Origin of the sequence: Bacillus chungangensis (genome assembly GCF_030812995.1) — a bacterium.
In the GTDB taxonomy this organism is placed as follows: domain Bacteria; phylum Bacillota; class Bacilli; order Bacillales; family Bacillaceae_C; genus Bacillus_CF; species Bacillus_CF chungangensis.
Window position 1 is genome coordinate 57,672 of sequence record NZ_JAUSTT010000017.1, and the last position, 55,040, is coordinate 112,711.

Annotated in this window: 49 protein-coding genes; 36 read left to right on the top strand and 13 right to left on the bottom strand. The window is 37.3% G+C overall.

The genetic code is table 11. The annotated features are described in order from the left end of the window. Positions 1 to 128: 128 nt before the first annotated feature. From J2S08_RS14220 to J2S08_RS14280, 13 genes are all read left to right on the top strand, one after another. Complete coding sequence (locus J2S08_RS14220; RefSeq protein ID WP_307230583.1) at positions 129 to 1,307, top strand: NAD(P)/FAD-dependent oxidoreductase; 1,179 nt, start codon at positions 129 to 131, stop codon at positions 1,305 to 1,307. 202 nt (positions 1,308 to 1,509) lie between these two features. After that, positions 1,510 to 2,367 (top strand): CvfB family protein, encoded by an 858-nt coding sequence (locus J2S08_RS14225; RefSeq protein ID WP_307230585.1) that lies wholly within the window; start codon positions 1,510 to 1,512, stop codon positions 2,365 to 2,367. A gap of 649 nt (positions 2,368 to 3,016) precedes the next feature. Further along, on the top strand, positions 3,017 to 3,910 hold the full coding sequence (locus J2S08_RS14230) for a D-alanyl-D-alanine carboxypeptidase family protein (protein ID WP_307230587.1): 894 nt from the start codon (positions 3,017 to 3,019) through the stop codon (positions 3,908 to 3,910). Positions 3,911 to 3,986: 76 nt separating this feature from the next. Beyond that, entirely contained in the window at positions 3,987 to 5,153 is a 1,167-nt protein-coding gene (locus tag J2S08_RS14235; protein ID WP_307230589.1) for a sigma factor-like helix-turn-helix DNA-binding protein, read from the top strand. Between the two features lie 17 nt (positions 5,154 to 5,170). Further along, on the top strand, positions 5,171 to 6,499 hold the full coding sequence (locus tag J2S08_RS14240) for a D-alanyl-D-alanine carboxypeptidase family protein (RefSeq protein ID WP_307230591.1): 1,329 nt from the start codon (positions 5,171 to 5,173) through the stop codon (positions 6,497 to 6,499). A 130-nt stretch (positions 6,500 to 6,629) separates the two neighbouring features. Next, the gene (locus tag J2S08_RS14245; protein ID WP_307230593.1) at positions 6,630 to 7,817 is read left to right on the top strand and encodes a sensor histidine kinase; all 1,188 of its coding nucleotides are present in this window, start codon (positions 6,630 to 6,632) and stop codon (positions 7,815 to 7,817) included. 218 nt (positions 7,818 to 8,035) lie between these two features. Then, positions 8,036 to 9,790 carry an ABC transporter ATP-binding protein gene (locus J2S08_RS14250; protein WP_307230595.1) on the top strand — a complete coding sequence of 585 codons (1,755 nt, stop codon included), beginning with the start codon at positions 8,036 to 8,038 and terminating at the stop codon, positions 9,788 to 9,790. 15 nt (positions 9,791 to 9,805) lie between these two features. Continuing rightward, on the top strand, positions 9,806 to 11,629 hold the full coding sequence (locus J2S08_RS14255) for an ABC transporter ATP-binding protein (protein ID WP_307230597.1): 1,824 nt from the start codon (positions 9,806 to 9,808) through the stop codon (positions 11,627 to 11,629). A 726-nt stretch (positions 11,630 to 12,355) separates the two neighbouring features. Beyond that, positions 12,356 to 12,649, top strand: a complete 294-nt coding sequence (locus J2S08_RS14260) for a lmo0954 family membrane protein (protein WP_307230599.1) — start codon at positions 12,356 to 12,358, stop codon at positions 12,647 to 12,649. A gap of 156 nt (positions 12,650 to 12,805) precedes the next feature. After that, complete coding sequence (gene liaF / locus J2S08_RS14265) at positions 12,806 to 13,525, top strand: cell wall-active antibiotics response protein LiaF (RefSeq protein WP_307230601.1); 720 nt, start codon at positions 12,806 to 12,808, stop codon at positions 13,523 to 13,525. Further along, on the top strand, positions 13,522 to 14,559 hold the full coding sequence (locus J2S08_RS14270; RefSeq protein WP_307230603.1) for a sensor histidine kinase: 1,038 nt from the start codon (positions 13,522 to 13,524) through the stop codon (positions 14,557 to 14,559). The genes liaF and J2S08_RS14270 overlap by 4 nt, the downstream gene beginning before the upstream one ends. Position 14,560: 1 nt before the next feature. Then, the gene (locus tag J2S08_RS14275) at positions 14,561 to 15,193 is read left to right on the top strand and encodes a response regulator transcription factor (RefSeq protein ID WP_307230605.1); all 633 of its coding nucleotides are present in this window, start codon (positions 14,561 to 14,563) and stop codon (positions 15,191 to 15,193) included. A gap of 341 nt (positions 15,194 to 15,534) precedes the next feature. Next, positions 15,535 to 16,200: a potassium channel family protein gene (locus J2S08_RS14280; protein WP_307230607.1), complete on the top strand. Its 666-nt coding sequence runs from the start codon at positions 15,535 to 15,537 to the stop codon at positions 16,198 to 16,200. Between the two features lie 255 nt (positions 16,201 to 16,455). Here J2S08_RS14280 and J2S08_RS14285 read toward each other — a convergent pair whose 3' ends face one another. From J2S08_RS14285 to J2S08_RS14300, 4 genes are all read right to left on the bottom strand, one after another. After that, entirely contained in the window at positions 16,456 to 17,007 is a 552-nt protein-coding gene (locus J2S08_RS14285) for a flavodoxin domain-containing protein (RefSeq protein ID WP_307230609.1), read from the bottom strand. Positions 17,008 to 17,027: 20 nt separating this feature from the next. Continuing rightward, complete coding sequence (locus J2S08_RS14290; RefSeq protein WP_307230611.1) at positions 17,028 to 17,495, bottom strand: helix-turn-helix domain-containing protein; 468 nt, start codon at positions 17,493 to 17,495, stop codon at positions 17,028 to 17,030. Positions 17,496 to 17,814: 319 nt separating this feature from the next. Beyond that, the gene (gene rnjA / locus J2S08_RS14295) at positions 17,815 to 19,482 is read right to left on the bottom strand and encodes a ribonuclease J1 (RefSeq protein ID WP_307230614.1); all 1,668 of its coding nucleotides are present in this window, start codon (positions 19,480 to 19,482) and stop codon (positions 17,815 to 17,817) included. Between the two features lie 10 nt (positions 19,483 to 19,492). After that, the gene (locus J2S08_RS14300; protein ID WP_307230617.1) at positions 19,493 to 19,699 is read right to left on the bottom strand and encodes a DNA-dependent RNA polymerase subunit epsilon; all 207 of its coding nucleotides are present in this window, start codon (positions 19,697 to 19,699) and stop codon (positions 19,493 to 19,495) included. Positions 19,700 to 20,396: 697 nt separating this feature from the next. Between J2S08_RS14300 and J2S08_RS14305 the strand changes: the two genes are divergently transcribed. Continuing rightward, complete coding sequence (locus J2S08_RS14305) at positions 20,397 to 21,173, top strand: Cof-type HAD-IIB family hydrolase (protein WP_307230619.1); 777 nt, start codon at positions 20,397 to 20,399, stop codon at positions 21,171 to 21,173. A 196-nt stretch (positions 21,174 to 21,369) separates the two neighbouring features. Here the strand turns inward: J2S08_RS14305 and def are convergent, their stop codons facing one another. Continuing rightward, complete coding sequence (gene def / locus J2S08_RS14310; RefSeq protein WP_307230621.1) at positions 21,370 to 21,924, bottom strand: peptide deformylase; 555 nt, start codon at positions 21,922 to 21,924, stop codon at positions 21,370 to 21,372. A 100-nt stretch (positions 21,925 to 22,024) separates the two neighbouring features. Here def and J2S08_RS14315 point away from each other — a divergent pair, with 100 nt between their 5' ends. The 5 genes from J2S08_RS14315 to lpdA all read left to right on the top strand — a co-directional run bounded on the left by J2S08_RS14315 (position 22,025) and on the right by lpdA (position 28,118). Next, on the top strand, positions 22,025 to 22,681 hold the full coding sequence (locus tag J2S08_RS14315; protein WP_307230623.1) for a YkyA family protein: 657 nt from the start codon (positions 22,025 to 22,027) through the stop codon (positions 22,679 to 22,681). A gap of 518 nt (positions 22,682 to 23,199) precedes the next feature. Next, on the top strand, positions 23,200 to 24,318 hold the full coding sequence (pdhA, locus tag J2S08_RS14320) for a pyruvate dehydrogenase (acetyl-transferring) E1 component subunit alpha (RefSeq protein WP_307230625.1): 1,119 nt from the start codon (positions 23,200 to 23,202) through the stop codon (positions 24,316 to 24,318). Between the two features lie 2 nt (positions 24,319 to 24,320). After that, positions 24,321 to 25,298 carry an alpha-ketoacid dehydrogenase subunit beta gene (locus J2S08_RS14325; protein ID WP_307230626.1) on the top strand — a complete coding sequence of 326 codons (978 nt, stop codon included), beginning with the start codon at positions 24,321 to 24,323 and terminating at the stop codon, positions 25,296 to 25,298. A 98-nt stretch (positions 25,299 to 25,396) separates the two neighbouring features. After that, positions 25,397 to 26,704, top strand: a complete 1,308-nt coding sequence (locus tag J2S08_RS14330; protein WP_307230628.1) for a dihydrolipoamide acetyltransferase family protein — start codon at positions 25,397 to 25,399, stop codon at positions 26,702 to 26,704. Positions 26,705 to 26,708: 4 nt separating this feature from the next. Continuing rightward, positions 26,709 to 28,118, top strand: a complete 1,410-nt coding sequence (gene lpdA / locus J2S08_RS14335) for a dihydrolipoyl dehydrogenase (protein ID WP_307230630.1) — start codon at positions 26,709 to 26,711, stop codon at positions 28,116 to 28,118. A gap of 125 nt (positions 28,119 to 28,243) precedes the next feature. Here lpdA and J2S08_RS14340 read toward each other — a convergent pair whose 3' ends face one another. Next, the gene (locus J2S08_RS14340; protein WP_307230632.1) at positions 28,244 to 28,618 is read right to left on the bottom strand and encodes a hypothetical protein; all 375 of its coding nucleotides are present in this window, start codon (positions 28,616 to 28,618) and stop codon (positions 28,244 to 28,246) included. A 679-nt stretch (positions 28,619 to 29,297) separates the two neighbouring features. Here J2S08_RS14340 and J2S08_RS14345 point away from each other — a divergent pair. After that, complete coding sequence (locus J2S08_RS14345; protein ID WP_307230634.1) at positions 29,298 to 29,411, top strand: GapA-binding peptide SR1P; 114 nt, start codon at positions 29,298 to 29,300, stop codon at positions 29,409 to 29,411. A gap of 285 nt (positions 29,412 to 29,696) precedes the next feature. Here the strand turns inward: J2S08_RS14345 and J2S08_RS14350 are convergent, their stop codons facing one another. Beyond that, entirely contained in the window at positions 29,697 to 31,166 is a 1,470-nt protein-coding gene (locus J2S08_RS14350; protein ID WP_307230636.1) for an aminotransferase class I/II-fold pyridoxal phosphate-dependent enzyme, read from the bottom strand. A 587-nt stretch (positions 31,167 to 31,753) separates the two neighbouring features. On the opposite strand from J2S08_RS14350, the gene J2S08_RS14355 reads away from it, so the two are divergent. Beyond that, positions 31,754 to 32,716 (top strand): NAD(P)H-dependent flavin oxidoreductase, encoded by a 963-nt coding sequence (locus J2S08_RS14355; protein WP_307230638.1) that lies wholly within the window; start codon positions 31,754 to 31,756, stop codon positions 32,714 to 32,716. A 58-nt stretch (positions 32,717 to 32,774) separates the two neighbouring features. Next, the gene (locus tag J2S08_RS14360) at positions 32,775 to 33,047 is read left to right on the top strand and encodes a UPF0223 family protein (RefSeq protein WP_307230639.1); all 273 of its coding nucleotides are present in this window, start codon (positions 32,775 to 32,777) and stop codon (positions 33,045 to 33,047) included. 203 nt (positions 33,048 to 33,250) lie between these two features. Here J2S08_RS14360 and J2S08_RS14365 read toward each other — a convergent pair whose 3' ends face one another. After that, positions 33,251 to 33,871: a YktB family protein gene (locus tag J2S08_RS14365; RefSeq protein WP_307230641.1), complete on the bottom strand. Its 621-nt coding sequence runs from the start codon at positions 33,869 to 33,871 to the stop codon at positions 33,251 to 33,253. A gap of 162 nt (positions 33,872 to 34,033) precedes the next feature. On the opposite strand from J2S08_RS14365, the gene J2S08_RS14370 reads away from it, so the two are divergent. Then, complete coding sequence (locus tag J2S08_RS14370; protein WP_307230643.1) at positions 34,034 to 34,228, top strand: hypothetical protein; 195 nt, start codon at positions 34,034 to 34,036, stop codon at positions 34,226 to 34,228. 404 nt (positions 34,229 to 34,632) lie between these two features. After that, the gene (locus tag J2S08_RS14375) at positions 34,633 to 35,418 is read left to right on the top strand and encodes an inositol monophosphatase family protein (protein WP_307230645.1); all 786 of its coding nucleotides are present in this window, start codon (positions 34,633 to 34,635) and stop codon (positions 35,416 to 35,418) included. 218 nt (positions 35,419 to 35,636) lie between these two features. On the opposite strand, the gene J2S08_RS14380 is transcribed toward J2S08_RS14375, so the two are convergent. Further along, the gene (locus J2S08_RS14380) at positions 35,637 to 35,822 is read right to left on the bottom strand and encodes a DUF5325 family protein (RefSeq protein WP_307230647.1); all 186 of its coding nucleotides are present in this window, start codon (positions 35,820 to 35,822) and stop codon (positions 35,637 to 35,639) included. A 136-nt stretch (positions 35,823 to 35,958) separates the two neighbouring features. On the opposite strand from J2S08_RS14380, the gene typA reads away from it, so the two are divergent. Next, the gene (typA, locus tag J2S08_RS14385; protein WP_307230649.1) at positions 35,959 to 37,800 is read left to right on the top strand and encodes a translational GTPase TypA; all 1,842 of its coding nucleotides are present in this window, start codon (positions 35,959 to 35,961) and stop codon (positions 37,798 to 37,800) included. Positions 37,801 to 38,247: 447 nt separating this feature from the next. Then, positions 38,248 to 38,595 (top strand): YlaH-like family protein, encoded by a 348-nt coding sequence (locus J2S08_RS14390; RefSeq protein ID WP_307230651.1) that lies wholly within the window; start codon positions 38,248 to 38,250, stop codon positions 38,593 to 38,595. Between the two features lie 83 nt (positions 38,596 to 38,678). Here J2S08_RS14390 and J2S08_RS14395 read toward each other — a convergent pair whose 3' ends face one another. From J2S08_RS14395 to J2S08_RS14405, 3 genes are all read right to left on the bottom strand, one after another. Then, a complete protein-coding gene (locus J2S08_RS14395) occupies positions 38,679 to 38,879 on the bottom strand; it encodes a YlaI family protein (RefSeq protein ID WP_307230653.1) in 201 nt (66 codons plus the stop codon). Positions 38,880 to 39,017: 138 nt separating this feature from the next. After that, on the bottom strand, positions 39,018 to 39,611 hold the full coding sequence (locus J2S08_RS14400; RefSeq protein WP_307230655.1) for a YhcN/YlaJ family sporulation lipoprotein: 594 nt from the start codon (positions 39,609 to 39,611) through the stop codon (positions 39,018 to 39,020). Positions 39,612 to 40,298: 687 nt separating this feature from the next. Further along, positions 40,299 to 40,796 (bottom strand): peptidyl-prolyl cis-trans isomerase, encoded by a 498-nt coding sequence (locus tag J2S08_RS14405; RefSeq protein WP_307230657.1) that lies wholly within the window; start codon positions 40,794 to 40,796, stop codon positions 40,299 to 40,301. A gap of 226 nt (positions 40,797 to 41,022) precedes the next feature. Here J2S08_RS14405 and glsA point away from each other — a divergent pair, with 226 nt between their 5' ends. The 5 genes from glsA to pyc all read left to right on the top strand — a co-directional run bounded on the left by glsA (position 41,023) and on the right by pyc (position 47,867). Next, a complete protein-coding gene (gene glsA, locus J2S08_RS14410) occupies positions 41,023 to 41,919 on the top strand; it encodes a glutaminase A (RefSeq protein ID WP_307230683.1) in 897 nt (298 codons plus the stop codon). Positions 41,920 to 42,211: 292 nt separating this feature from the next. Next, positions 42,212 to 42,493 (top strand): YlaN family protein, encoded by a 282-nt coding sequence (locus tag J2S08_RS14415; RefSeq protein ID WP_307230659.1) that lies wholly within the window; start codon positions 42,212 to 42,214, stop codon positions 42,491 to 42,493. Between the two features lie 386 nt (positions 42,494 to 42,879). Next, positions 42,880 to 43,056, top strand: a complete 177-nt coding sequence (locus J2S08_RS14420) for a hypothetical protein (RefSeq protein ID WP_307230660.1) — start codon at positions 42,880 to 42,882, stop codon at positions 43,054 to 43,056. 55 nt (positions 43,057 to 43,111) lie between these two features. Then, positions 43,112 to 44,335 carry an FtsW/RodA/SpoVE family cell cycle protein gene (locus tag J2S08_RS14425; protein ID WP_307230662.1) on the top strand — a complete coding sequence of 408 codons (1,224 nt, stop codon included), beginning with the start codon at positions 43,112 to 43,114 and terminating at the stop codon, positions 44,333 to 44,335. Between the two features lie 91 nt (positions 44,336 to 44,426). After that, on the top strand, positions 44,427 to 47,867 hold the full coding sequence (pyc, locus tag J2S08_RS14430) for a pyruvate carboxylase (RefSeq protein WP_307230664.1): 3,441 nt from the start codon (positions 44,427 to 44,429) through the stop codon (positions 47,865 to 47,867). A gap of 55 nt (positions 47,868 to 47,922) precedes the next feature. Here pyc and J2S08_RS14435 read toward each other — a convergent pair whose 3' ends face one another. Beyond that, complete coding sequence (locus tag J2S08_RS14435) at positions 47,923 to 48,903, bottom strand: COX15/CtaA family protein (RefSeq protein ID WP_307230665.1); 981 nt, start codon at positions 48,901 to 48,903, stop codon at positions 47,923 to 47,925. A 752-nt stretch (positions 48,904 to 49,655) separates the two neighbouring features. On the opposite strand from J2S08_RS14435, the gene cyoE reads away from it, so the two are divergent. The 5 genes from cyoE (at position 49,656) to ctaF (ending at position 54,825) form a co-directional block, all read left to right on the top strand. After that, on the top strand, positions 49,656 to 50,573 hold the full coding sequence (gene cyoE, locus J2S08_RS14440; RefSeq protein WP_307230667.1) for a heme o synthase: 918 nt from the start codon (positions 49,656 to 49,658) through the stop codon (positions 50,571 to 50,573). A 292-nt stretch (positions 50,574 to 50,865) separates the two neighbouring features. Next, positions 50,866 to 51,951 carry a cytochrome c oxidase subunit II gene (coxB, locus tag J2S08_RS14445; protein ID WP_307230669.1) on the top strand — a complete coding sequence of 362 codons (1,086 nt, stop codon included), beginning with the start codon at positions 50,866 to 50,868 and terminating at the stop codon, positions 51,949 to 51,951. Positions 51,952 to 51,987: 36 nt separating this feature from the next. After that, complete coding sequence (locus J2S08_RS14450; RefSeq protein ID WP_307230671.1) at positions 51,988 to 53,862, top strand: cytochrome c oxidase subunit I; 1,875 nt, start codon at positions 51,988 to 51,990, stop codon at positions 53,860 to 53,862. Then, a complete protein-coding gene (locus J2S08_RS14455) occupies positions 53,862 to 54,491 on the top strand; it encodes a cytochrome (ubi)quinol oxidase subunit III (protein ID WP_307230673.1) in 630 nt (209 codons plus the stop codon). Before J2S08_RS14450 ends, J2S08_RS14455 begins: the two co-directional genes overlap by 1 nt. Before the next feature lie 4 nt (positions 54,492 to 54,495). Further along, positions 54,496 to 54,825 carry a cytochrome c oxidase subunit IVB gene (gene ctaF / locus J2S08_RS14460; RefSeq protein ID WP_307230675.1) on the top strand — a complete coding sequence of 110 codons (330 nt, stop codon included), beginning with the start codon at positions 54,496 to 54,498 and terminating at the stop codon, positions 54,823 to 54,825. Positions 54,826 to 55,040 lie beyond the last annotated feature (215 nt).

A 55,040-nucleotide genomic window follows, 5' to 3' on the forward strand; every position in this document is an offset into this window, starting at 1 on the left:
TTAGAAAGATGATAAAAATTTTTCTTAAGAAGTTGTAAAGTAGTTATCTGATCTATTATACTGGCATGGAGAGAACGTCAGATAAAAAGAATCTAGGGTGGATGATTTTTTATAGGGGGAAGGAAGAAATGAATACAGTAAATCATGCAGAAGTCGCTGTAATTGGGGGAGGAATCGTTGGTTGTGCAGTTGCTTACTATATCGCTAAGGCTGGTTTAGACTGCATGCTAATTGAAAAAGGGGATCTTGTTAGCGGTACATCGTCTCGATGTGATGGAAATATTACTTCAGTGGATAAGGACCCAGGTTTTGACAGCCAAATGTCTTTAATTAGTCAAGATTTAGTATTAGAGCTTAATAAAGAATTGGAGATCCCATTTGAATATCGGGCGCTTGGAAGTCTTTTAGTATGTGAATCAGAGATAGAAATGGAAGCGGCGGAAAAATGGGTAAAGAGTCAAAAAGAAGCCGGTTTGCCATTTAAAATGCTTGACCGCTCTGATATACGCCAAGAATCTCCTTATTTTGCAGATGATATCCTTGGCGGTCTGGAATGTACAACCGATTCACTCATTAATCCTTACTTGTTTTGTTATTCTTTAGTAGAAAAGGCGAAACAATATGATTTAAAAGTATACACACACAGAGAAGTGAAATCGATTACAAAACAGGACCACTTTCTTATTAAAACAAGCAATGGAAGTTTTACCGCAAAAAAAGTTGTTAATGCTGCGGGTGTTTGGGCGCCATTTATAGGTGAAATGCTAGGTGTTCATATACCAATTAAGCCTCGTAAGGGCCATATTATCGTTGGTTCTAGGCAACAGCCTATCGGCATGAGAAACGTAATGGAATTTGGCTATCTCATTTCAAAATTTGGCGGTGTACGCCAAGTAGATGAAGAGACAGAAAAATATGGAGTAGCACTTGTATTAGAGCCGACAGAGAGTCAAAATTTTCTCATTGGAAGCAGCCGCCAATTTGTAGGCTATGATGGTACAATTGATCTAAATGTGGTTAAATGTATTGCAAGAAGAGCGTTAAGATTTTTCCCGAAAATGAATGATTTTAATATCATTCGTACGTATACTGGAATGAGGCCTTGGACAGAAGATCATTTGCCAATTGTTTCACATGTCGATGAAGTGCCTGGTTTTTATATTGCTGCTGGACATGAAGGCGACGGCATTAGTTTGGCAGCTGTCACTGGAAAATTAATCGAAGAATTAATTCGCGAGCAGACAGAGACGATCATCCCAGCAGAGCCGCTCCGATATAATCGTTTCCAAAAAGAAACGGTATCATAGACTTAGATGGCAAAAACTTGAAAAAAAGCTAGGTAAATCGTACATAAATACTGGAAAATGGCTGCCCATGTTTCTATAATATATGTGTCTGATAAACGATATCATGAATGTTAGAAAATGCTATGGGCAGCAAATTGAAAAACGTGCTATTTTTAGAGAATGAATTATTTTAGATATGGCATGAACAGAAAGGAATTTTATAATGGAAAGAAGTCTACAAGCAGGGACGGTCGTAACATTAAATATTGAGAGGGAAGCACCGTTCGGATATTTTTTATCTAACGGAGAAGAGGACGTCCTATTACATCATAGTGAAATCAACGAAGACTTTAACCCAGAAGAACCGCAAACTGTTTTTTTGTTTCAAGATCACCAGGGTAGATTAGCGGCAACGATGACGATTCCAAACGTCCAAGTTGACAAGTATGATTGGGTAGAGGTTGTTGGAGTTGAGCAGGATTTAGGAGTATTTGTCGATATAGGCATCCAGAAAGACATTCTCGTTTCAAAAGACGATTTGCCTGCACTTATTTCTCTATGGCCTGTAGTAGAAGATCGTCTTTATTGTTCCCTTAAAACAGATAAGAAAGGGCGTTTATTTGGGAAACTTGCTACTGAGGATACGATTAGAAAAATCGTTCAGCCGGCAACAAAAGCTGATTTTAATAAGAATGTGACAGCATATGTCTATCGTGTATTAATGGTTGGTTCACTTGTGTTAACCGAAGAAGGATGGCTAGGTTTTATCCATCAATCTGAACGAAAAACAGAACCGCGTCTTGGCCAAAAAGTGGAAGGACGAATTATTGGCGTCAAAGAAGATGGCTCTGTCCATCTTTCCCTTTTAAAACGAGGTCATGAAGCACAAGAGGATGATGCGGAAAAAATTTTAGCCTATTTAGACAGCCGGCAAGGTTCGATGCCTTATTGGGATAAAAGCAGACCAGAAGAGATCCAAGCTCGTTTTCAAATGAGCAAGGCGGCATTCAAACGAGCTCTCGGCAAGTTGATGAAGGAAGATAAAGTGAAACAGGAAAATGGCTGGACATATCGAAAATGAGCCTTTATTGCTGTGAAAATCGTATAGTTTTAAATTTATATACATAAAGGAAAAACAAAAACCATTAAATGGAACTAATAGGTCCAAAGAGTCCTGCTTCAAATATGGAGCAGGCTTTTTTTATTGAATTTTTTACGAAAATCCATCATATGTAAACGATTACTTAAGCATCGGTTAGCTTTTTTAAAAGTTTCTCCCACAGTTTGTAGAAGGGGATATACCGAAAGACACAAGTTTGTTTTATACAGGGATACAGGAGATGTTAGACACTCAAGTTGAAAGAGGATCTACGTTTTTCATTTTAGGTTCTCTATAAAAAAAGAGAATGCCTTTTATCTGACGAGTGAGTTACACCTATAAAAAGAACAAAAACATCTGTACTAAAAGATTAGATATTTTGTAGGGGTTTGAATATGATCTTTCGTCTATTATTTGAAGGTATTTATTTTTTATATTTTCTGGGATATGGTTATTTAAAAAAAGTTGCAATCTACTAATGGGATGATAGATTCCATTATGGAAGTATCACTTTATGATACTAAAGAGGTTTTTAAAAATCTTTAGGTTTTCTTTAGCTTTTTTTTTTCTTTTTTTAAACTTTGATGTTTAGACTGTCTATGAATGGCAATTTGATGGAGGAATGTTAGGGATGAAAAAGTTTAAAAAAATAATTCTTTTTCTTGTTATCGCAGTTATCGCATTTACTCTCTTTTTTAAAGTGAAAGATCCTAATATCAAAGCTAAATCAGCGGTGTTGATGAATGCGGATACTGGAGAAATTCTTTATCAGAAAAATCAAGATGTCCCGCTTGCAGCGGCGAGTATGTCGAAAATGATGACACAGTATCTTGTACTTGAACAGATTGAGGCTGGATTGCTTAATTGGGAAGAACAAGTTGTGATAAGCAGCCACTCAGCTGATAGTGAAGGTGTAAAGATCGACATTGAATTAGGAGATACATTGACTGTTCGCGATTTATTCATTGCAACAGTAGTAGCATCTGCAAACAATGCTGCTGTTGCTTTAGCAGAGCATGTTGCTGGAAGTGAAGCGGAATTCACAAAGCTAATGAATGAAAAAGCGGTAGAAATGAACTTATCGGATGAAACAAACTTTGTTAATGCAACTGGCTTGGAAAATAAACAGTTAGATGATGATGAAACACAAATGTCTGCTTTAGATGTTGCGACATTGTCGTATCATCTCTTGAATGACTTTCCTAAAGTGCTAGAAGTGACGAGTCTGTCTCAATACCAATTAGATTATGATGATATCGTTCTATATAGCACGAATGAAATGCTAGAAACATATTCACCTTTTTATTTTGAAGGTGTCGATGGATTGAAAACGGGATTTACAGATGAAGCAGGCTATTGTTTTGCTGGAACAGCAAAACAAGGGGATACAAGGTTAATATCGGTTGTAATGGGAACAGAAGATGATGAGCAGCGTTTTATTGAAACAAAGACTTTGCTATCATTTGGATTTAATAAATTTCAGCTTCCTTCGCTTCGAGCGATTGTGAAAGACCTATTTAAATAATCTAATCTTTTAGCCTAGAGGAATTACTTGGAAAATGTATCAATCATCACTTATTACAGAAGGAGGACCGTTTACGATGAAAGATGAAGAGATGTATAGGCTGCTGAAAAAAAGCCAGCAAGGAGATGACCGAGCTTTTCATTTGCTATATGCCTCAATTTATCAAGATGTCTATCGAACGGTGTTTCTTCTTGTAGATAGTGAAAAGGAAAGGGAGTATGTGTTAAAGGATATTTATATTCGGCTGCGTCAGGTCAAACTTGTTCAGGAAAATCTTCCTTTTCGTTATTGGCTTCACGGAATGATGATAAGAGAACTTAAAAAAAGAAAGCACCATTATAAAGGGTTTCTGTTCCGGTTCTTATCTAGAAAAACAACAATCTTTCAATATTTATCTAATCAGCAGCGTCAAATTATCGTATTTAGGTACTATCATCACTATTCTTTTCCGGAGATTGCGGAGCTGCTTGCTATGCCATTGAAAAAGGTGATCACATATCATCGTACTGCACTTCATGCTCTTCGGTTTGATACCATTGAAGGGGATGTGGAAGAAAAGTTGTGCCACGATCTTCACATGCGCGTCGAAGAAATTGAATCTTCATCGCCAACGTTAAAAAAAGGATGCAATACTAGAGTTGCTATGTCTGCAAACGAGAAAAGAGACTTTAAAAATCCTAGTAGTCTCAATATAGCAATTGCTCTGCCAACTCTAATATTATCAGCGATTTTGATCAGCTTTTTTTTGATGGAATGGAAGCCGCTTCCTTTAGTGCATGCGAAAAAGGCAGAGGAGGAAATCCATGAATCAGCTTCTTTTTTAAGTGAAGTACAATGGGATCAATGTGGGAAGGATATACCAAATCAGTCTTATGATCATATTTCAATAGAATATAAGGGAAAAGATCCAGTAAACTTACAAGTCCTAATCAATCCATATACGGATGAATTAGAAGGGGTTATGCAAGAAGCATGTATGTTATTAGAGGCGGATGTAATGTCGATGCCAGATAAACAAGTGAATGAAAATATTGCGGTGTTGATTGGTGATATGTATGGTAGTCTAGAAGGATACCATAGTACAATAGAAAAGTTGAGGCATCCGAAGCAGAAAACGATGCTGATAACTTATAGTCACCAAGATAAAGCAAAACCAAGCTTTCAAGTGTTTCTTCAGGGAAATAAGATCAATGTCCGTCTTTATAAACGCTTTGAAAGTAAGGATGGTGGTGCTTTAAACTAGAATGGAGGAATAATAGAGTGAAGTATCATTTCAAGGCCGCATTTATAGCTAGCTTCCTAGCAATGTGGATGCTAGGAAGCAGCGCTTTTTTCACTTCCTATGTATATGCAGAAGAAGCGCCTGACATTCAAGCGGATGCAGCCATTGCTGTAGAGCTAAGTACAGGGAAAATCGTCTATGAAAAAAATGCCAATGCTCTCTTAGGAATTGCTTCAATGACGAAAATGATGTCAGAATATCTGCTGTTTGAAGCGATTGCGGAAAAGAAAGTTAGCTGGGATCAAACTTATCAAGTAAATGAACATACATATAAGATTTCTCAAGATCTAGGTCTTTCTAATGTACCATTACGAAGAGACGGCACTTATACAATCCAAGAGCTGTATGAAGCAATGGCTATATACTCAGCAAATGCTGCGACAATGGCAATTGCCGAAACAATTGCTGGTTCAGAAGGCGAATTTGTAAAAATGATGAACGAAAAAGGAACAGAACTTGGATTAGGAGAGTTTCAATTTGTCAATTCAACTGGGCTTAATAATAGTGACTTAAAAGGAATGCATCCAGAAGGAACAGGTCCAGAAGATGACAATATGATGTCTGCCAGAGCAACTGCTAAATTAGCAATGCGTTTATTAACGGATTATCCGGAAATATTGGAGACTGCTAGTACTCCTCAAATGACGTTTCAAGATGGGACAGCAGATGCAATTGTTTTACAAAACACGAATTTTATGCTGCCTTCTCTTATCTATGATACAGAAGGAGTAGATGGACTTAAAACAGGATTTACTGATTTTGCCGGCTATTGTTTTACTGGGACAGCAGAAAGAAATGGAGTCCGTATTATTACCGTAGTGATGAATGCAAAGGATGAAAACGGAAAAACTAGTAATAAAGCTCGTTTTGATGCGACGAAGAAACTGATGGAGTATGTTTTCGAACATTATGATCTTGTTGAATTATTTCCAACTAACTATCAATTCGACAAAAAATCGTCTTTGCCTGTGAGGCAAGCAAAAAGAAAAAAAGTCGATATTCACACAGATAAACCATTATCTGTCTTCCTTAAAAAAAGTGAAAAAGACTCCTATGAAGCAGTGTTGACCGTTGATAAGCAAGCACTTAATGAAGAAGAAGGCGTGACAGCCCCTATTAAAAAGGGAACAGTTGTTGGTTCATTAACAGCTCAATCTAAAGAAGGCGATTCATATGGATATTTAAATGATGCGCCATCTGTAAATGTTGTCATCAAGGAGGATATAAAAAAAGCAGGTTGGTTCACTTTAATGATACGATCGGTTGGAGATTTTTTCACAGAGTTATGGAATAATGTAAGCAAGTAGATTTCATCATATGACGTCTCTTGAATCTTTCCTACTAAAATTCCTATCCCTCACTTTCAGTTCGTTAAGTGAGGGATAGCTTGTTGTGACTGGATATAAAAAACGTACTTTATTGGGAGGAGATCACTCCATGCAACGTGATCCTTTTTATTATGTGAAGGCAATATCGAAGTGGCGATTCGTTTTTATGCTTGTTGCAGCTCTAGCATGTGCATGGATTACCGTGTATATTCTAAAGCTATTTATTATACAATTTGTGAATAGATCGACTACTCTATGGGGCCTCTATATAGAGTTCATTCAACTTTTTGGACCTGCTAAATACAATCAGTACATAGAATCATTTGGGATGATTTTTCAATTTTTGTGTATTCTTGGTTTTTTCATATTGTATATATATTTATTTTATGAACGAGCAAAGAGAAGCTATCATGATAAATGCTTTCAAAATATGCTAAGGGAAATATCTTATATTGCAAAAGGAAACTTTACACATAAACTAAATGCACCACCAATAAAAGAGTTGGAAGAACTTGCTATGAATGTTGATAATATTGTAGAAAAATTAAAAATATCCATCCAGGAGGAACGCTTGGCCGAACAAGCAAAAAATGAATTGATAACGAATGTTTCTCATGATTTAAGAACGCCTTTAACCTCTTTAATAGGATACATTGGATTAATTCAGCAAGATCAGTACCGTGATGAAGTTGAACTTCGCTATTATATCGAAGTGATAAATGAAAAAGTGATAAGACTTCATCAATTGATTCAGGATTTGTTTGAATATACACGTGTTCAATATAAAGGTGCTCACCTCCATAAAATACCTGTAAATATTTCCGAAATAGTTGGACAGCTTACAGCACAATATCGCTACCAAATGCAAGAGGCTAAACTGGAGTGCAGGCAATTTATTTCTTCTGGCAAGCTAATGGTGCTCGCAGATAGCAACAAACTAGGACGGGTATTTGAGAATCTCCTTTGGAATGCCATTAAATATGGAAAAGATGGGAAATATATCGATATTCATGCTTGTGAAGATCATAAAATGATTAAAGTTACAATTACGAATTACGGTTCGCCCATTTCTAAGATTGATTTGCCTTATATTTTTGAACGCTTTTATCGGGTTGAAAAATCCCGTTCTGAAGAAACAGGCGGTTCTGGATTAGGATTAGCGATTGCAAAAGGCATTATTGAACAGCATGAAGGATTTATTACTGCGGATAGTAATGGAGAAAAAACAATTTTTACTGTAAAACTATTAAAACTCGAAAAAGAGGAGAGTTCAATTAGTTCAGGCTTAAAAAGTTAAGGCTTAGGTCAATTCAGAATTGCAACAGTATGGAACGAAGAGAAGTCAGCGTTCATAGCAGTTTTACATTGTTGACGCTACTCCTACCTTAGTCGTAATTACCTTTCCTTCCTTTGTAGCAAATGTTAGAAAATAAAGATAAAAAGATGGAAATTCATTTCGAAAACCGATATATTTAATAATACGTTCGATGTCGAACGTGAGGGAGGAGGGTTTTTTTGGAAACTTTTAAGAGGTTAAAAGTATTTTATTGGCCGTATAAAAAATACTTTTTTACTTCGATGTTGTTTTTAATATTTGTAACGGCCATAACTGTTATCTATCCGATTATTTTGCAATTGACGATTGACGATGTTGTTTTGGAAGGGAAATATCACTTCATACCCTACTTAGCAATTGGATTGATCGTCATCATGATTTGTAAAGGAATTGCAACTTTTATTCATCAGTACATGGGAGATTTATTTGGGATAAAATCAATCTATCGGTTGCGGAATAAATTGTATGAAAAGTTGCAATTTTTGCCTTTTAGTTACTATGATAATGCAAAAACAGGCGATTTAATGTCGCGGCTGACTGCAGATGTAGAAGGATTTCGCTTTTTTTTATCTTTTGGTTTTACAGAATTACTGCGGTTTGTACTTTTATTAACAATCAGCTTTAGTGTCATGTTTTATTATTCTGTTCCTCTTACTTTCGTTACGATGATCTCATTGCCATTTCTCGGCGTTGCTGTGTATCGCTTTGATAAAGTAGTTCATCCAGCATTTCGGGGAATGAGGAAATCATTTGGAAAATTGAATACGAATGTTCAAGAAAATATTAGCGGTATTCAAACAGTAAAGTCTTTATCACGAGAAGCATTTCAAACAGAAAAATTTAATGTTTCAAATAGTGATTACAAAGAACGTAATATTAAAACAGCGAATATTTGGGCTAAATACTTTCCTTTAATGGAATTCCTGGGAAATGTCTGTGTCATTGCCTTGTTGGGTTACGGCGGGTACCTTGTTATGAACGATCAGCTTTCTTATGGGGAATTAGTGGCATTTTATAGCTTGGTAGGTTATATTTTATGGCCAATCATGAGTCTTGGATTTACCATTAATATGTTTTCACAAGCGAAGGCATCTGGTGAACGGTTGTTGGAAATTTTAGATGCTGATGAGAAAATTGTTGATTGTAGCAATGCTCTAGAAAGGGAAAAGTTTGAGGGGAAGGTCACTTTTAAAGATGTCACTCTTCGCTATGCAGATGATGAAAATGCTGCATTAAAACGGATCAATTTTACAGTAGAACCAGGGCAAGTGATTGGATTGATTGGTTCAACAGGATCTGGAAAGACAAGTATTACGCAATTAATTACTCGTTTTTATGAGCCGGTTTCTGGAGAAGTATTAATTGATGATAAAAAGGTGGATCATTATTCACTGCATTCTTTAAGAAATAATATTGGCTTTGTTTTGCAAGAGTCGTTTCTTTTTTCTTCTACTATTAAAGCAAATATTTCATATGGAAGACCTGATGCAACAATGGGGGAGATTATTGATGCAGCAAAACGCGCACAAGCTCATCACTTTATTATGGAGCTTCCAGATGGGTACGACACAATGCTTGGGGAACGGGGAATGGGTCTTTCAGGAGGCCAGAAACAACGAATCGCTATTGCTAGGGCAATTTGTCTAAATCCAAGCATTCTTATTCTTGATGATGCGACAAGTGCAGTTGATATGGACACAGAGTTTCAAATTCAGCAAGCACTTCGCGAAGTAATGGCGGGGAGAACAACTTTTATTATCGCCCATCGGATTTCTTCCTTAAAACATGCTAACGAAATTTTGGTGCTTGAGAATGGAAAAATTGCTGAAAGAGGAACACACGAAGAGCTTCTTTCCAATAATGGGCCATATCAGCGTATTTATGAGATTCAATATAAAGATCGGCATACAGTGATGCAAGGGCAAACGGGATGAGGTGAAATTGAAAAGATGTTAGAAAAAAAGAAAATAAATCCACAGGTGCTGGAACGTTTCCAATACTCAACTGATCAGGTAATTGACAAGCCCTTTAACTGGAAACAAATGTGGCGGCTGCTCGGATATTTAAAGCCATATACAAAAAAATTGCTGCCATTATCTATCTTTGCTGTTCTTATTACAACATTTGTACGGTTAGTAATTCCGATTTTAATTGGAGTATATGCCATTGATAAGGCGATTTCTGGAAAAGATGCAAAGCTTTTATATGGCGTGGTTGCAATGATAGCCCTGCTTTATTTCTTGTCATATGTTGCTAATATGCTTCGTATCCGGTGGATGAACCAGCTTGGCCAAGGTGTTATTTATGATATTCGAAAGCATTTATTTACGCACGTGCAGCATTTATCACACCGTTTCTTTGATCAGCGTTCTGCTGGTTCTATTCTTGTACGGATTATGAACGACACTACTTCATTACAAGATCTCTTCACAAATGGAGTTATTAATTTATTTATGGATATGATGATGCTCCTTGGTGTGATTGCCATCTTATTCGCTTTAAGCCCAGAGCTCACTATGGCAGTGATGATCATTTTGCCAATGATGTTTTTTATTTCAACAAAGCTGAGGAAAAATATCCGACGCTCTTGGCAATATATGAGGATTAAGCAATCGAAGCTCAATTCACATCTTAATGAAAGCATACAAGGAATTCGTGTTACACAATCTTTTACCCAAGAAAAAGAAAATATGGCTTTCTTTGATGGGGTAAATTTTGAAAACTATGAGGCTTGGCGAATTGCGACAAAAAAATCGGCGATGTTTCGTCCACTCGTAGACTTAACGAATGCGATTGGTTCTGCAGTCCTTATTTGGTATGGAGCCCACTTAATTCAGACCGGTTCTCTCGCATTAGGAGAATTTGTTGCTTATGCTTTTTATCTAGGGATGTTCTGGGAACCTATTTCTCGACTTGGAATGGTATATAATCAGCTTTTAATGGGGATGGCTTCATCGGAGCGGATATTTGAATATTTAGATGAACAGCCAATCGTCTCAGAAAAAAAACACGCTGCAGTGTTAAAGGATGTAAAAGGACATATTGTTTTTGATCACGTCTCATTTTCCTATGATGAAAAGCGTCCTGCTTTAAAAGATATTAACCTACACATTCATGCAGGAGACACCGTTGCGCTTGTTGGCCATACTGGGTCAGGGAAAACGACCATTGCAAATCTGATCACACGCTTTTATGACCCTACTGCAGGAGCTGTTAAAATCGACGGACATGATTTGAAGGATGTATCTTTACAAAGTTTGCGCAATCAAATTAGTGTTGTACTGCAAGAAACATTTATATTTTCAGGAACAATCATGGAAAATATCCTATTTGGACGTCCTCATGCGAGTGTCGAAGAAGCAATCAGTGCAGCTAAAGCTGTAGGAGCACATTCGTTTATTAAGAAATTGCCACAAGGCTATGATACACAAGTGGAAGAACGAGGAAATATTCTATCTGTGGGCGAGAGGCAGCTACTGTCTTTTGCACGTGCGTTATTAGCTGATCCCCGTATTATTATTCTGGACGAAGCAACCGCCAGTATAGATACGGAAACAGAAATAAAAATTCAAGAAGCATTAAAAACGCTACTAAACGGAAGAACAGCCATTATTATAGCTCACCGCTTGTCTACCATTAGAGAAGCAGATACAATTTTTGTTCTTGACCACGGCGAAATCATCGAAAAGGGAAATCATGAACAACTAATCAAGCATAAAGGAGAATACTATCGTTTAGTAAAAGCTCAATTTAATATGCTTAAAGTTATGTAGAAAAAAAATCTTTCCCAAATATTTGGGAAAGATTTTTTTATCCCACATCTAACTGGCAGTAAGACCCCCACCTCAAGAGTAAGAGGAATCGAAGAAGTCTAGGTGGGGGATAACTGCCAGTAAATGTCCGATTGGTTCAACTAACCATCAGTGGGGGATGAGAGAAAACCCCCACTGATGGAAGTTTCACTTTATAATGATACCAGATCAGCTGTTTGTATTGGTTTAAATTTAATAGATTTGGTTTATAATTCGTTCACTTCAGCTGATAAATCGATTGATTTACTTATGCCTCATTCACTTCGGCATATAAATTGATTGATTTAGCTTACAACTCAGTTATTTCATCGGCATATAAACCGATTAACTGGGCTTAAAAGTACGCTTATCATCGATTGCTCGGCTTGTAACACGTTCACTTCGGCGCTTATAAATCAGTTAAATAGGCTTTAAACGAACGGATAATTTGGACTCATGAATTTGATTAATCGTAAATTAAGAAATAAGCTAGCTGATTTTCAAGTTAGTTTACTAATACTCACCTAAATTTTTCGCATCCACTTTATTTCTACACCTCAAGTCTGATAAAAAAATCAAGCTCTAGGTACTTCAGTATTTGTTAGATTATCTTTAAGATGATAGTAGAGTGAAAAGACGGTTAAAGATATTATTTTCATCAGCTAGATTCCCAAAATTTAGCACAATCAAAAAAGGAGATGACGTATGATGCCAAAATTCTTGTTTATTCTGCTAATGATTATTGCTGGTTTGGTTGTATTATCAAGTATAGGACCTTTGCTTTCACTTGCAATCGGTCTTGTAATTGTGTATTTTTCTTTTAAAGAGTTTCTAAAAACGAATGCTGTTTTCAGTAAAGTGATTTGGCTTATTTTTGGTTTAATTGGGATAAAAATTTGCTTTTCAAGTTTCCCAGCAGCGTTCGGAATTATTGCTTTAATCTTTTTGTATTTTGCTTATAAAGCATGGAAAGATAAAGAATCTTCTGCCTCACATGAGTAAAATCATTCGTCATAAGAAGTGTTGGATGTCTTTATTAAATGATCCAAGTCTTCAGCTCACTTTCTGTAAATTGAAAAATGGCCGAGGAGCTAACATAGGATTGGCAATAATTTATGAAAGAGTATGTCATTGGTTGCTGCAAAGGAGAGAGATGTCATGAAAAACATCAAAGATAGTGATTTATTTATCTGGTTGTCAGTGATATGTGGTGTTGGACTGCTGTTTGAACTCTTTTTTCGTATCGAATCTCTCTTCCTTTTAGGTATTGCTGCACTGTTTATTTATTTAGGCATGAAACAAAAAAAAGGAAGTTCTAAAAAAGTATTTTTTATCATTGGTATTTCTTTCGCTGCCATGACACTGTTTATTTCGTTCTTTTTTAAAGCGTTTCTCTTTATTGCTATACTTTATTTTCTGTACCGCTACTGGTATTTGAAGAAAAAACCAACAGTTATTCATATTGAATCGCCTTCTTCTAATAAAACAAAGCCACTCAGAAAGAAACAATTGTTTTTTAAAAACATTTTAATAGGCGATCAGAGGATCGAGGATCAAGTATATGAATGGGATGATATTAACATTCAGTGCGGTATAGGCGATATAGTGATTGATCTCGGCATGACAATGCTACCTCTTGGTGAAAATATTTTAATGATCAGAGGGGTTATTGGCAATATTCGACTGCTTATCCCACATGATACAGCGATTATCATCAATCATTCAGCGCTGACAGGCATGTTAAAAATAGATGGTGATAAAGAACGGCTGCTTAATGGGAATGTCATCTACCATTCAGACAATTATGAGGATGCTACACGTAAAGTGAAGATTATCACCTCTCTAGTAGTTGGAGACGTAGAGGTGAAATATATATGAGTATTCAGAAAACATTTATATACTATTGTGCCTCATTCACTTTTGTGATGACATTGTTGGTCACAACGATGTATATTATCTTCATAAAAACAGATTGGTATGATCAATTAATATCGATTAGGATCTTTTCGATCCCATTGGTTTTATTTATTAGTCTTTTTAGTATTCTAGCCGGTTGTATTTTTGGATGGATTATTGGTTTGATGGTGAAAAAAAAAGCAATGGAAATAGAAAATGGCCTGCATGAGCTTGAGATGGGCAATGAGGAAAGGGATTTTTTTTCAGAGGAGAAATTGGAAGAAGTGTCGCTTATTTGGGAAAGAATCAGACGTATTCAAGCTCGTTTTCAAGAACAGGTAAAAGTTTCCCAACGAATGGCTAATGAACGAGTTGATGCACAAGAAAAAATGAAGCAAGAAGTGCTGACACAAGAAAGAAGCCGTTTAGCACGTGAACTCCATGATTCCGTGAGTCAACAGCTTTTTGCTGCCACAATGCTTTTGTCTGCAATTACACAAAATCCGAATCCAAATGAGCAAACGACACAAAAACAAATGAAATTAGTGGAGGAAATTGTGAACGAATCTCAGTCCGAGATGAGGGCGCTGCTTTTGCATCTTAGACCTGCACAGCTGGAAGGAAAAAGCTTAAAGCAAGGGATCGAGGAATTACTGACAGAATTAACAGCAAAACTTCCGATGAAAGTTATTTGGGATGTAGAAGATTTGCAGCTTGATAAGGGAATAGAGGATCATCTATTTCGAATTGTACAAGAAATTCTCTCAAATACGCTTCGGCATGCAAAAGCGAAGCTCCTTGAACTCCGCCTTATTCAAAAAAATAAGCTTGTGATTTTGAAGATCATCGATGATGGTGTTGGATTTGAGCTTTCTGAACAAAAAGCGGGTTCATATGGACTTGTTCTTTTACGGGAGCGTGTTGCTGAAATTGGTGGTATGATTAGAATGGTTAGTTTTCCAGGAAAAGGAACAAGTATTGAAGTGACAGTACCCATTATAAAAGAGGTTGAGTAGCATGATAAACGTATTATTAGTGGATGATCATGAAATGGTTCGGATTGGAGTCGCGGCTTATTTAAATATTCAATCCGATATCAAACTAGTTGGGGAAGCCGAAGATGGCAAGCAGGCGATTGAATTAGCTTTAAAATTACGGCCAGATATTATTTTGATGGATTTAGTGATGAAGGAAATGGATGGAATTGAAGCAACAAAGGAAATTATTAAACAATGGCCAGAAGCGAAAATTATTATTGTGACTAGCTTCTTAGACGATGAAAAAGTTTATCCAGCGCTAGAAGCAGGTGCAACAAGCTATATGTTGAAGACTTCAAAAGCAGCGGAAATTGCCGAAGCAGTCCGTTCTACCTATCGAGGACAATCCGTTCTAGAACCACAAGTTACTGGAAAAATGATGAAACGAATGACTGAAGGAACGAAACGCATCCTTCACGAAGACTTGACCAATCGTGAATTAGAAATTTTATTACTAATGGCAGAGGGGAAGACAAACCAAGAGATTGCCGATGACTTATTTATTGCTTTAAAAACAGTCAAAACTCATGTAAGTAATATTTTAGGGAAACTAGAAGTACAAGATCGCACCCAAGCGGTTATTTATGCTTTTAAACATGGATTGGTTAAATGATCGATATGTTACAGTAACCAAAAAATATAGCACAAAGCTTACCGTAATCGTTATTTATCCCACATCTAACTGGCAGTAAGACCCCCACCTCGAGAGTAAGAGGAACGAAGAAGTCTAGGTGGGGGATAACTGCCAGTAAATGTCCGATTGGTTCAACTAACCATCAGTGGGGGATGGGAAAAACCCCCACTGATGGAAGTTTCACTTTATCTTGAGAATAGCAGGTGAGCTTTTTTCTAATCTTTGAATATGATGACATATCCTAAGGGAAGAATTATTAGTTTACAACGGACTTGTGTTAAAATAAGTAAACAATATCCGAAATAGATGGAGGAATTTTGATGAAAAAGGAGTTTGTTGTCATCGGTTTAGGGCGATTTGGTGGAAGTATATGTCGCGCGCTTGCTGAGCAAGGGATGGATGTGATGGCGATTGACCAAGATGAAGATAAAGTCAACGAATTTTTGGATATTGCAACACATACAGTCATTGCTAATACAACAGATGAAAGTGTGTTAAAAAATTTAGGTATTCGGAACTTCGATCATGTAATTGTAGCAATTGGCGAAGATATTCAGTCAAGTATTCTAACCACACTAATGTTAAAGGAAATGGGCGTAAACCATATTACAGTTAAAGCGCAAAACGATTATCATGAAAAAGTATTAAGAAAAATCGGTGCGAATCATGTTGTTCATCCTGAAAGGGATATGGGGAAGAGAATAGCACATTATATCGTTTCAAATAATGTCCTTGATTACCTAGAGCTTTCGGATGAATACAGCATAGTGGAAATAGCTGTAAATAGTTTGTTAATCGGGCATTCTTTAATTGAATTGGATGTTCGTGCTAAGTATGGACTGAATATCGTTGCAATCAAAAGGGGGAAAGATATCATTGTGTCCCCACAAGCAGACGATTACCTAGAAGAGGGCGATATTTTAATCGTTATTGGCGCCGATAGCGATATTAACCGCTTTGAGAAAAAAGTGATGACTGTAGATTAATCAAAAAAGCTAAGCGTATATATAAGGATCTATCATTACGATTGATAGCGGCATAACACTTTCATGTGTTATGCCGTTTTTCGTTAAATTTGATTGTTGAAAGTCAAGGACATCTACACAGTTATAATCTGTTATATCTGATTGTCGCTGTTTTATATTACAATCTTACCAATAAATCATGTAATTGTTGAAAAAACAACTACAAATAAGAAATCATAAACATACAAATTAAGTAAAGAAAGAAAGACCCCGCTCTTACTTATTTTCTTCTAACAATTTGTTTACATATGTGATAAGAGGAGCAATAGCAGTTTTTTCAGTAAAATCAACAGTACCCCCATAAGTTTCAAGCAACATTTTATCTTCATCTGAAAGTTCATTTTCTGGCTTTCTAGCTACGGTTGTTTTTAGCATTGCCATCATAGATTTATGGATTAGATTTAATTTTTGGTAATCAATGCCACCTCGAAAATGAAAAAATTGAATATTTTTTTGCATTTCTAACGTAAATGATTTATTTAAAATAGGGAGATACTGTTCTTTATTTTCAGGATTGGCTAATCCAACTGTAAAAACGATTCGTTTTTTATTATTTAGGCTTTCATCATTTTTAGTAATGATAGAAATGCCGTTAATACCTCCTGCATATAATCCACCGCCAAAAATAATAATATCATATTTTTGTAGGGTAGCTTTATTAATTTTAGAAGCTTCAAATAAATCGCATTGCAACCTTTCTGAAATCCATTCCGCATATTTTTTTGTACTACCATACTTGGATTTATAAACAGTAACGACTTTTTTCATGCTTTATATCGCCTCATTCTTTATTTTTTTGCTATTTTTATCGAATCAATGTTTTCGGATAATTTAAGCAGAATCTTTAAACATAATTTGGCTTCGCTATCATTAATATCTTTGAACAATTCTTCAATAAATTTTTCGTTTTTCTTGCGGCTTTTTAATTCATAATTAAATGCTTTCCGAGTGACTAATATTCTTGAAACTCGATTATCTTTTTTATCTTTTTCGATTGTTACAAATTCCTTTTCTTGTAATCGTAATGCTACCTGCTTGACATTTTGGTGGGAAAGACCGACTTTTATAGCAGCTTCACTAATTGTAGGTGGTTCTTCAAAAAATGTAGTGATGGTAGCGAGCAAAAACCATTGTTTTGTAGTTAGTTCACCAAGAAATTTATTGCCGATGGTCTCTAATTTGGTTGACACTAAAAATAATGTCCCAAATATATTTTTAAATGTTCCAAGATCAAATGTGTTTATTTCTTCTCTCATGAAAATTCTCCCTTTAAATTTATGTAACTAGTTACCCTTTGTGTATTAGGTATTATATTACCTTTATTGAAAAAAGTCAATTCTTGACAACTAATAGCATTAAATATTAACTAGTGCTTTTGATTAACCCGCTTACTACATTGGAATAAAAGTTTGATCATTAAATTGATGTAAAAACTCCATTCGGTTAAAAAAATAGACGTTCATGTCTGAACGTCTAAAAAGCTTAGATAAGATTTTTGGTATAGAAAAAGGGATACTTGTTAAAGTATCCCCAATTTTCTTTTTGCCCTACATTTACTCCATACTTTTTTTCAGTTTACACTTCCATAATAATCGGCAGAATCATAGGGCGTCGCTTTGTCTTTTCATAAAGGAAAGGTCCTAATGTATCACTAATTTCATTTTTAATTTGTGACCATTGCGACGTTTTTCTTTCCATTACTTTTTCTAAATGCTTGGCAATTAAATGTTGTGCTTCATAAATAAGGTCTCCAGATTCTCTCATGTAGACAAAGCCGCGTGAGATAATATCAGGACCTGCTTCGATGGAGAATTTCTCCATATCGATCGAGACAACAACAATTACTAGCCCTTCTTCTGATAATATTTTACGGTCTCTAATAACAATATTTCCAATATCGCCAATACCGCTCCCGTCAATATATACAGTGCCCGCAGGGATTTTTCCAGTAATTTCAGCACTGTTCTCTGTTAACGCAAGCACTTCGCCATTATCCATGATAAAGCAATTTTCTTCAGGAATACCGCAATCAATGGCTAGCTGAGTATGCATTTTTTGCATACGATATTCACCATGAATAGGCATAAAATACTTTGGCTTCATTAATCTGAGCATCAACTTTTGTTCTTCTTGTCCGCCATGCCCAGATGTATGAATATCGTTTAAAGGTCCATGAATGACTTCTGCGCCAGCCCGATACAGTAGATTAATTGTCCGATTGACACTAATCGTATTGCCTGGAATTGGAGAAGAGGAAAAAACGACCGTATCACCAGGTTGGATTTGGATTTGTCGGTGGGTGCCATTTGCAATTCTCGAAAGAGCTGCCATTGGTTCCCCTTGGCTTCCTGTACAAAGGATTGTAATTTGGTTAGAAGGCAGCCGATTGATTTGTTGTGCATCAATAAATGTATCTTTTGGATTGTGAATATATCCTAATTCTCGTCCAATTCTTATTGCTGCTTCCATGCTTCGTCCAAAGACAGCAATTTTTCTTCCGGTCGCAACTGCCGCATCTACAACCTGTTGCAGCCGATGAATATTAGAAGCAAATGTAGCAAAAATAATGCGTCCGTCTACTTTGCGAAAGATATCATTAATGCTATCACCGACACGACGTTCAGACATTGTAAAGTGTGGAACTTCTGCATTTGTACTATCTGATAGAAGGCAAAGAGCTCCTTCCTTGCCGATTTCCGCCATTTTCGTTAAGTTTGCCGGCTCGCCTACTGGTGTAAAATCAAATTTAAAATCACCTGTATGAACAATATTGCCAGCCGGTGTTTTTACAACAACTCCATAAGAATCAGGAATACTGTGCGTCGTTCTAAAGAAAGAAACAGAGGTCTTTCGAAATTTAATCACATCGTCCTCTTTAATTTCATGAATAATAGCTTGTCTTAAAAGGCCATGTTCTTCCAATTTATTTCGAATAAGACCAAGAGCCAGTTTTCCGCCATAGATGGGAACGTTCACCTGTCTTAGTAAATAGGGGATGCCGCCAATATGGTCTTCGTGGCCATGCGTTACAAAAAGGCCTTTAATTTTATCCGCATTTTTTTCAAAATAAGAATAGTCTGGTATGACATAGTCAATTCCGAGCAGCTCATCTTCAGGAAATTTCATTCCAGCATCAATAATGATGAGCTCATCTTGGAATTGGACGCCATAGGTGTTTTTACCGATTTCACCTAAGCCGCCAATTGCAAACACAGCTGTTTGATTATTTTTTACAAATCTCATCTTCCGATCATCACTCCAATACTTCAAAGTTTTCTTGTTTTTCTTCATACGATAAGTATTGGCCATGCAGTTCCTGAATTAATTCAATATGAATGGAACGATCCTTTAACTTCTGGCGTACTTCTCGTTCTGAATCAGCTTTTAAATATAGTGCCTTTGTATTTTCCCGGACAGGCACTTGTTTTTCACTTTCTTGATAATAAACCTTATAAATCATTTTCTTCTCTCCTTACTCCGTTATCAAAATGCGCTTCTTTTATTATATATAAAAACATCTGTGATTGCATGTTTTTCCTACGAATACTCATTTGCCGCTACTCTGTTGCATCATGCTCCTGGTTAGATTAGACTGAAAACATATATGAAAACAATCTAGTCTGACAAGAAATTCTCCTATTCAGTTGAGGCAGAATTCCTTTGGTTTATGCAGCTATAAATGGAAGGCTCGTTACTTTACCAATTGGAAAGGGTGTATAAAGAAGAAGCCCTCCGCAGAAAAGAGGGCATAACATTAAGCTATCGACTTTTTTCTAAGTAAATCTTTCCACTGTTTCAAAAGCTTTTTTCTGAGCTTCTTTAACATGGTGGATCAACTCCCTATTTCTATTTTAAATCATTCTGGCCCAAAGTGAAAGAACGCTTGGCCATTTTTTAATGAATTATTTTTTTACAGAATCTGTCGTTAAACGACATACACTCATTATATTGTATGCATGTCAAGGTATTTTTAATATGTATAAATATGGCATTCCCCAAGTAAAAGACGCTTTGTCGCCATTTATATCGAGAGAATAGATTCACCTAAAATGTTACTGTTAAATCTACATAATATTGCAAGTTAAAACGGAAGTTGACAAAAAAAATGTAAGAAGATAGGGTTATAGCATACAGAGAAAAGTTTAAGGGGTTATAAAATGGACAAGATTGTGTTTTTTGACATAGATGGAACCCTGCTGGATCATGAAAAAAAATTGCCTGCGTCAACGAAGCGTTCCATCAAGATACTGCAGGATAATGGTGTTTATGTAGCAATTGCGACAGGTCGAGCACCCTTTATGTTTGAAAACCTGCGCAAGGAATTAAATATTGATTCTTTTATTAGCTTTAATGGGCAATATGTTGTATTCGAAAATGAAATTATTTATAAAAATCCCCTGTCGAAGCAGTATCTAAGGCAGTTAGTTGATTTTTCAGAGCAAAATAATCATTCGTTGGTATTTATGAATGATCGATTAATGAAAGCAAATGTCGGTCATGATTCTGCGATTGAAAAAAGCTTGAAAAGCCTTGAGTTTGGTCATCCAGAATATGATGAGTTCTTTTACGAACATAAAGATATTTACCAGGTGCTACTTTTTTGCGAACAGAATGAAGAAGAGATTTATAAAGTAAAATACCCTCATTTTCATTTTATTCGCTGGCATGAATTTTCTTTAGATATTATTCCTAACGGAGGTTCAAAGGCTGAAGGAATCAAAAAAATGATTGCACGGCTTGGCTTCGAGATGGAGGATGTCTACGCATTCGGAGATGGATTGAACGATATTGAAATGTTGGAAACTGTCGGTAATGGTGTAGCAATGGGAAACGGTCATGAACTAGCTAAAAAAGCAGCGACTTATGAAACAAGCAGTGTTGAGGAAGATGGTATTTTTAAAGGCTTAAAAAAATTAGGACTGATTTCAAGCTAGCGTGCTTGAATTTTTTGCTTGATCATTTACAATCCCCTATTGATCATTCGTCAATAGGGGATTGTAAAGCTTTATATGCAAATTGAAAGGTTATCGAAGACGAAAATTTGATTTTCGAGAAGGATGAAAAACAACTGCGCGTACATAACAATACATCATCACTTCTTCTCTCTCCAAAGATCATGAGACTGTCATCTTAACGCCCGACAGGGGTTGCACCTTCAATTTTTTTAAAAGGATCTTTCTTGTCAATGTGATCGTAAAATAATACCCCGTTCAGATGATCGATCTCGTGTTGAAAAACAATAGCAGGCAACCCTTTCAAGCGAATTTTTAATTTGTTGCCATCGATATCAAAGCCTGTAACTGTGATCCTCTCAGAACGAACGACATATCCGGGAATGTTTTCTTCGATTGACAAACACCCTTCACCATATGTTAAATATGCTTGCTGTACAGAGTGGCTAATGATTTTAGGGTTGAAAAGTGCGAAACTATATAGTTTATCTTTTTCATCAGTTACGTGAACAGCAATCATCCGCTTCGATACATTTATTTGGGGAGCGGCTAAACCAATACCAGGCCGAAGTCCATATTTTTCAGCTGTTTCTTCGTCTTGGCTATTTAATAAATATTCGTGCAAGCTTTTTAAAATGGCCTGATCCTCCGGTGAAGGCGGCATTTCTACTTCTTGAGCGATCATTCTTAATGTTGGATGGCCATCCAGGATAATATCTTTTTTTGTAATCAAATTGTTTCACCTCTGTCAAAAATGAATATGAAATAAGTCTACCAATAGAAGAACATTGTTGCCAATGATTTTACTCGATGTGTATATAAGGAGGAATATGATGCGAAAAGCAGCCAAATCGATTTTCATAATGATGATGGCATCACTTCTTAGCGGGTGTTTCCATATGACATCACCAGAAGAAACGATCTATACTATCTTTGAAAAAACCGTAGAGAAAGAAAAAGATTTTAAAGAGCTCCAACAACCCCTTGTTGAATTGGAAAAAAAAGAATCAGCTATCTATGATCAGATAATGGAACTTGGCATGAAAGAGTTCACAAAAATAAAAAAACTTGCAGATGATGCGCTTCTAAATGTTGATGAGCGTGAAAATATGATGGTAAAAGAACAAGAAGCTATGAATGCATCACAGGAAGAATTCGAAAAAGCGAAGGAATATATCGACAAAATCAAAGAAAAAGAGCTTAAAAAAGCTGCGAATGATTTATATATTTTGATGAAGAAGCGTTACCAAGCACATGAAATATTATTTGACATATATAAGGAAGGATTGGAAGCTGACCGCCAGTTATATCGACTTTTTAAAGATGAGGAACTAGAATATGATGTATTAGAAGGACAAATTGAAGTAACGAATACACACTATGCAAAGCTGCTTGAAGCAAATAATCAATTTAATGAAGCAACCGAAGAATTCAATGAGAAAAAGTTAGTTTTTTATCAGCAGGCTGGAATCCAAGTAGAAGCACAGTAACATATCATCCTGTTTTTACATATACCATGAAAGCGACAAAAAAGCGAATGCTTTTGCGTCGCTTTTTCTGTTTGTAAAATGATTCTTTGGAAGAAACGCATAAGATACGGCAAATATTGCTAATATATAACAGTTAACATTTTTTATTTCTTTATAGTACAGATATATATTTTTATTGATACAGTTTTAAGAAATGAGGGATAAAAAAAGATTGATTTACTGTTTCATTTAAGAAAGAATCGATGCTATTTCATTGACGAACGATTATTTATAAGGTATTCTTGATTACAAATCAACATTACTTTGTATTATTCCTTTTTTATATTTTAGTAATACAGTTTGGCTTGAAAAAGGAAACAGGTTACTCACTGCTTGCTTCCACAAAAAATAACACAAAACATCTTAAGAGAAGCATTGAGGGTATGATGCTGCTTTTACTGCATCGTCTAGATAGTTAACAAAGCAAAGTAGTATTTACATGGTTAATTTCACAAAAACGAAAGGAAGAGGTGGCTTCGATGACTGCTAATAAGAAAACAAAGACAGCACTTGATGTGCAAGAAACACTGAAAAATATCGAAGAACAGTTTAAAATGTTTCAAATCCTAAATGAAAACGGTGAAGTGGTGAATGACGCTGCAATGCCTGACCTTTCTGATGAAGAATTTCAAGAATTAATGCGCCGCATGGTTTATACACGTGTTTTAGATCAGCGTTCCATTTCCTTGAATCGTCAAGGTCGTTTAGGCTTCTATGCTCCGACAGCTGGACAAGAAGCATCACAGCTTGCTTCTCACTTTGCATTGGAAAAAGAAGATTTTATTTTACCGGGCTACCGTGACGTGCCACAAATTATTTGGCATGGATTGCCTTTATATCAGGCTTTCTTATTTTCAAGAGGCCATTATGTAGGGAATCAAGCTCCTGAAGGTGTCCATGTTCTGTCTCCACAAATTATTATTGGAGCACAAATCATTCAAGCGACTGGTATTGCTCTTGGAATGAAGAAACGCGGTAAAAAAGCAGTCGCAGTAACTTATACAGGAGATGGCGGTTCATCGCAAGGAGATTTTTACGAAGGCATAAACTTTGCTGGCGCTTTTAAAGCTCCTGCTATTTTCATCGTACAAAATAACCAATTTGCGATTTCAACTCCAAGAGAACTACAAACTGCTGCTTCGACAATCGCTCAAAAAGCAGTCGCTGCTGGAATTCCTGGTGTATTAGTTGATGGTATGGATCCACTTGCAGTATATACAGCAGTTCGGGATGCAAGACAACGGGCGGTGAATGGTGAAGGCCCTACATTAATTGAAACGATGTGCTATCGCTACGGCCCTCATACAATGGCAGGAGACGACCCGACAAGATATCGGACAGCAGATACAGATTCTGAATGGGAGAAAAAAGACCCGCTTGTCCGTTTCCGCCGCTTCCTAGAAAGCAAAAATCTATGGAGCAAAGAAAAAGAAGAGGAAGTAATCGAACAGGCGAAAGAAGAAATTAAACAAGCGATTAAAAAGGCAGACGAAACGCCTCAGCAAAAAGTAACAGATTTAATTTCCAATATGTTTGAAGAGCTTCCATTCAACTTAAAAGAGCAATATGAGATTTATAAAGAGAAGGAGTCGAAGTAACAATGGCGCAAATGACAATGATACAAGCAATTACAAATGCATTGGCTACAGAGCTGCGTAATGATGAAAATGTACTTGTCTTCGGGGAAGACGTTGGTGTAAACGGCGGTGTATTCCGAGCAACTGAAGGTCTTCAAAAAGAATTTGGCGAAGATCGCGTATTTGATACGCCACTTGCCGAATCAGCAATCGGCGGTTTAGCGATCGGCCTTTCATTACAAGGCTTCCGACCTGTGCCTGAAATCCAATTTTTTGGTTTCGTTTATGAAGTAATGGACTCTATTAGCGGACAATTAGCTAGAATGCGTTATCGTTCTGGCGGTGTCTATCATGCTCCTGTTACGATTCGCTCACCATTTGGAGGCGGTGTTCATACACCTGAACTTCATGCTGATAGTTTAGAAGGACTGATGGCACAGCAGCCTGGCTTGAAAGTCGTCATTCCATCAACTCCTTATGATGCTAAAGGCTTATTGTTATCTGCAATTCGCGACAATGATCCAGTCATTTTCTTGGAGCATATGAAACTTTATCGTTCATTCCGCCAAGAAGTACCGGAAGAGGAATATACAATCCCATTAGGCAAAGCAGATATTAAGCGAGAAGGGAAAGATATTTCTATTATTACTTACGGGGCAATGGTACATGAATCATTAAAAGCAGCAGATGAGTTAGAGAAAGAAGGCATTTTTGCCGAAGTAATTGATCTCATGACGATCAGTCCACTTGACATTGAAACAATTGTTTCTTCTGTTGAAAAAACAAATCGTGCAATTGTTGTGCAAGAAGCTCAAAAACAAGCAGGTATTGCGGCAAATGTTGTAGCTGAAATCAATGATCGGGCGATTTTAAGTTTGGAAGCCCCAGTATTAAGGGTTGCTGCTCCAGATACTGTTTACCCATTTTCTCAAGCAGAACCTGTGTGGCTGCCAAATTATAAAGATATTTTAGAAACTGCTAAGAAGGTATTGGAATTTTAATTAGGAAAATAATAACGTAAAATGATTGAGCGCTCATTTGAGGAAGGGAGAAAGTTTTTCTCCCTGTATTGTACAGTAGATTATAGGAGGGTGAAGAAATGTCATTTCAATTTAAGCTACCAGATATCGGTGAAGGCATCCATGAAGGCGAAATTGTAAAATGGTTTGTGAAGCCTGGTGATAAAATCGAAGAAGATGACGTGCTTTGTGAAGTTCAAAATGATAAAGCTGTTGTAGAAATCCCATCACCAGTAACAGGAACTGTAGAAAAACTTTTTGTTGAAGAAGGAACAGTTGCTATTGTTGGAGATGTACTTGTGACAATAGATGCACCTGGTTATGAAGACATAAAATTTAAAGGCGACCACGGTGAAGAGAATGAACAGGAAGAAAAAGCAGCAGATCAGGATAAGGCCGCTGCTGAAGAGAAGCAAACGGTTGAAACGAGCAAAGAAGCAGATGTTGATCCCACAGCACGAGTCATTGCAATGCCATCAGTGAGAAAATATGCCCGTGAAAAAGACATTGATATTCGTCAAGTTAATGGAAGCGGCAAAAATGGCCGTGTACTTAAAGAAGATATTGACGCATTCTCAGCTGGCGATGCACAACAAGCTCCGCAAGCAGAAGCTGTTTCTACACAACCTGTTGATGCAAAAGCAGAGAAAAATGAAAAAATGCCGATTGTAATACCAGAGGGACCAGATCCTGAAACAAGAGAACAAATGAGTGGTATTCGCAAAGCTATTGCTAAAGCAATGGTGAATTCGAAACATACTGCACCACATGTAACACTGATGGATGAAATAGATGTAACGAAACTAGTAAGTCACCGCAAAAAATTCAAAGAAGTTGCGGCAGAAAAAAATATCAAGCTTACTTTCTTGCCATATATTGTGAAAGCATTAGTAAGTGCACTTCGTGAGTTCCCTATTTTAAATTCATCAGTCGATGACGAAGCTGGGGAAATTATTCATAAACATTATTATCATATCGGTATTGCTGCAGATACAGATAAAGGACTCTTAGTTCCAGTAATTAAAAATGCCGATCGCAAATCAATGTTCCAAATTTCTGCTAAAATCAATGAATTAGCTGTAAAAGCAAGAGATGGCAAGCTCGCGCCAACTGAAATGAAAGGATCATCTTGCTCCATTACGAATATTGGCTCTGCTGGCGGGCAATGGTTTACACCAGTAATTAATCATCCTGAAGTAGCGATCCTTGGAGTTGGTAGAATTTCAGAAAAACCGATTGTCAAAAATGGTGAAATTATAGCTGCACATGTGTTAGCATTATCATTGAGCTTTGATCATCGAGTTGTCGATGGAGCTACTGCTCAATATGCGCTCAATCATATAAAGCGTCTATTGAACGATCCAGAATTATTACTAATGGAGGCGTAAGATCATGGTTGTAGGAGATTTTCCGATCGAAACAGACACAATTGTTATTGGGGCAGGTCCAGGAGGCTATGTTGCTGCAATTCGTGCCGCACAATTAGGCCAAAAAGTAACAATCGTAGAGAAAGCATCAGTTGGCGGTGTTTGTTTAAATGTAGGCTGTATTCCATCTAAAGCATTGATTACAGCTGGCCATAAGTATCATGATATGAAAAATGCAGGAAACATTGGAATTACTGCAGATCACGTAAAAGTAGATTTTTCAAAAGTACAAGAATGGAAAGCAAGTGTTGTCAACAGACTTACTGGCGGTGTCGAAGCGCTTTTAAAAGGCAATAAAGTCGATATTGTCAGAGGGGAAGCATATTTTGTTGATGGAAATACTGTGCGTGTTATGGATGAAAAATCATCACAAACATACAAGTTTCAACATGCGATCATTGCAACTGGTTCACGTCCGATTGAAATACCTGGATTCAAATACTCTGAGCGCGTGATAGATTCTACAGGTGCACTAGGTTTGAAAGAAATTCCAGAAAAACTAGTTGTTATCGGTGGAGGTTATATTGGTTCCGAGCTTGGAACTGCCTATGCTAATCTTGGAACAAAAGTAACAATCCTTGAAGGCGGAGATGAAATCCTTGGCGGTTTCGAAAAACAAATGAGTGCACTTGTGAAACGTAATCTTAAGAAAAAAGGTGTCGAAATTGTTACGAAAGCAATGGCCAAAGGGGTTAAAGAAACAGACAATGGAGTTGTCGTTTCTTACGAAGCAAAAGGTGAAGAGAAGACAGTGGAAGCGGATTATGTTCTAGTGACAGTTGGCCGTCGTCCAAACACGGATGAAATGGGACTAGAGCAAGCTGGCGTGGAAATGACAGACCGTGGCATCATTAAGATTGACAAGCAGTGCCGTACAAATGTACCAAGCATTTTTGCGATTGGCGACGTTGTGGAAGGGCCGCCACTTGCACATAAAGCATCTTATGAAGGTAAAATTGCAGCTGAAGCAATTTCAGGACAAGCGGCTGAAATTGATTATTTAGGCATTCCAGCAGTTGTTTTTGTAGAGCCTGAGCTAGCTTCTGTAGGCTATACAGAAAAAGAAGCAAAAGAAGAAGGATTGGAAATCATCGCAGCTAAATTCCCGTTTGCAGCTAATGGTCGAGCGTTATCTTTAAACGAGACAGATGGATTCGTGAAGCTGATAACAAGAAAAGAAGATGGATTAGTGATCGGTGGGCAAATTGCTGGTGCAAATGCATCTGACATGATTTCGGAGATTGGTCTTGCGATTGAGGCAGGTATGACTGCTGAGGATATTGCAATGACGATCCACGCTCACCCAACGTTGGGTGAGATTACGATGGAAGCTGCTGAAGTAGCACTTGGTACGCCAATTCATATAGTAAAGTAATGATACATCTAAGCTGTTCTTTGTTTTGAAGCACAGAATCTTTTAATCGTTTAATAAATACAAAAAGCATCGCCCTGCAAGGATACGTATGGGCGATGCTTTTTCTTTTTGAGCACTATAGCAGATCACTTATTGCGCGCATCTAATGCTTTGGAAATAGATCGAATGATATCTTCTTTCATTGCTTCTCCCTGAATACGAACAATTGTTTTATTATGAAAGATAATGACAAGTGCAGGGAGAGAAGAAACATGATATTGTCGATATTTATCTTTTCTATCACGGTGATTAACAACTTCCATATGTATAAAAACATGTGGATATTGCCTTTTTAGTTCAATAAGTGCATCATAATAGGGCGTTTCAAGTAGATTATTTTCAGGATTGGAAAAAAAGATAATTTGTTCTTTATTCCCCTCATTTATCGGAACAGCCTCTCTTTTTTCACACCCAGATATTAAGACCATAGCCATTATGCACAATACTTTTAAATATTTCATGCCCATCACCGCTTTTTAATCGTATTTAATCAGTGATCTCTTTAAGAAGTGATCTTTCTTTATGTTGCCATCATATATCTATAGCCTTAAGATTCGTTGCTTGAAGCTAGCGGTTTTATGAACATCCATTAAAAAATATTCATTTCCATTCTATCATGATGGCAGCTACATTCACTGATTTTTCTCTGGAAATATCATATTGTATACACCGTTTATCCCACATCTAACTGGCAGTAATACCCCCACCTCAAGAGTAAGAGGAGAATCGAAGAAGTCTAGGTGGGGGATAACTGAAATTCAAATGTCCGATTGGTTCGGGCCAACAGGAGCGTTGCGACAGGACGTCGCGCTTTTAGCTTGAGATCCTTTGTATGTAGGATGAGAGAAACCCCCCATTCATGGAAGTTTCACTTTATGAGCATAGAAGCTACTTTATATTTTATCATAATGCTGTACTAACCTCCTGTTAGTAACAAAAATGTTAAATAACTGAAATCATTTAGACAAAGTGAGAGTAGAAGAAATATTGAAATAGTGTAATATATTAAGTGTAATACACATAATATGTTATACAAAATGGGCTTGAAAAGGTAATAATGTTATATTATTATGGAGTTATCAACGGAAATTATCGACAAAATGCCACATATTCATCATTAAGAAGAAAGGAATGTTTCCAATGGGCACGATTATTTGTCAATCTTGCAATTCGACAATTGATTATTTTGAAGCAGATAAAGTAACAACACTTTACTCATGTTGTTGTGAATGTGACCAAGAAGGAGACATATAAAAAAATATAACCATATAAGAGTAGTGAGCAATTAGGCTTTCTTATCAGAGAAATCCTGGTGTTCAAAGAGGTTGCTAAAATTTTTAGATGTAAATAATATTAGCTTTGGTATGCATGATGTCCCAATTTTTCACAGCCGGGTCTAGACCTTGAACATCCATGTAAAGCTTTCTCTGTTTTTTTATGGGAAAATTCGGAGTATGCTGCTGTTCTGATTTCCAGTTAACAGCAGCATTTTTTTAAAGAAAGCCGTTAGAAACAACGATAATTTAAGCATTATCACTGCTAGCGGATTGCCTGATATTCTTTAATCACACGTATTTTTTGCAATTGATCATCTTCTGGTCCTTGGACCGGCAGCCCCGCTTTAACATTCATATCAATATAAGCTACATTTTCTTCGGTAATAATTTCACCTGGAATAAAAATAGGTATACCTGGCGGATAGACCATAATAAATTCAGCGATAATCCTTCCTGCAGATTCCGCGATTGGCACCTCTTCAGTATTTGCATAAAAAGCATCGCGAGGGGTCATTGCTAACAATGGCATCTTTGGAAGCGCTACTTTTGTTTTAATATCTTCTTTATTTCCTGGAAATTCTTTCACTAAGTCTCTAAGAGCTGCTACAAGTAAATCCGCTTCTTTTTTCGTATCGCCAGGTGTAATAATACAGAGAAGGTTATACAAATCAGAAAGTTCCACTTCAATACGATAGTTTTCACGTAGCCAAGTTTCTGCTTCATAGCCAGTAATACCTAAAGTTTTAACCGAAATAATCAATTTCGTTGGGTCGTAGTGATAGGCTGCTTTCGACCCTAATATTTCTTTGCCGACGCAATAGAGATAATCGATCTGATTAATTTCTTGACGCATATAGTGCGCTAACTCAATCGTCTTCGTTAACATAGACTCGCCTTCAGTAGCCAATTGCTTCCGGGCAGTATCTAATGAAGCTAATAATAAATATGAAGTAGATGTCGTTGTAAGCATGCTTAGGATTGTTTGAACACGTTGAACAGAAATGAAGCCTTCGCGGATATTTAAAATAGAGCTTTGGATTAATGAACCCCCTAATTTATGGACACTAGTTGCGGCCATATCAGCGCCTGCTTGCATAGCAGAGAGAGGCAGATCATCGTGAAAATGAATATGAACACCGTGTGCTTCATCTACTAGAACGGGAACGTTGTATGCATGGGCAATATTTACAATTTTTTTTAAGTCGCATGCAATACCAAAATAAGTTGGATTAATGACAAGCACTGCCTTCGCATCTGGATGTTTATCAAGTGCTTTTGTGACTGCTTCTGTTGTAATGCCATGTGATATGCCGAGAACAGGATCAATTTCAGGATGTATAAAAATAGGAACTGCTCCGGAAAAAACAATAGCGGACATGACAGATTTATGGACATTCCGCGGTACGATAATTTTATCGCCAGGGCCACAAACCGCCATTACCATTGCCATAATAGCGCCGCTTGTTCCTTGTACAGAAAAAAAAGTATGATCAGCTCCAAAGGCTTCTGCTGCCAGCTCCTGAGCTTCTTTAATAATTCCATGCGGATGATGCAAGTCGTCCAACGGTGCAATATTCACTAAGTCAATTGAAAGCGCATCGCTCCCAATAAATTGTCGAAAGGAAGGTTCGGTACCAACACCTTTTTTATGACCAGGAATATGAAATTGAACAGGATTATTTTTAGCATGTTTGATTAAACCCGAAAATAATGGCGTTTCGTGCTGTAACAATGTTAAGACACCTCTTTGCTCAAAAGTGGCCAATCTTTCTCGACATGTATCGTAATATGATAGGCCCTGCTTTAAGGGATTGATTGTATAATTACACAAACATAAAGATTTTAGCATGTTATTTGTTCTTTGCCTATCAAAACTTTTTCCATTTTTATTTACCCCTGTCCACCAACCCATTTATCCCACATCTAACTGGCGAGTCAAGACCCCGACCTCGGGGAGTAAGAGGGACTGAACTGAAAGTCAAATGTCCGATTGGTTCATGCCGACAGGATAAGGAAAGCTTCTTGAATCAGCATCGCACGAAGAAAAAGTGCTCTCCTTTTTCGAGGATGTCGGTCACAAAGGCGTTGCAACAGGACAAGGAAAGCTTCGGCAGTGATACATCGCACGAAGAAAAGCGGTTTCCTTTTCGAGGACGCTGCGATCTTAGCCTTTGTTCTACTTCTTATCAGTAGGGGATGAGAGAAAACCCCACTGATGGAAGTTTCACTTTATATATTAATAGGGAATGTGCAAATGTCATGATCTTTGGATAAATGTTGATATAATAAAATTAGAAATGAGGGGAAGGAAGCGATGAAATGAAATGGGAATCAAGAGTCACAACATTATTAGACATTCAATTTCCGATTGTTCAAGGAGGATTAGCATATTTGGCTTATTCCGAGCTTGCTGCAGCCGTTTCTAATGCTGGAGGGCTTGGCCAAATTACTGCAATGTCTTTGGAAAGCCCAGAAGCATTGCGAACAGAAATTCAAAAAACGAGACAATTAACTACGAAGCCATTTGGAGTTAACTTTGCCATTGGTCAATTTAATGATACATATCCAGCTTATTTAGATGTTGCGATTAATGAGCAGGTGCCGGTAATATCGATTACTGGGGGGAATCCAGCTCCATTATTTGAACAACTGGAAAAAAGTAATAGTTCAGCTAAAAAGCTAGTGCTTGTGGCGGCTAAAAGGCAAGCACTAAAAGCAGAACAGCTCGGTGCAGATGCAGTGATAGTTGTTGGGCAAGAAGGGGGAGGCCATTTAGGACGGCAAGATGTTGGGACGTTTGTCCTCATTCCTCAAGTAGTCGATGCTGTCAAAATTCCAGTGATAGCATCAGGAGGAATTGCAGATGGACGAGGATTAATGGCTGCATTCGCATTAGGGGCAGAAGGCATTGAAATGGGGACACGTTTTATTGCTGTTCAAGAATGTGTTCATGCAACAGATATATACAAACAAGCGTTATTAGCAGGAACTGAGAACGATACTGTTGTTATTAAAAGGACGCTTGGAGCACCGGCTAGAGCAATAAAAAACAAATGGACAGATAAAATACTTGATTTGGAAAAGAATGGGACTGACTTTAAAACACTTCAACCGTATATCAATCGTGATGCAAACAAACGATACATATATGATGGGAATGTGAACGAAGGATTTGCTTGGGCTGGTCAGGCAATGGGGCTAATTCAAGATATTCCAACCGTAGAGGAATTGATGACAAGAATCATAAAGGAAGCAGAAAGTATACAAAAAAAGTGGATGTAAGCATAGCATCCGTTTGACCACTTCGTTTAAATATGAGCTAGTTAAGGTGGTGACCATCATGAAAGAATATTCATATCCATTTTCTGCTGACTGGACTACTGAAGAAGTGATAGCTGTCATTGCTTTTTTTGAAGCAATTGAAACTGCTTATGAAAAAGGAATGAAACGAGAAAAGTTAATAAACTTATACCGAAGATTTAAAGAGATTGTTCCTTCGAAAGCTGAAGAAAAGAAATATGATCGAGAGTTCGAAGAAGTGAGCGGCTATTCTTCTTATCAAGTTGTGAAGAAAATGAAAGAGGCAGTGAATGACTCTATTATTAAAATATAATAAAATCGAAACGAGCCAATTTTGGCTCGTTTGTTGTTTATCCAACATCTAACATTCGGAAAAGAAGGAAATTTCATTTCTATGATTTGCATCGACAGGAAAAACATCGGACGAAAAAGCGGTAATTTGCCTATTCTAGAACGCTGCAATTCTTAACTTGGGATCCCCTTGTATGGAGAAAAAAGCTCCATGATAGGATTTACTCATTGTAAATGATAAAGGGGGATTAAATGTACAAAAGTTTCATGAATAGCGTTAATAAGGTCTTCTCCATTCATTTTAATCACTTCCGTACGAGGAATATGGCGGCCGCAAAGCACCTCAGCCTTTTTCACTGTTTGCAATCTAATAAATAATTGCTGCAGCCCTTCAGTTCCGATTGTTTCCATCTTTGTTGCGTCCGGTTTCATATGATCTCCTGACCAAACAAAGTGTGAGGGAATTTGCTTTTGAATCTCAGCAAGATGCTGTTCCAATTTCTGGCCAATTTCCTTTTTCTTTGGTGCTTCATAAATGACAGCATACCAAATAAATAAATGGGTTCCCCACAATCCAATTTGAAAATGTGGCAGCATTTTATACCCGCGTTTGCTATTTGAAAAAGCTACCCAAGTGTCAGAAGGTGGATTTTTTGTTCTCCGAGCGTGTTTTGCTACATGCTCAAACATTTCATCTCCTGTTAATGTGCTTAAGTCTGGGGCAAATGTTTTGCCAAGCAATTCTAATTTAGGACGGACTAATGTTTTTAAAGCCATCATGCGCTCATCAAGGCCTTCAATAGAAAATACTTGAAAATCTTGATCTGTAAATCCTGGAAAGTGCATTGTGATTCCTCCATCAAATTCCATTTTCATTTAGTGTACCATTGCATACAATTGTCTACAAGAAAGAGGAATCCGCAGTAAGGACGGTTACAAGAATGGTTGTACTTTCATAGAATAAAATAAAAAGTCGATTAGTAATGATAAAAAAAGGGAGGTTTAGAGATGAAACAGATAGTGCATGCTTCACGAAAAAAAACATCCCAGCAAGAGAGATTAGCGGTTCTTCGTTTAGAGTTGGATTATGAGCTAGCAGTGCTTTTCGAGGCTATGCAAGAAAGCAATGAAGAACAGAAGGAACTTTCTAAACAAAAGCTAAAAAAAATTAGGATGGAGCTTTTAAAGCTGCGTGCTTTGTAAATATTTGGAATACTGTGGTATGCCTTATCTTTTTATTTTATGATCAATTAATTAATTGATACTGTTCCTCATTTTGCTGTACAGCGAGCTTACACTTTTCTAATTGAGTGGAGTTCGTTTTTTTTGAAGAGATGTTAAAATATCTGATCATTATCAGCATATGCAAAATAGCAATGGATTTGCTTCAAAACACGCTCAATTATCGAAAAAAGTGAAATTCTTTGATATGACATAGCAATCATTTACCATGGCCAATCTCCTCTCAAAATATGTTATTCCTTATATAAAGGTACAAGCGGAAAGATGTGTCTTTGTTACATGTGTTTTTCGAAATATGCTACACTTAAAATAAGATAGACAAGCATTTTTTTTATCCGAATGGAATGCCTTTAGGAGGAAATTAAATGGGGGAAAAACAAATTGATGCATATGTAAAAAAATGGCTAAAAGAAGCGAGGCAACGAATTATTCGTTCCTTTGACGATATATTATATATTCAAACAAAATCCGATAAAAGCGATCTTGTTACAAATATAGATAAAGAAATTGAACAATTTTTTATTCGTAACATTCGAACAGTATTTCCGGGTCATCATATTATTGGCGAGGAAGGTTTTGGGGATGACCTCAAACGACTAGATGGCACTGTTTGGCTGATAGATCCAATCGACGGTACGATGAATTTTGTTCATCAGCAGCGTAATTTTATGATTTCCATCGGTGTATATGAGGATGGGGTTGGAAAATACGGATACATTTATGATGTCATTCATGACGAGCTGTATTATGCAATAAAAGGTAAAGGAGCGTATTTTAATGACCGTGCGATAGCAAAGCTAAGAGAGGATGTTGCTGTAGCAGAGGCATTGATTTCTATAAATGCATCATGGCTGACGAGAAATTATTGCATGGATGCTTCACGATTGATCCAACTAGTAAAAGATGTAAGAGGTACACGTTCATATGGTTCCGCAGCGCTGGAGTTTGCATATGTTGCGACTGGTCGTTTAGATGCTTATCTGACGATGAGACTTTCTCCGTGGGATTTTGCGGCTGGGAAAATTATTGTGGAGGAGCTAGGAGGTATTGTAACTACATTAAAGGGAGAACCGTTGAAACTACTAGAGAAAAATGCAGTACTTGTTTCTAAACCGGGGCTTCATAAACAGCTTCTTACTTATTTGCGGTAATGGAATCAAATAAGTGACAGCAAGATTGCTTATGTCTATAACGAAACTTGTATCTTTACAAGATAAGTCTTCAAGAGACGGTTCAAAAAGTCTCAACCAATTTATGCAGTATTTTCTTGCTGCGCTGAAAAAATACGGATATATATGTATCATCCGTTATTTTTTTCAGCTCTGCTTTAGATGTTGTATGCTGGTTCGATACTTTTTGAACACACATTTTAAAGTTTTCCTTGGGCACGCATTTTAGCTTTTGTTTTAAAACCGATTCCAGTAATGATAAATGTGGCTGCGATTGCGGCAATCATTCCAATAATACTTCGTTCTCCTATCGCCACCCCAATTCCCATAATAGAAATTGCAGTTGCTAGTGCATAAAGAAGAAAAATCATTTTTACTTTTTTCATTATTAAAACCCCCTTGTCTTTTCTATTGTACAAAATTCATTTTTGATTATCCACTTTGTTATGATATAATACGTTCGTTATATACCTCAATTGCTGAAAAGCATAATTCGAACTGATAGAACCAGGGGGAACCATGTTGGAAAAAAGAGAAAACATAAGGAACATTGCCATTATTGCTCACGTTGACCATGGAAAAACAACACTAGTAGATCAACTTTTAAAACAGTCAGGAATCTTTCGAACGAATGAACAAGTAGAAGAGCGTGCCATGGATTCCAACGATATTGAACGTGAACGCGGCATTACGATTTTAGCCAAGAATACAGCTATTCAATATAAGGAAGTTAAAATAAATATCATGGATACACCTGGCCATGCCGATTTCGGCGGAGAAGTTGAGCGGATTATGAAAATGGTAGATGGAGTACTGCTAGTAGTGGATGCATATGAAGGCTGTATGCCACAAACTCGCTTCGTCCTTAAAAAAGCTTTAGAACAACAGTTAACTCCGATTGTTGTTGTTAATAAAATTGATCGCCCATTTGCCCGTCCTGAAGAGGTGGTCGATGAAGTGCTTGAACTGTTTATAGAATTGGATGCCAATGAAGAACAACTAGAATTTCCGGTTATCTATGCCTCTGGCATCAATGGCACAGCAAGCACAGATCCTGATCCTGATCGTCAAGAAGACAATTTGGAAACTTTATATGAAACGATCGTCGATCATATTCCTGCACCAATCGCTAATCAAGACCAGCCCCTTCAGTTCCAAGTATCGCTGCTTGATTACAATGATTATGTTGGCAGAATTGGAATTGGCAGGATTTTTCGTGGTACAATAAAAGTTGGCCAACAAGTTGCTTTGTTAAAGCTGGATGGAAGCGTCAAAAAGTTCCGTGTAACAAAGTTATTCGGGTTCTTCGGACTAAAACGCTTAGAGATTGAAGAAGCTTATGCTGGCGATCTTATTGCGGTTTCAGGAATGGAAGACATCAATGTCGGAGAAACGATCTGTCCGATTGACCATCAGGAACCGCTGCCAAAGCTGCATATTGATGAACCAACTTTGCAAATGACGTTTCTTGTGAACAATAGCCCATTTGCAGGCCGTGAGGGCAAGTTTATTACAGCTAGAAAAGTTGAAGAACGGCTTCGTTCCCAATTGCAAACAGATGTGAGCTTACGTGTTGAAAATACGGAATCACCTGATGCTTGGATTGTTTCCGGTCGTGGAGAACTTCATTTATCGATTTTGATCGAAAATATGCGGCGGGAAGGCTTTGAATTACAAGTTTCAAAGCCAGAGGTCATTGTAAAAGAAATCGATGGAGTAAAATGTGAGCCGATGGAACGAGTCCAAATCGATGTACCAGAAGCATATACTGGACCAGTTATTGAATCGCTTAGTGCTCGAAAAGGCAATATGCAGGACATGGTTAATAACGGAAATGGGCAAGTCCGGCTTACATTTATCATTCCTGCTCGTGGATTGCTTGGCTATACAACAGAATTCATGACTCTAACCCATGGCTATGGCATTATAAATCATACTTTTGATAGCTACCAGCCAATGAAGGAAGGGAAAATTGGAGGACGGCATGTTGGCGTTTTGGTTTCTATGGAAACAGGAAAGTCAACCGTCTATGGAACGATGCAGGTCGAAGATAGAGGAACAATTTTTGTAGCGCCAGGAACCGATATTTATGAAGGGATGATTGTTGGTGAGCATACACGTGAAAATGATATAACTGTCAATATCACAAAAGTAAAACATGCTACCAACGTTCGTTCAGCTACAAAAGATCAAACGGCAACCATGAAAAAACCTCGTACGATGTCATTAGAAGAGGCAATAGAATACTTGAGTGATGATGAGTATTGTGAAATTACGCCAATATCTATTCGGTTGCGCAAGAAAATCTTAGATAAAAATGAACGTGAAAGAATTGCTAAAAAGAAAAAATACGCGGATAAATAATGAAACAATGCTCTATTACCGAGGGATTTAGATCGATCAACTTACCCGTTTAAACGGGTAAGTTTCATGAACTCTTAAAGATTTAGAGGAACTGGTTTTTAATAGGGGAAGCGAGATTTTTTTTCTCGAACTTCTCTTATCTTATTTAAAGCTTTTATTGTTTTTAGTCTGTCGAGAAAATGAAGCGCTTTATCAGGATGAGAAGAAAATTCTTTAAAATATCACAGTTTTTTGAAGACGAAGTGAAGTAAGTTTGAGATCGGACCTACAGGTCATTCAAGCGTTACTATAGGATAAGGAAAACTTCGTTAGCAATATTCACACAAAGAAAAAGTGGTTTTCGGGAACGTTGCATTCTTAGCTTAAGATTCTTTATAACGATCACTTGTTGGTCGAAGGTTATTTTATGGGTACGCTTCATTAAATGCGATGGGGGTGAGAGTAAGAATGGCCACTTTCAATTTGAATTTAATCAATGTATCAGATCGGCTTTCATTTTTTGCTAAATTGTTTCAAGTAGAGGTAAATCCTACATTAGGAATGTGGCTGCTTTATTTTATGATTGTCGCTTTATCCATCTTAGTATATAAGTTGGGATTTGCGAAAAAACTGCCAATAATGAAATCAATCATTATCTATGCATTTTTAATTTTTGGCTGCACTTTTTTAACCTTTCTCGGAATATTTTTACCGGTTGCAGAAGGACTAGTTGTGGCAGCGCTTATCTTAATTATTTACAAGATTCGTCTGCAGAAGGAGAAGAAAAAAGGAACCTTCGAGGTCAATGATTCTTGATGTTCTACATAAAAAACCAAGTCTGAGACTTGGTTTTTTACGATCCTAGGGTGTAAAATCTATAGATGAAAGTTCGTTTATTATTAAAAGCTATTTTTTGATTTTTTCACTTGATATAATCGAAAACGGCCGGAATCAATTCGTTTTTGTGTATTTTGGGTAATTCTTTCGTCGCAAACCTCGCACATGTACGTATGAATCGGTCTGTTTCTTAGCCGTTTTGCACGGAGATCATCATCAGGAAGGGTATTAATCTTTTCACATAGTACACATTTTACTCTCATTGTTGACACCCCAAAAATATGATTTACAAGTATTATACCATGTCAGCTTGAGTGTGCACACGTGATGCACTTTAGATAGCATCTAAAAAATCAAAAAAAATCAGGCGTTTTCTACGTGGCCTGATTTTTTGCGTTGATTTACTTTTTATTATATGATTGTTCTTCCTGTTTTCTTTCTAATTTCTGATCTTCTTTTTCATTCATTTGCTGCTTTTGTTTATCTAATCCTTGCTGATTATTTTCATCGACAATATCAATCGGAATTTCTGGCATTACTCTACCAGTTATATCTGCTAATTCATTTAGGATTCCTGTGATCGGTCTGCCTGCTTGGATATCCTCTCCTACTTCTCGAAGACGTGCGTAAGCGTCTGGATCGGCAATGACAATAGCATTTGCTCCATAAGGATCATTTTTTAAACTTTCCGCTACTGAATATTTAATTGAACCTACTTTTGATCGTTCCAAATCTGCATCTACGTCCAGCCCAATAATCGCATAATTTCCAAGAACGACTGTGGTAGCGTTTTTTACATCTGGAACACCAGCAGCTAAATTGGAAAGATGTTGAGAAACTTCAGTGTTTGATTTTGGTTGAGGTTCCGTAATATTGCTATTTCTCACCATTCTGGTATTTTGTGTGCCATCCTCATTGTTTGGCAGCACATTGTTATTTTGTCTACATCCACTGATGATGAGTATTAATAGGAATAATGTCATGATTTTACGCAAGAATAATTACCTCCTTAAAATAATTAACCTGTTTGATCTATTCTAAAGCCTTAACTTGTTGAATTTTGCTTTTTGTTCACTTGCATGATCCATATTCAAGTCTTTGAATTGTTTTTTCCCCCTTTTTACTATGGCTTTACATATAGTGTGCAAATTTCTACTATCCTTTATGCATCAAATCATGGATTTCATCAAAGTCATTCCAAAAAACGATGAAGTGGTTGTTTATGAACGTCGCAAATGATCGTTATTTTAGTAGATCCGATACTTGTAAAAAGTGAAATGTGAGCTTTTAGGATAAGGAACGTGCATGAATTTTAAGGAAGTTTGCGGCGAAGATGGGTAACATTAACATAAAAATGTAATGAAACTGCTAAATGCCACGACATGAAGGAAGGGACGATAGGATTGTAATGTAATATTAATAAAAAGGCCAGTTGCTGCAACCTGTTCATTGTCCCGTATGGAAAAAAAGAGCTCGCACAAAATGCGAACCCTTTTTTATAAATTAACTAACAGTTTTAGCCCTAATCAAGAGCCACAAGAATCAAAAAGTAGGTGGAGATGACTAAAAGTCCTATGTCCGATTGATACGAACTAGAATATTCATCACGAAAAAACGTTTTCTTTTTTTGACCACCCTACTGAAAAGAATGATGTTTATTGTTTCTAGCCAAATTTGTCCTGTTATTCAACTCGAAAGCTGGCAACATCTTTAATTGGCTTATTTTTGTTAGAACCATCTCGGTAAAGAACGTGGAGAGGGCCATCCTCTTTTATTGGCTTGCCCACTTTTGAAAAAGCAAGAATCAGTTTGTCGGCATCAGTTATGGGCAAAGCAATATCACCTTGTGCTGTTTCTAAAATAAGTTGTTTTGCATCCTCATATGGTTCAGCATTCTGAAGAAATGGAATAATCGGGATGCCGAACGTGCCTGTCATCATTTGTTTTCGTGCATATACTCGTTCTGTTTTTAAAGTAGGTGGATTTGTGCTGCTCTCTTGAATCTCTCTTTCCCAAAATCTTGAAAGTTTATTTTCAGTTTGTTCTTCTTCAGGTGCTTCTTTTTGATCAGAATGAAAATATGTATCTAAATCAATACGACGATCATCGAAAATCCAAGAACCAATGTCTAAAGTAATTGGAAACTTTACGTTCCCTCTAATAGATGAAATTAAATTCATTTTTATCCCCCTTGTATGAATAGCTGTTACGATGTTGCCTAACAGAAATTATATAATGAAAACTTTTTCTTGTCACACTTTGGAACCAACTGTAAGATGGATTAGAATGAGTGAAAGAAAACGTTTTAACAGATACTAAGAAAGAATGAAGTGAAAGGGGGTGGAACCGTTGCAAGTTTGTTGCAATGGTTGAAGATTGGATGATTTGACAGAAGAACTAACAAAAATGGTGGCGGAGGCACGGCCATATGCGGAAAGAGGCAAGGTGGCAGATTATATACCCGCACTGCAAAAGAGCAATGCTTCTGACCTTTCAGTTTCCATTTTCAATGTTAACGGGCATGATTATCATGCGGGTGATTACCTTAAAAAATTCACTTTGCAGAGTATTTCCAAGGTGATTGCCCTTGCTTTAGTTTTAATGGACTCTGGTCCTGAAAAAGTATTTGCAAAAGTTGGCATGGAGCCGACTGGCGATTCTTTTAATTCTATTGCAAAGCTTGAAACAATGAAACCATCAAAACCTTTGAATCCAATGATTAACGCTGGTGCACTTACCGTAACGGAAATGATTAAAGGAAATAGCAGTACAGAGAAATGGACAAGATTGATTGAATTTACAGCTAAGCTGACCAATGATGAAACAGTTACTTATAATGCATCAGTCGCGCAATCAGAATTTGATACTGCTTTTTTGAATAGATCTCTTTGCTATTTTTTAAAACAGCACGGTATCATTACAGGAGATGTCGAGGAATTAATGGATTTATACACAAAACAATGCGCCATTGAGATGAACTGTTCTGAATTAGCAAGAATTGGCGCTGTTTTTGCAATGGATGGTTGTGATCCATTAACTGGAAAGCAAACAATTCCAAAGGATATTGCTCGGATATGTAAAACATATATGGTTACTTGCGGAATGTATAATGCTTCGGGTGAATTTGCTATGAAAGTCGGCATTCCAGCGAAAAGCGGTGTTTCCGGAGGAATTATGGGAGCAGTTCCTAACCGTTGCGGTATTGGTATATTTGGGCCTGCTCTTGATCATAAAGGGAATAGTATTGCCGGATTAAAATTACTAGAAATGATGAGCAACCGTTATGGATTTAGTATTTTTTAACAATCATTTCCCATTATCGTAAAGCACGTTTATCTATCATTGAAAGGAACAGTAAGTAGTACTGAATTCGAAAACACCGAAACAATTTCCATGAATAGGCTGCGAAATTGTTTCGCCTCAAAAAAGTGGAAGTAGTTCCTATCGTTTTTTGTAAAAGTGAGCAATTTTTGAAAATGTCGTGTTTTGTTATAGGGATAAATGCGAGAGAGTTTCCTTTTTTCTTGCATTTTGAGTTATTTAAAGGTAGAATTTTAAGATAGAATTGTTAAATGCACGGAACAGGGGGATTACTGTGGTGTCTGAAGTGAAAATAGATCATAGGGAACAAGCATATCATCTGCTAAAGGCGGATGCGGAGAAGATATTGCAGTTAATTAAAGTGCAGATGGACAACTTAACGATGCCCCAATGCCCTCTCTATGAAGAGGTATTGGATACACAAATGTTTGGCTTATCCCGTGAAATAGATTTTGCTGTAAGATTAGGATTGGTGCTGGAGAAAGATGGTAAAGAGTTGCTAGATTCATTGGAAAAGGAACTCTCTTTATTACACGAGGCATCAATAAAGAAATAACGTTGATCCAATCATGGATTGCCACCACTTTTCGAAGCTGGTGGTTTCTCATTTCATCCTGCTATTAGGACTCATGAGAGTTTGTTTAACTGAGTTTCCGAAAAGAATTCTCCTACTTCTAAATGTGAAGGGCATAGCCCAATGAAAGTGGGAGATGAATTTTCGGTTGGTGTAAGCCAAAATATTGTTCTATAATCAACCTATACACTATGGAAGGTTGATGACAGGGATGGAATACAAGTAAGAACTTGCTGAAACTAGCCATGTAGTTGGTATTTTCTCTAGGGCAGGGACTGCCCTTATAGCTTGGTAAATATAGATAGCTAACAAAAGTATCTAGTTCCCAAGAAGCTTCCACTTTAATCAGACCGTAAGGTTGATAAGTGGTGAGCAGTTCACCAGATTGTTATGCATCGTTTCAAGCTGATTCATCACGATGTTTTCCAGAGGCAGAGCATGTTTTACATGTTGAAGCAATAAGGAAGTATACGCTAGCAAGTACGAAAAGCCCAAACATTTTAGAGGAAATTGTTTGGGCTTTTTTAGCCAACATGCATAATTAGAGATCAAAGAAACTTCGTAAATTGAAATGAAGATGAAAAGGATTGGAAAATTCTTATGGTGAAAAAAATTCTTAAATCTTATGACTACTCGCTTATCACTGTATATATTCTGCTTTGTTTATTTGGTTTGGTGATGATATATAGTGCTTCGATGGTCATTGGGATGCAATATTATCAAGTAAGCAGCGATTATTATTATAATAAGCAGCTTCAGCATTTTTTTCTTTCCATCTTTTTTTTCATTTTTACGGCAGTCTTTCCGTACAAAGCTTATAAAAATAATCGTTTTTTAATGATTATTGTGCTATTGTCTTTGTTAAGTGCGTTATTTGTTATTTCATTTGGATATGTTTCAAATAACGCAGGTAGATGGGTAGAAATTGGTGGAAAAATGATTCAGCCATCTGAGTTTATCAAGCTGGCAACAATTATTTATTTAGGCGCAATCTATACAAAAAAACAGTCCTATTTAAATGAAATGAATAGAGGAGTTTTTCCACCGCTTATATTTTTATGTGTCATCTGTTTTCTTATTTTGCGTCAGCCTGATTTAGGTACTGCAGTTATTACCTTCGCTATTGGCTTTACGATGATTATCAGTTCTGGAATGGCGTTAAAAACTATTTTGAAGCTAGTTGGAACTGGTGTTTTCATCATTGTTTTACTGCTGCCCCTCTTTCTAATTAATAAAGATATTATATTAACGGATGGAAGGGTAGATAGAATTGAAGGCTTTTTAGATCCTTTTACAAGTGGAGATGAAGGTCTCCAACTAGTTAATTCCTACTTGGCAATTGGTTCAGGTGGAATAAAAGGACAAGGCTTAGGACAGAGTGTGCAAAAATTAGGCTATTTGCCTGAGGGCCATACAGATTTTATTATGGCAGTAATAGCGGAGGAATTAGGATTATTTGGCGTACTCTTTGTCATTGCTGGTTTAGCTTTCCTAGTTTTACGAGGACTTTATGTCGGGATGAAGTGTAAAGATCCTTTTGGAAGTTTACTTGCATTTGGAATTTCAAGTATGATCGCTATACAGACCTTAATTAATTTAGGTGGAGTTGTAGGATTAATACCAATTACAGGTGTAACACTTCCATTTATTAGCTATGGAGGCTCCTCATTATTGGTTTTATCAATGTCACTAGGTATTTTAGTCAATGTTTCCATGTTTGTTCGTTATGAGGAAAAATACAAACCTGGGAAAGAACACCTTAGACCAGAAACAATGGTGTCTTCAAATACAAAGGTGACTTTAAAAAGTCGAGTACACAATTGAAATGCAGATGGCAGAATTCTTTCTTTGGCAATTTCTTTAATGAGATACATTTGCATATTGTGTACGGAACAGTAAAGGAGAAGAGAATGTCATGAAGAAAATTCAAAAAGTGCTAGTAGCTAATCGAGGCGAAATTGCCATTCGTGTTTTTAGAGCTTGCTATGAGCTAAATATACGAACAGTTGCTATTTACTCGAAAGAAGATTCTGGTTCTTACCACAGATTCAAAGCAGATGAGGCATATTTAGTCGGGGAAGGCAAGAAGCCAATCGATGCTTACCTCGATATTGAAGGGATTCTTAACATTGCGAAAACAGCTCGTGTTGATGCCATTCACCCTGGATATGGATTCTTATCAGAAAATATTCATTTTGCGAGAAGATGTGAAGAAGAAGGGATTATCTTTATTGGTCCTGAAACAAAGCATTTAGATATGTTTGGCGATAAAGTGAAAGCGAAAGAGCAAGCGAAGCTGGCAAATATTCCTGTCATCCCAGGCAGCGATGGTCCTGTTTCGAATCTGGAAGAAGTGATTACGTTTGGCCGAGAGCATGGCTATCCGATCATTATTAAAGCATCATTAGGCGGCGGCGGCCGGGGGATGCGAATTGTTAATACTGAAAATGAAATTGAAGAAGCATTTGAGCGAGCAACTTCTGAAGCTAAGGCAGCCTTCGGAAATGATGAGGTTTATGTAGAAAGATTCATCGAAAATCCGAAGCATATCGAAGTTCAAATATTAGGAGATACACACGGCAATGTCATCCATTTATTTGAACGGGATTGTTCTGTACAAAGGCGGCATCAAAAAGTGGTCGAAGTCGCACCATGTGTATCGATCTCTCAGGAATTGCGGGAAAGAATTTGTGAAGCAGCAATTCAATTAATGAAAAATGTTGAATATGTTAATGCTGGGACAGTAGAATTTCTAACTTCTGGCGAGAACTTTTATTTTATTGAGGTAAATCCAAGAATTCAGGTTGAACATACCATTACTGAAATGATAACAGGTGTAGATATTGTTCAGTCACAAATACTAATTGCAGAAGGCAATGACTTGCACGGCAATAAGGTTGGCATTCCGTTGCAAGAAGAACTATCAATTCATGGTTTTGCCATTCAGTCTCGTGTAACAACGGAAGATCCATTAAATCAGTTTATGCCTGATACAGGAAAAATTCGTGTTTATCGTACTGGCGGCGGATTCGGCGTTCGTTTAGATGCTGGGAATGGTTTCCAAGGTGCAGAAATAACGCCTTTTTATGACTCATTACTTGTGAAGGTTTCCACATGGGCTTTGACTTTTGAACAAGCAGCAGCGAAAATGGTTCGAAATTTGAAAGAATTTCGTATTCGTGGAATTAAAACAAACATTCCGTTTCTAGTAAACGTGATGAATCATGAAAAATTTATAACCGGCAAGTACGACACATCATTTATCGATGTGACACCACAGCTCTTCTTGTTCCCGACGAGCAAGGACAGAGGTACAAAAATGTTAACTTATATCGGGACGATAACTGTTAATGGTTTTCCAGGAATTGAAAAGCGCAAGAAACCATTATTTATGAAGCCAAGGATTCCTGAACTCCCGTTTGAAAAGACAGCAGCACCTGGGACTAAACAAATTCTTGATGAAAAAGGTCCTGATGGCCTTGTTAAGTGGATACAGAATCAAAAGCAAGTGCTTATCACGGATACAACATTTCGTGATGCCCACCAATCCTTGCTTGCGACTCGAGTCAGGACTACAGACATAAAACATATTGCAGAACCGACTGCAAAGCTTCTGCCTACTCTGTTTTCGCTCGAAATGTGGGGAGGGGCTACATTCGACGTTTCTTATCGCTTTTTGCAGGAAGATCCGTGGGAACGTTTATTAACATTACGCAATCAGATTCCAAACATTTTATTTCAAATGCTTCTGAGGGCATCGAATGCAGTTGGATATAAAAATTATCCAGACAATGTTATTCGTGAATTTGTTGAAAAATCTGCTCATGCAGGTATTGATGTTTTCCGTATTTTTGATAGCTTAAATTGGCTAAAAGGAATGGAAGTAGCGATAGATGCTGTTCGGCAAACTGGAAAAATAGCAGAAGCGTCCATTTGCTATACTGGTGATATTGCTGATTTATCTAGAACAAAGTACGACATACAATATTACAAAGACATGGCAAAAGCATTAGAGCAGCAAGGAGCACATATCTTAGGGATTAAAGATATGGCAGGCCTTTTAAAACCGCAAGCAGCGTACCGATTAATATCTGAGTTAAAAGATACCGTCTCGATTCCGATTCATCTTCACACCCATGATACGAGCGGCAATGGCGTTTATACGTATGCACAAGCAATTAAAGCTGGTGTAGATGTAGTTGATGTTGCACTTGCATCTATGTCAGGACTTACTTCGCAGCCGAGTTTAAATACACTCTATTATGCGTTGGAAGGCGATGAGCACAAGCCTAATTTAGATATTGAAGCAGCGGAATCTCTCTCTTATTACTGGGAGGATGTTAGAAAATATTATGCAGACTTTGAATCAGGCATGGTTTCTCCGCATACAGAAGTGTATCAACACGAAATGCCAGGCGGACAATATAGCAATTTGCAACAGCAGGCAAAAGCTGTTGGGCTTGGTACAAGATGGGATGAAGTAAAGACTATGTATGCGCGTGTTAACCAAATGTTCGGCGATATTGTGAAAGTGACGCCTTCTTCTAAAGTAGTGGGTGATATGGCATTATTTATGGTGCAGAATGATTTAGATGAAGAAACTGTTTTAGAAAAAGGTAATATGATCGATTTTCCGGATTCTGTTATTGAGTTGTTTAGCGGATATTTAGGCCAGCCGCATGGGGGCTTTCCTCAGAAGCTGCAAGAGGTCATTTTAAAAGACAAACAGCCAATTCATGTGCGTCCTGGAGAATTGATGGATGCAGTTGACTTTGATGTACTGCGAGATGAGCTTTATGAGAAGCTGAAACGTCCAGTCACATCGTTTGAAATGATTTCCTATGCTTTATATCCAAAAGTATTCTTGGACTATATGAAAAAATTTGATCAATTTGGAGATGTCTCAGTACTTGACACCCTTACTTTTTTCCATGGAATGAGGCTTGGTGAAGAAGAGGAAATTGAAATCGAAACTGGAAAGACGTTGTTTGTAAAGTTGATTTCAATTGGAGAAGCAAGAAGCGACGGCACTCGAATTGTTTATTTTGAACTTAATGGCCAGCCGCGTGAAGTAGTCATTCGTGATGAAAGTATAAAAGCGACAGTAACTGCTAAACGTAAAGCAGATTCGAATGATGAAACACAAATAGGTGCAACGATGCCAGGAACAGTCATCAAAGTACTAGTTAAAGAAGATGAGAGAGTTGCGAAGGGTGAGCATCTGCTTATTACAGAAGCGATGAAAATGGAAACAACTGTACAAGCTCCTTTTGAAGGCGTGATCAAAAAAATACATGTAGGAAACGGAGAAGCCATTCAACCAGGTGATTTACTCATAGAGCTGCAAAGGGATTAATATACACAAAAAAAACCGTGAATTTTATTCACGGTTTTTTTGTATGTTGCAAAATCTATATATCTTTAGGAATTGGAATTTGTTTTGTTTCGACTCTTTTCTTATCATTTACAGCAGCCTGTTTTGATAATGCTAATTTTGGGTTGCTTCTCGTTACTAAAAGAATAAAATAGCTTAACAATCCAAACAAAAGCGATATAAAGAGTGCATGTGCTAAAGCTACATAAATATTGAGTTTAGTTGCAACAACGATTGCTCCTGATGCCACCTGTAGACTGACAAGCAGAAAGGCAATAATCCAGCCATAATAAATAACTCGCTGATGTTTATAGTGTTTTATCGCTAACATTGCAGCGTAGCCAATCCAAATAAAAATGATACTAGCTGCAAAACGGTGCCCCATTTGAACCCATTCTACTAAATTGTTTGGAAATGCAGGAGCAGAATTGATGCATAATGGCCAGTCGCGGCAAACAAGACTAGCATTCGTATGCCGAACGAGCGCACCTGTATAAACAACGATATAACTGTAGATAGTAATGCCGATAATATGTCCTCGCATTTTTGGACCTATCACAACACTTGATGCATCAAATTTTTGATCGATTTCAAAAATAATCAAGGTTAATAATAGAACCGCAGCAAAGGAAATAAGGGAAATGCCAAAGTGGAGAGCCAATACAAAATCAGATTGCCCCCACATAACCGCAGCTGCTCCAATTAGACCTTGAAGCACTAAGAAAAAGGCAGATAAAATAGCTAAAAATTTCGTTTCTTTTTTATGGCCAACATGTTTCCAAGATAAGTACGATAACAGAAGAACAAGAATACCAACGACACCAGAAACAAGACGATGTGCAAGTTCAATAATCGTTTCAATGGTGATATCGCTTGGAATCAATTGACCATGGCATAGCGGCCAAGAGTCTCCACATCCTGCTCCGGAATCTGTTTTAGTTACGAGGGCGCCGCCAAGTAAGACAAGGAGCATGCCGAGGGTTGTAAGGACTGCTAGCCATTTTAAAGCTCGATGCAATAGTTTCACCTTCTCACTCTTTATTCTTTTTGAAGTTGGGGAAGCGTCTGTTCCAATGAAAGTTCTTTAAAAGACCATTATTCGCTATACTGTCTCTTCAAACTTTGTGATTTCTAAACTAGCAGGAGCTGACATGAAACAATATAGTCTGTCCATCAGATTCCCCTGACCTTTAAAGTGAACAACTTGAAAGCGTATACTGACATTTAAAAATATAAGTACGTTATTGATACTACATAATGATAGAAAAAAAAACAAACTTAAAAACTTAATTTCTCTCATTATTATCTTAGAAACAGCCTAAAAAGGGAAGCCAGCAAGAGCGGGTGACACACTTTCGTCATAATTAATACGATTTTTTTTCACAATATACTATAAAATTATGATTAAATTATAATTTGATGGTAAGAAAAAAGAAAAGACGCAAATATTTGTTTTATGCGTACATTTAAAATGTTCATGAAGAGGAAGCTGTGAGCCTTTTAATAAGTATTGAATATGATACACTATTTATGATGCTGTTTTTACAAGCTTATGAAGATGATGTAAAGCAATCATTGTAAATCTGTCACATTTCTATCTTTATTAACATGCATACAGTTTCTTGAATGTTTTAATAGGTGCCTTTGTGCCCTGTATTTATCATCTTCATTGTGCGATTGTGAGAAATCGCTTAAAAAATAGCAATGGCGATGGTTTTGTTTTATAGTATTATGTAGCGATGCTTTTTACATGCGGGAGGAGGGGGAAGAATGTCGAACAGTCGTGCCATGTCTGAGGTAAAAGAAACAATGGGGGTAAAACAGACAATGACATGGAAAGAGTTTATGGCATTGATCAAGATAGGCATCGTGAACTCTAACTTGATCACAATATTTACAGGTATGTGGTTAGCATTCCAATTTACCGATAAACACTTTCTGCAATCATTGGACACTGTACTCTATACGTTATTGGGAACTGCATTTATTCTTGCTGGTGCAAGCAGTTTAAATAATTATATTGATAGAGATATAGATCCAATTATGGAAAGGACGAAAAATCGTCCATCGGTAACTGGGAAGATAAGTGGAAGAAAAGTACTTGCGATCGGTCTTTCTTTCGTAACAATTGGAACGATCCTCTTATTTCTAACGACGGCAGTAGCTGCTATCATTGGAATCATTGGTGTATTTAGCTATGTTGTTGTTTATAGTATGTGGTCTAAGCGCATACATGTAAGCAACACTGTTGTTGGAAGCATTGGAGGAGCGATGCCGCCTTTAATCGGTTGGGCTGCAATTGAACCAAACCTTGGAATGATCCCTTGGATGCTATATCTCATTATGTTTATTTGGCAGCCGCCCCATTTCTATGCCTTAGCAATGAGGCGAGTAGAAGAATATCGGGCAGCCGGTATACCAATGCTGCCAGTAGTAAAGGGGTTTGCTGTTACAAAAAGGCACATCGTTGCTTGGGTGGCCTGCTTGCTGCCAATACCATTTTTTTTGTTGCAGCTAGGGACACCTATTGTCATATTAATGACCATTTTAAACCTTGGTTGGCTTATTCTGGGCATCAGAGGCTTTAAAATGAAAGATGATATCAAATGGGCAACGATGATGTTTATATATTCATTAAACTATTTGACTATCTTGTTTGTAGCAATAGTTATTGTAACCGCTATTTAACTGGGCTTCCGAAAAGAATTCTCCCACTTCTAAATGGGGATTTTCGGTTGGCCTTAAGCCAAAATATTGTACTTTCTCTAGGGGCAGGGACTGCCCTTATAGCTTGGTAAATATAGATAGCTAACAAAAGTATCTAGTTCCCAAGAAGCTCCCACTTCAATCAGACCGCAAGGTCGATAAGTGGTGAGTAGTTCACAATGTGGGAATTCTTTCTGAAAAGAAATCTATTATAGAAAGGATCCAGTCCTTGTACACAAAAGACATTTTTATGAAAGAGGGGTTTGATTAAGCGATGAAACAAAGGCTGAAAAAATGGCGTCTATTCTCCATATTCGCAATACTGACGCTAGTTCTTTCTGGGTGTGGAGAACCTTTTCTGTCAGCTTTAAAACCAGCGGGTGAAGTAGCTCAAAACCAGTATAACTTAATGATGTTGAGCACAATGATCATGGTTTTTGTAATAGCTGTTGTAGTAATTATCTATGTTATTACGCTCATTCGTTTTCGACGCAAAAAAGGAGAGGAGGATAAAATTCCGAAGCAAGTTGAAGGAAGCCATAAACTGGAGATTATTTGGACAGTAATTCCAATTCTTCTCTTGCTTATTTTAGCTGTTCCAACAGTTGCTTCAACTTTCCATCTTGGGGATACAAGTGCAATGGACAAAAAAGATAAAGATGGAAATCGAAAAGTATTAGTAGTTGACGTTCGCGCTAACCTTTATTGGTGGGAATTCAGTTATCCAGATTTAGGAATTATTACGAGCCAAGAACTCGTTGTTCCAACAGATCAAAAAGTTTATTTTAATATTATTTCATCTGATATTAAACACTCTTTCTGGATTCCGCCAATTGGAGGAAAATTAGATGCAAATAATGATAACGTGAACAAGTTTTGGCTGGAGTTCAACAGTGAAAAATCTGAAGAAGCTGGAAACCTATTTTATGGGAAATGTGCTGAGCTTTGCGGTCCTTCCCATGGATTAATGGATTTTAAAGTAAGAACAATGTCGCAAGACGACTTTGCTCAATGGGTAGATGATATGCAAAACGCTTCAGAACCTCAACCAGCAACTGATCTTGCAGAACAAGGACAAGAAATTTTTGCGGATAGCTGCCTTAGCTGTCATGCTACTTCCCCAACAGATCAAACGCCAGAAGCTGGACGTGTTGGTCCTAACTTAGCAACATTTGGGGAAAGAACAACGATTGCTGGCTATTTAGAACATGATGAAGAACACTTAAAAGCATGGATTAGAGATACACAGAAATATAAGCCGGGCAATAAAATGCCGTCATTCGATGAAAATCAGTTGTCGGACCAAGAGCTTGATGCGTTAGCAGCGTATTTAATGGGCTTGAAAATTCAACAACAATAATTGAAAGATTTAAAGGCATAAAAGGGAGGTTTAACAGTGAGTACCAACGCTCAAAAACGAGGCTTCGGTGCCACCATATGGGATTACTTAACAACAGTAGACCATAAGAAAATCGCTATCCTTTACATTATTGCAGGTGGAATTTTCTTTTTAATGGGTGGAATTGAAGCGATTATTATTCGTATTCAGCTATTAGTGCCAGATAATAATTTTGTCAGTGCAGGTATGTTTAATGAGATGCTGACTATGCATGGTACAACGATGATTTTCTTAGCAGCAATGCCATTGCTCTTAGGATTTATGAACGCGATTATGCCATTGCAGATCGGCGCGCGGGATGTTGCATTCCCGTTCCTTAATTCACTAGGATTTTGGCTGTTCTTTTTCGGGGGTCTGTTTCTTAATCTATCATTTATTCTAGGTGGTTCTCCTGATGCTGGCTGGACATCTTATGCATCATTATCATTAGATTCTCCAGGACACGGGATTGATTTTTACACACTTGGAATCCAAATTTCTGGTTTTGGAACATTGATGGGTGGAATTAACTTCTTAGTTACAATTATTAACATGCGTGCTCCAGGGATGACGTATATGAGAATGCCGATGTTTACATGGACTACATTTATTACATCTGCTTTAATTCTCTTTGCTTTCCCGCCATTAACAGTCGGTATTTTCCTGTTAATGTTTGACCGTTTATTTGGCGGTAATTTCTTTGATGTAACGATGGGTGGAAATACCATTATTTATGAGCATTTGTTCTGGATCTTTGGTCATCCCGAAGTTTACATTCTTATTTTGCCGTCCTTCGGTATTTTCTCAGAAATCTTTTCTACATTTTCGAGAAAACGCTTGTTCGGGTATTCGTCAATGGTGTTTGCAACCGTGCTAATCGGGTTCTTAGGTTTCATGGTTTGGGCTCACCACATGTTTACAGTTGGTCTCGGTAACGTTGCAAATGCTATTTTCGCTGTTGCAACAATGGCAATAGCAGTACCAACAGGAATTAAAATATTTAACTGGCTCTTTACGATGTGGGGAGGAAGCATCCGCTTTACAACGCCAATGCTGTGGGCAGCTGCGTTTATACCAACCTTCATCATGGGAGGAGTAACAGGGGTCATGCAAGCTGTAGCTCCTGCTGACTATCAATATCATGATACGTATTTCATTGTTGCGCACTTTCACTATGTTATTGTCGGTGGAGTAGTATTTGCTCTCTTAGCTGGAACACATTACTACTGGCCGAAAATATTCGGAGTGATGTTGAGTGAGACGCTAGGAAAAATTACATTCGTTCTATTTGTTGTTGGAATGCATATGACTTTCTTTATTCAGCATTTCCTTGGTTTAATGGGAATGCAACGTAGAATTTGGAAGTTTTTACCTAACCAAGGATTAGACAATGGGAACTTTATTAGTTCGATCGGGGCCTTCCTCATGGGTATCGCAGTCGTGATTTTGCTAATCAATATCGTTGTTTCTGGATTGAAAAAACAAAAAGTGGCAAACGATCCTTGGGAGGATGGACGTTCTTTAGAATGGGCAATTTCATCACCAGCTCCTTATTACAACTTTAAGCAAATCCCGCTTGTCCGTGGTTTGGACACTTGGTGGATTGAAAAGCGTGAAGGAAAGAAAGAGTATACTCCAGCAGAACCAGTGGGTGATATTCATATGCCAAATGGCTCGATATTGCCTGTTATGATTTCGCTTGGACTATTTATCGCTTCATTCGGCGCAATGTATCAAGCTGATGAAGGCAATACATGGGGCATCCCAGTATTAGTGCTTGGTTTAGCAATTACTTTTGGCTCTATGCTTATTCGTTCTTTGAAGGATGATCATGGCTACCATATTCCAAAAGCAGAGCTCATGGAGAACGATGACAAGGGGGTTAAGGCGTAATGCATGTTGAAGAAAAATTCACACCTAAAACATGGCCTGAATCGCCAGAAAGAGCAACGCTAGAAGGGAAAAATAAATTTTTAGGGTTTTGGTTCTTTCTTGGCGGCGAAACAGTCCTTTTTGCATCACTATTTGCAACATATTTAGCATTGAAAGATAAAGTACCTAACGACCAACATGCACTAGCGCAAGAAATATTTGATCTACCACTAGCATTTGTAGCAACGATGATTCTTTTGACTAGTTCCATTACAAGTGTTTATGCAATATATCACATGAAGAATTTTAGCTTTCAAAAGATGCAAACTTGGCTGCTCATAACGGTACTATTAGGTCTTAGCTTTTTAGCAGTTGAAATCTATGAGTTTTACCATTATACATCTGAGTATGGCCATACATTTACTAGTAGTGCCTTTGGTACTTCGTTTTATACGCTCGTTGGCTTTCACGGAGCGCACGTTATTTTTGGCTTAGGCTGGATTACCGCGCTTCTCGTCCGAAATGCCAAACGTGGTCTTAGCTTATACAACGCACCAAAATATTATACAGCAAGTCTTTATTGGCACTTTATTGATGTTGTATGGGTCTTTATTTTTACAGTAGTATACTTAATGGGATTGGTGGGATAAACAAATGGATCAACAAGCCGGTTCTAATAACCCAAGAGTAAACTATGAATATCGCCGTAAAAAAAATGCTGAAGAAATGAAATATCAAGTAGTTTCTTTCGCATTAATGATTTTTCTTACACTCGTAGCCTTTGCTGCTGTTTATGCAGAATTTTCTAGATGGTTTACTATACCATTCATCCTTTTATTGGCGATTGTCCAAGTAATATTTCAATTATATTACTTCATGCATATGAATCATAAAGGACACGAAGCGCCTTCACTGATGATCTATTCAGGTGCCTTCATTGGGTTTGTCACCGTGTTAGCATTCCTTACCATCATCTGGTGGTAAAAAGAAAAGCGTCAGTGCCTGTATAGCCTCGAAAATCAAATGCTTGCTTCTTTATGGAGGTGTTCTTCCTCCGAAAAGAAACAAAATTTGACTCGAGAGGCTAGGCACTGAAAGCTGGACAAAGAAAAGCGTCAGTGCCTGTATAGCCTCGAAAATCAAATGCTTGCTTCTTTATGGAGGTGTTCTTCCTCCGAAAAGAAACAAAATTTGACTCG

Coding starts and splice junctions, on each gene's coding strand:
- J2S08_RS14380 (WP_307230647.1), bottom strand. CDS start 35,822: ATGAAAAAAGTAAAAATGATTTTTCTTCTTTATGCACTAGCAACTGCA.
- lpdA (WP_307230630.1), top strand. CDS start 26,709: ATGGTTGTAGGAGATTTTCCGATCGAAACAGACACAATTGTTATTGGG.
- J2S08_RS14360 (WP_307230639.1), top strand. CDS start 32,775: ATGAAAGAATATTCATATCCATTTTCTGCTGACTGGACTACTGAAGAA.
- rnjA (WP_307230614.1), bottom strand. CDS start 19,482: ATGAGATTTGTAAAAAATAATCAAACAGCTGTGTTTGCAATTGGCGGC.
- J2S08_RS14280 (WP_307230607.1), top strand. CDS start 15,535: ATGAAAAAGGAGTTTGTTGTCATCGGTTTAGGGCGATTTGGTGGAAGT.
- J2S08_RS14270 (WP_307230603.1), top strand. CDS start 13,522: ATGAGTATTCAGAAAACATTTATATACTATTGTGCCTCATTCACTTTT.
- J2S08_RS14275 (WP_307230605.1), top strand. CDS start 14,561: ATGATAAACGTATTATTAGTGGATGATCATGAAATGGTTCGGATTGGA.
- J2S08_RS14330 (WP_307230628.1), top strand. CDS start 25,397: ATGTCATTTCAATTTAAGCTACCAGATATCGGTGAAGGCATCCATGAA.
- J2S08_RS14455 (WP_307230673.1), top strand. CDS start 53,862: ATGCATGTTGAAGAAAAATTCACACCTAAAACATGGCCTGAATCGCCA.
- J2S08_RS14375 (WP_307230645.1), top strand. CDS start 34,633: ATGGGGGAAAAACAAATTGATGCATATGTAAAAAAATGGCTAAAAGAA.
- J2S08_RS14285 (WP_307230609.1), bottom strand. CDS start 17,007: ATGAAAAAAGTCGTTACTGTTTATAAATCCAAGTATGGTAGTACAAAA.
- J2S08_RS14260 (WP_307230599.1), top strand. CDS start 12,356: ATGCCAAAATTCTTGTTTATTCTGCTAATGATTATTGCTGGTTTGGTT.
- J2S08_RS14405 (WP_307230657.1), bottom strand. CDS start 40,796: ATGAATTTAATTTCATCTATTAGAGGGAACGTAAAGTTTCCAATTACT.
- J2S08_RS14230 (WP_307230587.1), top strand. CDS start 3,017: ATGAAAAAGTTTAAAAAAATAATTCTTTTTCTTGTTATCGCAGTTATC.
- J2S08_RS14370 (WP_307230643.1), top strand. CDS start 34,034: ATGAAACAGATAGTGCATGCTTCACGAAAAAAAACATCCCAGCAAGAG.
- J2S08_RS14235 (WP_307230589.1), top strand. CDS start 3,987: ATGAAAGATGAAGAGATGTATAGGCTGCTGAAAAAAAGCCAGCAAGGA.
- liaF (WP_307230601.1), top strand. CDS start 12,806: ATGAAAAACATCAAAGATAGTGATTTATTTATCTGGTTGTCAGTGATA.
- J2S08_RS14245 (WP_307230593.1), top strand. CDS start 6,630: ATGCAACGTGATCCTTTTTATTATGTGAAGGCAATATCGAAGTGGCGA.
- J2S08_RS14290 (WP_307230611.1), bottom strand. CDS start 17,495: ATGAGAGAAGAAATAAACACATTTGATCTTGGAACATTTAAAAATATA.
- J2S08_RS14345 (WP_307230634.1), top strand. CDS start 29,298: ATGGGCACGATTATTTGTCAATCTTGCAATTCGACAATTGATTATTTT.
- J2S08_RS14315 (WP_307230623.1), top strand. CDS start 22,025: ATGCGAAAAGCAGCCAAATCGATTTTCATAATGATGATGGCATCACTT.
- J2S08_RS14395 (WP_307230653.1), bottom strand. CDS start 38,879: ATGAGAGTAAAATGTGTACTATGTGAAAAGATTAATACCCTTCCTGAT.
- J2S08_RS14340 (WP_307230632.1), bottom strand. CDS start 28,618: ATGAAATATTTAAAAGTATTGTGCATAATGGCTATGGTCTTAATATCT.
- J2S08_RS14225 (WP_307230585.1), top strand. CDS start 1,510: ATGGAAAGAAGTCTACAAGCAGGGACGGTCGTAACATTAAATATTGAG.
- ctaF (WP_307230675.1), top strand. CDS start 54,496: ATGGATCAACAAGCCGGTTCTAATAACCCAAGAGTAAACTATGAATAT.
- cyoE (WP_307230667.1), top strand. CDS start 49,656: ATGTCGAACAGTCGTGCCATGTCTGAGGTAAAAGAAACAATGGGGGTA.
- J2S08_RS14300 (WP_307230617.1), bottom strand. CDS start 19,699: ATGATTTATAAGGTTTATTATCAAGAAAGTGAAAAACAAGTGCCTGTC.
- pyc (WP_307230664.1), top strand. CDS start 44,427: ATGAAGAAAATTCAAAAAGTGCTAGTAGCTAATCGAGGCGAAATTGCC.
- J2S08_RS14425 (WP_307230662.1), top strand. CDS start 43,112: ATGGTGAAAAAAATTCTTAAATCTTATGACTACTCGCTTATCACTGTA.
- J2S08_RS14390 (WP_307230651.1), top strand. CDS start 38,248: ATGGCCACTTTCAATTTGAATTTAATCAATGTATCAGATCGGCTTTCA.
- J2S08_RS14325 (WP_307230626.1), top strand. CDS start 24,321: ATGGCGCAAATGACAATGATACAAGCAATTACAAATGCATTGGCTACA.
- J2S08_RS14220 (WP_307230583.1), top strand. CDS start 129: ATGAATACAGTAAATCATGCAGAAGTCGCTGTAATTGGGGGAGGAATC.
- J2S08_RS14255 (WP_307230597.1), top strand. CDS start 9,806: ATGTTAGAAAAAAAGAAAATAAATCCACAGGTGCTGGAACGTTTCCAA.
- J2S08_RS14305 (WP_307230619.1), top strand. CDS start 20,397: ATGGACAAGATTGTGTTTTTTGACATAGATGGAACCCTGCTGGATCAT.
- pdhA (WP_307230625.1), top strand. CDS start 23,200: ATGACTGCTAATAAGAAAACAAAGACAGCACTTGATGTGCAAGAAACA.
- glsA (WP_307230683.1), top strand. CDS start 41,023: ATGGTGGCGGAGGCACGGCCATATGCGGAAAGAGGCAAGGTGGCAGAT.
- J2S08_RS14355 (WP_307230638.1), top strand. CDS start 31,754: ATGAAATGGGAATCAAGAGTCACAACATTATTAGACATTCAATTTCCG.
- coxB (WP_307230669.1), top strand. CDS start 50,866: ATGAAACAAAGGCTGAAAAAATGGCGTCTATTCTCCATATTCGCAATA.
- J2S08_RS14365 (WP_307230641.1), bottom strand. CDS start 33,871: ATGCACTTTCCAGGATTTACAGATCAAGATTTTCAAGTATTTTCTATT.